42 protein-coding genes and 1 riboswitch (2 of these 43 running past the window's edge) are annotated in these 57,671 nt (G+C 72.5%); of the genes, 21 read left to right on the top strand and 21 right to left on the bottom strand.

The features are described from left to right. A protein-coding gene (locus tag OG985_RS39190) for a pectate lyase (RefSeq protein ID WP_371673128.1) crosses the window boundary here: on the top strand, positions 1–794 show its 3' portion. Its footprint begins 16 nt before the window's first position; only the last 794 of its 810 coding nucleotides appear in the window; its start codon lies off the left edge, out of view; it ends in the stop codon at positions 792–794. Between the two features lie 110 nt (positions 795–904). Here the strand turns inward: OG985_RS39190 and OG985_RS39185 are convergent, their stop codons facing one another. Then, on the bottom strand, positions 905–1,663 hold the full coding sequence (locus OG985_RS39185) for a PaaX family transcriptional regulator C-terminal domain-containing protein (RefSeq protein ID WP_371673127.1): 759 nt from the start codon (positions 1,661–1,663) through the stop codon (positions 905–907). A 73-nt stretch (positions 1,664–1,736) separates the two neighbouring features. On the opposite strand from OG985_RS39185, the gene OG985_RS39180 reads away from it, so the two are divergent. Continuing rightward, a complete protein-coding gene (locus tag OG985_RS39180; protein WP_371673126.1) occupies positions 1,737–3,434 on the top strand; it encodes a DNA alkylation response protein in 1,698 nt (565 codons plus the stop codon). Between the two features lie 85 nt (positions 3,435–3,519). Here OG985_RS39180 and OG985_RS39175 read toward each other — a convergent pair whose 3' ends face one another. Then, positions 3,520–4,101 (bottom strand): hypothetical protein, encoded by a 582-nt coding sequence (locus OG985_RS39175; RefSeq protein ID WP_371673125.1) that lies wholly within the window; start codon positions 4,099–4,101, stop codon positions 3,520–3,522. Between the two features lie 270 nt (positions 4,102–4,371). Between OG985_RS39175 and OG985_RS39170 the strand changes: the two genes are divergently transcribed. The 4 genes from OG985_RS39170 to OG985_RS39155 all read left to right on the top strand — a co-directional run bounded on the left by OG985_RS39170 (position 4,372) and on the right by OG985_RS39155 (position 8,316). Then, positions 4,372–5,454 carry a WD40/YVTN/BNR-like repeat-containing protein gene (locus OG985_RS39170; RefSeq protein WP_371673124.1) on the top strand — a complete coding sequence of 361 codons (1,083 nt, stop codon included), beginning with the start codon at positions 4,372–4,374 and terminating at the stop codon, positions 5,452–5,454. A 79-nt stretch (positions 5,455–5,533) separates the two neighbouring features. Further along, the gene (locus OG985_RS39165; protein ID WP_371673123.1) at positions 5,534–6,211 is read left to right on the top strand and encodes a uracil-DNA glycosylase; all 678 of its coding nucleotides are present in this window, start codon (positions 5,534–5,536) and stop codon (positions 6,209–6,211) included. Continuing rightward, positions 6,208–7,209 carry an N-acetylglucosamine kinase gene (locus tag OG985_RS39160; RefSeq protein WP_371673122.1) on the top strand — a complete coding sequence of 334 codons (1,002 nt, stop codon included), beginning with the start codon at positions 6,208–6,210 and terminating at the stop codon, positions 7,207–7,209. The genes OG985_RS39165 and OG985_RS39160 overlap by 4 nt, the downstream gene beginning before the upstream one ends. Before the next feature lie 183 nt (positions 7,210–7,392). Further along, positions 7,393–8,316: a sirohydrochlorin chelatase gene (locus OG985_RS39155; protein ID WP_371673121.1), complete on the top strand. Its 924-nt coding sequence runs from the start codon at positions 7,393–7,395 to the stop codon at positions 8,314–8,316. 229 nt (positions 8,317–8,545) lie between these two features. Here the strand turns inward: OG985_RS39155 and OG985_RS39150 are convergent, their stop codons facing one another. Both OG985_RS39150 and OG985_RS39145 read right to left on the bottom strand, forming a co-directional pair. Further along, complete coding sequence (locus OG985_RS39150; protein ID WP_371674617.1) at positions 8,546–9,580, bottom strand: lactonase family protein; 1,035 nt, start codon at positions 9,578–9,580, stop codon at positions 8,546–8,548. A gap of 314 nt (positions 9,581–9,894) precedes the next feature. Then, on the bottom strand, positions 9,895–11,373 hold the full coding sequence (locus OG985_RS39145) for an FUSC family protein (protein WP_371673120.1): 1,479 nt from the start codon (positions 11,371–11,373) through the stop codon (positions 9,895–9,897). A 339-nt stretch (positions 11,374–11,712) separates the two neighbouring features. Between OG985_RS39145 and OG985_RS39140 the strand changes: the two genes are divergently transcribed. Together OG985_RS39140 and OG985_RS39135 are read left to right on the top strand one after the other, a co-directional pair. Further along, positions 11,713–12,189: an Lrp/AsnC family transcriptional regulator gene (locus OG985_RS39140; RefSeq protein WP_371673119.1), complete on the top strand. Its 477-nt coding sequence runs from the start codon at positions 11,713–11,715 to the stop codon at positions 12,187–12,189. 19 nt (positions 12,190–12,208) lie between these two features. Further along, positions 12,209–12,913, top strand: coding sequence for an HAD family hydrolase (locus tag OG985_RS39135; protein ID WP_371673118.1), 705 nt, complete (start codon positions 12,209–12,211; stop codon positions 12,911–12,913). 365 nt (positions 12,914–13,278) lie between these two features. Here OG985_RS39135 and OG985_RS39130 read toward each other — a convergent pair whose 3' ends face one another. The 3 genes from OG985_RS39130 to OG985_RS39120 all read right to left on the bottom strand — a co-directional run bounded on the left by OG985_RS39130 (position 13,279) and on the right by OG985_RS39120 (position 18,422). Beyond that, positions 13,279–14,694: an FAD-binding oxidoreductase gene (locus OG985_RS39130; RefSeq protein ID WP_371673117.1), complete on the bottom strand. Its 1,416-nt coding sequence runs from the start codon at positions 14,692–14,694 to the stop codon at positions 13,279–13,281. 101 nt (positions 14,695–14,795) lie between these two features. Then, positions 14,796–17,405 (bottom strand): AAA family ATPase, encoded by a 2,610-nt coding sequence (locus OG985_RS39125; RefSeq protein ID WP_371673116.1) that lies wholly within the window; start codon positions 17,403–17,405, stop codon positions 14,796–14,798. 252 nt (positions 17,406–17,657) lie between these two features. Further along, positions 17,658–18,422, bottom strand: a complete 765-nt coding sequence (locus OG985_RS39120) for a LysR substrate-binding domain-containing protein (protein WP_371673115.1) — start codon at positions 18,420–18,422, stop codon at positions 17,658–17,660. 58 nt (positions 18,423–18,480) lie between these two features. Here OG985_RS39120 and OG985_RS39115 point away from each other — a divergent pair, with 58 nt between their 5' ends. The 6 genes from OG985_RS39115 (at position 18,481) to OG985_RS39090 (ending at position 27,701) form a co-directional block, all read left to right on the top strand. Then, on the top strand, positions 18,481–18,867 hold the full coding sequence (locus tag OG985_RS39115) for a DUF5997 family protein (RefSeq protein ID WP_371673114.1): 387 nt from the start codon (positions 18,481–18,483) through the stop codon (positions 18,865–18,867). 226 nt (positions 18,868–19,093) lie between these two features. Continuing rightward, on the top strand, positions 19,094–20,152 hold the full coding sequence (locus tag OG985_RS39110) for an NAD-dependent epimerase/dehydratase family protein (RefSeq protein ID WP_371673113.1): 1,059 nt from the start codon (positions 19,094–19,096) through the stop codon (positions 20,150–20,152). A 135-nt stretch (positions 20,153–20,287) separates the two neighbouring features. After that, a riboswitch (cyclic di-AMP (ydaO/yuaA leader) is annotated at positions 20,288–20,460 on the top strand. Positions 20,461–20,468: 8 nt separating this feature from the next. Next, positions 20,469–21,776: an NlpC/P60 family protein gene (locus OG985_RS39105; protein WP_371673112.1), complete on the top strand. Its 1,308-nt coding sequence runs from the start codon at positions 20,469–20,471 to the stop codon at positions 21,774–21,776. 517 nt (positions 21,777–22,293) lie between these two features. Further along, a complete protein-coding gene (locus OG985_RS39100) occupies positions 22,294–23,643 on the top strand; it encodes a cytochrome P450 (RefSeq protein ID WP_371673111.1) in 1,350 nt (449 codons plus the stop codon). Further along, the gene (locus OG985_RS39095) at positions 23,627–24,634 is read left to right on the top strand and encodes a (-)-alpha-amorphene synthase (protein WP_371673110.1); all 1,008 of its coding nucleotides are present in this window, start codon (positions 23,627–23,629) and stop codon (positions 24,632–24,634) included. The genes OG985_RS39100 and OG985_RS39095 overlap by 17 nt, the downstream gene beginning before the upstream one ends. A gap of 157 nt (positions 24,635–24,791) precedes the next feature. Further along, positions 24,792–27,701 (top strand): AAA family ATPase, encoded by a 2,910-nt coding sequence (locus OG985_RS39090; protein WP_371673109.1) that lies wholly within the window; start codon positions 24,792–24,794, stop codon positions 27,699–27,701. 33 nt (positions 27,702–27,734) lie between these two features. On the opposite strand, the gene OG985_RS39085 is transcribed toward OG985_RS39090, so the two are convergent. From OG985_RS39085 to OG985_RS39065, 5 genes are all read right to left on the bottom strand, one after another. Next, a complete protein-coding gene (locus tag OG985_RS39085) occupies positions 27,735–29,291 on the bottom strand; it encodes an MFS transporter (protein ID WP_371673108.1) in 1,557 nt (518 codons plus the stop codon). 126 nt (positions 29,292–29,417) lie between these two features. Then, a complete protein-coding gene (locus OG985_RS39080) occupies positions 29,418–30,560 on the bottom strand; it encodes an XdhC family protein (RefSeq protein WP_371673107.1) in 1,143 nt (380 codons plus the stop codon). Next, positions 30,553–32,682 (bottom strand): xanthine dehydrogenase family protein molybdopterin-binding subunit, encoded by a 2,130-nt coding sequence (locus tag OG985_RS39075; protein ID WP_371673106.1) that lies wholly within the window; start codon positions 32,680–32,682, stop codon positions 30,553–30,555. The genes OG985_RS39080 and OG985_RS39075 overlap by 8 nt, the downstream gene beginning before the upstream one ends. Continuing rightward, positions 32,679–33,671: a xanthine dehydrogenase family protein subunit M gene (locus OG985_RS39070; RefSeq protein ID WP_371673105.1), complete on the bottom strand. Its 993-nt coding sequence runs from the start codon at positions 33,669–33,671 to the stop codon at positions 32,679–32,681. Before OG985_RS39070 ends, OG985_RS39075 begins: the two co-directional genes overlap by 4 nt. After that, complete coding sequence (locus tag OG985_RS39065) at positions 33,668–34,237, bottom strand: (2Fe-2S)-binding protein (protein ID WP_371673104.1); 570 nt, start codon at positions 34,235–34,237, stop codon at positions 33,668–33,670. Before OG985_RS39065 ends, OG985_RS39070 begins: the two co-directional genes overlap by 4 nt. Before the next feature lie 207 nt (positions 34,238–34,444). Here OG985_RS39065 and OG985_RS39060 point away from each other — a divergent pair, with 207 nt between their 5' ends. Continuing rightward, positions 34,445–35,023, top strand: coding sequence for a TetR/AcrR family transcriptional regulator (locus OG985_RS39060; RefSeq protein ID WP_371673103.1), 579 nt, complete (start codon positions 34,445–34,447; stop codon positions 35,021–35,023). A 27-nt stretch (positions 35,024–35,050) separates the two neighbouring features. Here the strand turns inward: OG985_RS39060 and OG985_RS39055 are convergent, their stop codons facing one another. From OG985_RS39055 to OG985_RS39040, 4 genes are all read right to left on the bottom strand, one after another. Then, positions 35,051–36,520 carry an alpha-amylase gene (locus tag OG985_RS39055; protein WP_371673102.1) on the bottom strand — a complete coding sequence of 490 codons (1,470 nt, stop codon included), beginning with the start codon at positions 36,518–36,520 and terminating at the stop codon, positions 35,051–35,053. Next, positions 36,517–39,204 (bottom strand): glucosidase, encoded by a 2,688-nt coding sequence (locus OG985_RS39050; RefSeq protein WP_371673101.1) that lies wholly within the window; start codon positions 39,202–39,204, stop codon positions 36,517–36,519. The genes OG985_RS39055 and OG985_RS39050 overlap by 4 nt, the downstream gene beginning before the upstream one ends. 174 nt (positions 39,205–39,378) lie before the next feature. Continuing rightward, the gene (locus OG985_RS39045) at positions 39,379–42,753 is read right to left on the bottom strand and encodes a pyruvate carboxylase (protein WP_371673100.1); all 3,375 of its coding nucleotides are present in this window, start codon (positions 42,751–42,753) and stop codon (positions 39,379–39,381) included. A gap of 258 nt (positions 42,754–43,011) precedes the next feature. Continuing rightward, on the bottom strand, positions 43,012–43,434 hold the full coding sequence (locus OG985_RS39040) for a secondary thiamine-phosphate synthase enzyme YjbQ (RefSeq protein ID WP_371673099.1): 423 nt from the start codon (positions 43,432–43,434) through the stop codon (positions 43,012–43,014). 286 nt (positions 43,435–43,720) lie between these two features. Here OG985_RS39040 and OG985_RS39035 point away from each other — a divergent pair, with 286 nt between their 5' ends. Next, on the top strand, positions 43,721–44,803 hold the full coding sequence (locus OG985_RS39035) for an NAD(P)-binding domain-containing protein (RefSeq protein WP_371673098.1): 1,083 nt from the start codon (positions 43,721–43,723) through the stop codon (positions 44,801–44,803). A gap of 13 nt (positions 44,804–44,816) precedes the next feature. Here the strand turns inward: OG985_RS39035 and mltG are convergent, their stop codons facing one another. After that, the gene (mltG, locus tag OG985_RS39030) at positions 44,817–45,656 is read right to left on the bottom strand and encodes an endolytic transglycosylase MltG (RefSeq protein WP_371673097.1); all 840 of its coding nucleotides are present in this window, start codon (positions 45,654–45,656) and stop codon (positions 44,817–44,819) included. Positions 45,657–45,699: 43 nt separating this feature from the next. After that, positions 45,700–47,502, bottom strand: coding sequence for an ABC transporter ATP-binding protein (locus tag OG985_RS39025; protein ID WP_371673096.1), 1,803 nt, complete (start codon positions 47,500–47,502; stop codon positions 45,700–45,702). A 93-nt stretch (positions 47,503–47,595) separates the two neighbouring features. Between OG985_RS39025 and OG985_RS39020 the strand changes: the two genes are divergently transcribed. Then, positions 47,596–48,051, top strand: coding sequence for a MarR family winged helix-turn-helix transcriptional regulator (locus OG985_RS39020; protein ID WP_371673095.1), 456 nt, complete (start codon positions 47,596–47,598; stop codon positions 48,049–48,051). Positions 48,052–48,314: 263 nt separating this feature from the next. Here OG985_RS39020 and OG985_RS39015 read toward each other — a convergent pair whose 3' ends face one another. The 3 genes from OG985_RS39015 to OG985_RS39005 all read right to left on the bottom strand — a co-directional run bounded on the left by OG985_RS39015 (position 48,315) and on the right by OG985_RS39005 (position 52,558). Further along, positions 48,315–49,838, bottom strand: coding sequence for a cation:dicarboxylate symporter family transporter (locus tag OG985_RS39015; RefSeq protein WP_371673094.1), 1,524 nt, complete (start codon positions 49,836–49,838; stop codon positions 48,315–48,317). Between the two features lie 170 nt (positions 49,839–50,008). Next, on the bottom strand, positions 50,009–51,637 hold the full coding sequence (locus tag OG985_RS39010) for a peptide-N4-asparagine amidase (protein WP_371673093.1): 1,629 nt from the start codon (positions 51,635–51,637) through the stop codon (positions 50,009–50,011). 63 nt (positions 51,638–51,700) lie between these two features. Further along, on the bottom strand, positions 51,701–52,558 hold the full coding sequence (locus tag OG985_RS39005; RefSeq protein ID WP_371673092.1) for a hypothetical protein: 858 nt from the start codon (positions 52,556–52,558) through the stop codon (positions 51,701–51,703). 226 nt (positions 52,559–52,784) lie between these two features. Between OG985_RS39005 and OG985_RS39000 the strand changes: the two genes are divergently transcribed. From OG985_RS39000 to OG985_RS38985, 4 genes are all read left to right on the top strand, one after another. After that, entirely contained in the window at positions 52,785–54,653 is a 1,869-nt protein-coding gene (locus OG985_RS39000) for an ABC transporter ATP-binding protein (RefSeq protein ID WP_371673091.1), read from the top strand. Beyond that, on the top strand, positions 54,650–56,467 hold the full coding sequence (locus tag OG985_RS38995) for an ABC transporter ATP-binding protein (RefSeq protein WP_371673090.1): 1,818 nt from the start codon (positions 54,650–54,652) through the stop codon (positions 56,465–56,467). Before OG985_RS39000 ends, OG985_RS38995 begins: the two co-directional genes overlap by 4 nt. 518 nt (positions 56,468–56,985) lie before the next feature. Next, positions 56,986–57,456 carry a DUF5709 domain-containing protein gene (locus OG985_RS38990; protein WP_371673089.1) on the top strand — a complete coding sequence of 157 codons (471 nt, stop codon included), beginning with the start codon at positions 56,986–56,988 and terminating at the stop codon, positions 57,454–57,456. Between the two features lie 54 nt (positions 57,457–57,510). Then, positions 57,511–57,671 carry the 5' portion of a type B 50S ribosomal protein L31 gene (locus tag OG985_RS38985; protein ID WP_371673088.1) on the top strand. Its footprint extends 118 nt past the window's final position, so 161 of the gene's 279 nt are visible here — the first part of the coding sequence; the start codon lies at positions 57,511–57,513; its stop codon lies off the right edge, out of view.

The following is a 57,671-nucleotide window of genomic DNA, read 5'->3' as shown; positions in this document are numbered from 1 at the left end:
GTCCGCGCGCCCGCACGCGCGCACTGACCGGCGCGATGGCCGCACTCGGCCTTTCGGTTGCCATGATCATGACAGACGGGGCCCTGACTCCGGCGAGTGCCGCCACCTGGCCCACCGCGAACGGCAGCCAGGGCGTCTCCTCCACCATCTCCGTGTCCGGCACCAAGGACTACGCGATGAAGCGCCTCTACGGCACCGGAGACCTCGGCAGCGACAGCCAGGACGAGGACCAGGGGCCGATCCTGGAACTGGCCGCCGGCACGGTCCTCAAGAACGTCATCATCGGCGCCCCCGCCGCGGACGGCATCCACTGCCTGGGCAGCTGCACGCTGCAGAACGTGTGGTGGGAGGACGTCGGCGAGGACGCGGCGACGTTCCTGGGCTCCTCGTCGTCCAACGTCTACACCGTCTCCGGCGGTGGCGCGAAGGAAGCCAGCGACAAGGTGTTCCAGTTCAACGGCGCCGGCACGCTGAACGTCTCGAACTTCGCCGTGAAGAACTTCGGCACGTTCGTCCGGTCGTGCGGCAACTGCAAGAGCGCCCAGTACAAGCGGACGATCAACCTCAACACCATCGAGGCGACCTACAAGGGCAGCAAGCTCGTCGGCATCAACACCAACTACGGCGACAGCGCGACCCTGAAGGCCATCACGATCGTCGGGGACAGCAGCAAGAAGATCATTCCGTGCCAGAAGTACATCGGGAACAACACCGGCAAGGAACCGACCACCAACGGCACCAACGCCGACGGCACGTACTGCAAGTACGCGGCCTCGGACATCACCTACAAGTGAGTACTCGGGTGATCCCTCGCGAGCAGGGCGTCCGCGGACTCCTCTGATCGCGCGACGGTGCAGGCGGCCGTCCGCAGCGTCCCCGCACGGCGCCGCGGACGGCCGCGCACTCACGCCCGGGGACCGTGCTGCGGAACGGTGTCCGCCAGCTCCTCCTGGTAGCCCCGGTAGGCATCGCGCAGTTCCGCGCCCGGCCAGTCCCGCGGAAGGAGGTCGGAGGGCAGCACGGGATCGGCGAGCAGATGACGTACGACGGCGGCGAAGGTGGCGAGGCGGTCGGCGGGACGACGCGTCCGGCCGGCGCGGGAGAGCAGCGACCGGGCCGAGGCGGACCAGGTGTCCAGCGGCCACAGGGCGGCGGCGAGTTCGCCGGCGGGGCGGCCCGGACGTGCCGTGTAGTGCTGCGCCACCTCTTCGAGCCGCTCCGGCAGCGCGCGCCGCAGATTGGCGGGCCGCAACCAGACGCCCTCGCGCAGTTCGGCCAGCCGGGCGGCGGTCAACCGAGCCCGCAGTTCGGCGCGTTCGGCGGGACCGCGCCCGGTGGCCGTGATCACGACCATCTCCCAGTCGCCGTCCCACGCGCGCGTGTGCGGGTGAACGGCCTCGTCCTGGCGGAGCTGCCGGGCGAGCAGACGGTCGCTGAGACGGTAGCGGGTCTCCGTGCGCCGAAGATCACCGGCCGCCACCATCCGGCTGAGCGCGGCGCGCAGCGTGGACCCGCCGACGCCGAAGGGTTCCACGGCCCGGACGAGGTCCCTCGCCGAGAGCTCCGGCGGATGCGCGCCCAGCAACAGGCTCAGCACGACCGACCGCGCGGACAGCGGCCGCAGCTCGACCTCGACGGGCTGTACTGACACGTTCCTCCGCATGGTCACGTACTGTACGTATACCCATCGTGTTGCACTATTGCTACAACCGCAGCGTGAGTGCAACATGGGTCGTATGGTCTCGACACCCGCGCACGAACGGTCCACCACGCACGACGTCACGCACGACGTCACCAACCAGCCCCCTCCCCCGGCCCCGTACGACGCCTCCGCGGACACGGCCCTGCTCGAAGGGCTGCGGCGGGAGGGCGCCGGATGGGCCGAGGAGGACATCCGGCGGCTGGGCCTCACGGCCGGCAGCGCCGAGGCGCAGGAGTGGGGCGAGCAGGCCAACCGCCACGAGCCGGAGCTGCGCACGCACGACCGGTACGGCAACCGGATCGACGAGGTCGAGTTCCATCCGAGCTGGCACCACCTGATGCGGGTCGCGGTCGCCGAGGGACTGGCGGGCGCGCCCTGGGCCGACGACCGGCCCGGGGCCCATGTCGCCCGCACCGCCGGCGGACTGGTGTGGGGCCACACCGAGGCGGGACACGGCTGCCCGACGTCGATGACCTACGCGGCCGTACCCGCGCTGCGCAGGCAGCCGGAGCTGGCGAAGATCTACGAACCCCTGCTGACCGGCCGGGAGTACGAGCCCGGACTCCGGGTGCCGACCGAGAAGCGCGGCCTGCTGGCGGGCATGGGGATGACCGAGAAGCAGGGCGGCTCCGACGTCCGCACGAACACCACCGCGGCGACGCCCAGCGCCGAGCCCGGCGTCTACACCCTGCGCGGACACAAGTGGTTCACCTCGGCGCCGATGTGCGACGTGTTCCTCGTACTGGCCCAGGCCCCGGGCGGTCTGTCCTGCTTCCTGGTGCCACGCGTCCTGCCCGACGGCAGCCGCAACACCTTCCGCATCCAACGGCTGAAGGACAAGCTCGGCAACCGGTCGAACGCCTCCTCCGAGCCCGAGTTCGACGGGACGGTCGCCTGGCTCGTCGGCCCCGAGGGACAGGGCGTCAAGACGATCATCGAGATGGTCAACTGCACGCGTCTGGACTGCGTGATGATGTCCGCCACGCTGATGCGCAAGACGCTCGTCGAGGCGGGGCACCACGTGCGTCACCGCAGCGCGTTCGGCGCACGCCTGGTCGACCAGCCGCTGATGCGCAACGTGCTGGCCGACCTGGCACTGGAGTCCGAGGCCGCGACGGCGCTCACCCTGCGGCTGGCCGGCGCGGCCGACCGGGCGGTGCGCGGGGACGCAGGGGAGGCCGCGTTCCGCCGGATCGCCACCGCCGCCGGCAAGTACTGGGTCACCAAGCGGGGTCCGGCCTTCACGGCGGAGGCCCTCGAGTGCCTCGGTGGCAACGGCTACGTCGAGGAGTCGGGCATGCCCCGCCACTACCGCGAGGCCCCGCTGCTGTCGATCTGGGAAGGCTCGGGAAACGTCAACGCCCTCGACGTACTGCGGGCGTTGCGCCGCGCACCCGGCGCCGCGGACGCCCTGTTCGGCGAACTCGCCCTGGCGCGGGGGGCGGACGCCCGGCTCGACGGTGCCGTGACACGGCTGAGGACCCTGCTGTCCGAAGCGACCGAGACCGGCGCTCGCCGGCTCGTGGAACTGATGGCCCTCACCCTGCAGGCCTCGCTCCTGGTCCGACACGCCCCGGCAGCGGTGGCCGACGCGTTCTGCGCGAGCCGGCTCGGCGGCGACTGGGGGCACGCCTTCGGCACGCTGCCCGACGCCGCCGACCTGGACACGATCCTGGGGCGCGCGCTGCCCGACGGGGCACCGGTCCCGGCCGTCACCTCGTCGGCCGGGTAGCGCACCGCCACGGTATCCACGACCCGCCCGACCAGCCCGATCCGGGATCGGCACGCACGGCAGGGCGGAACCGCGGGACGGGTGGTCAGCCGGTCGTACGACCCCACAGCGGGCCGAAGCGGGACCACTCGGCGTCCCACTGGTCCATGCGCCGACGTTCCAAGCGGCCGCGCAGCACACGACCGCCGACGAAGGGCACGGCCGCGGCGCTCACCCCCACCAGGCCGCCGATCAACGCGGCCCGCAGCCGGGCCTGGGACACGGTGGCGGGCCGGGTCACCAGGCGGCCCTGCCGGTCCGTCCACACGGTGACCGGAGCGCCGGGGCCGCTGCCGGGCCGCACGCGGACCTGCCCCGTGTGCGAGGTGTTCGCCACCGTCCAGCTGACCTTGGCCCACACCCGGTCGCCGCTCGCCGAGCCCGAGCGCGCGGACGACGTTCCGGGGGCCTGCTCGGTGAGCCGGGCGACGATCGGACGCCATTCCACCCGTTCCCGGGCCAGGCCGTGTTCGACCGACCGGGTCGACGCCAGACCGGCCAGGACTCCGACGAGGAGGGTGAGCAGCCAGGCGCCGAGTACCACCCAGGCCTCGACCGCGTCCGCGCGGCGCTTGAGCGGATTGCGCCGCCAGCGCCACAGCCAGACCTTCGGACCACGGAACGCCATAGAAGGCATCCTCCTCATGAGCGCGCGAACCTGCCGGACCGCCTTCCCATACGGGAGACATCTCCGGGATGCTCACGGCGACTCCCGTGACTCCACCGTCCCACGAGTCCCCCGCTCCCGCACGCGCCCCCGCGAAGGGGCTCTCCACCACCGCGCGCCAGGCCGCCACCACCGCTCCGACCTGCGACTAAGCCATTTCCGGGAGTAATGTCAGTGGCGGGGTGCAGACTGGCCGGTGTCTCAGACGAAGACGTCGCGGAGGTGATCGGCATGACCGAGGTACTGCTGGCCGTGGGCACGCGCAAAGGTCTGTTCATCGGGCGCCGGCGCGGTGGCGCCTGGGCGTTCGACGAGAGCCCCTACTTCAACGCGCAGGCCGTGTACTCGGTCGCCATCGACACCCGCGGCGACAGCCCGCGGCTGCTGGCCGGAGGCGACAGCGCGCACTGGGGGCCCTCCGTGTTCCACTCCGACGACCTGGGGCTGACCTGGACCGAACCGGCCCGCCCCGCCGTCAGGTTCCCGCCGGACACCGAGGCTTCGCTGGAGCGGGTGTGGCAGTTGCACCCGGCGGCGGCCGAACCGGACGTGGTGTACGCGGGCACGGAACCGGCCGCGCTGTACCGCTCGGAGGACCGCGGGGAGAGCTTCGAGCTGGTCCGTCCGCTGTGGGAGCACCCCACGCGCTCGAAGTGGGTGCCGGGCGGCGGCGGCGAGGGTCTGCACACCGTACTCACCGACAAACGCGATCCGCGCGCGGTCACCGTGGCCGTCTCGACGGCGGGGGTGTTCCGTACGACGGACGGCGGGGAGAGCTGGACGCCGTCCAACTCCGGTGTCTCCGCGGTGTTCCTGCCGGACCCCAACCCGGAGTTCGGCCAGTGCGTGCACAAGATCGCCCAGGACGCGGCGACCCCGGACCGGCTCTACCTGCAGAACCACTGGGGCGTCTACCGCAGTGACGACGCCGGGGCGCACTGGACGGACATCGGCGAGGGCCTCCCGTCCACGTTCGGCTTCGCGGCGGCCGCCCACCCCCACCGCGGCGACACGGCATACGTGTTCCCGATCAACGCGGACGCGGACCGGGTGCCCGCCGACCGGCGATGTCGCGTCTTCCGCACGGCGGACGCCGGCAAGAGCTGGGAGCCCCTGACGGCCGGACTGCCGCCGGAGGACCACTACGGCACGGTGCTGCGGGACGCCCTGTGCACGGACGACGCCGACCCGGCGGGCGTGTACTTCGGCAACCGCAACGGCGAGGTGTACGCCTCGGCCGACGACGGCGACAGCTGGCAGCGGCTGGCCTCGCATCTGCCGGACGTGCTGTGCGTGCGGGCGTCGGTGGTCTGATGAGGCGGAGGGGGGCCTCGTCGGCCGGCCTTGGCCACCGGTTGATCTCCGCCGTGTGTACGGCAGTAGGGTGACGCCCGTGGCACCACGACCCCTACACGAAATCGTCGAACCGGGCTGGGCGAAGGCCCTCGAACCCGTCGCCGGACGGATCGCCGAGATGGGCGACTTCCTGCGCACGGAGATCGCCGAGGGACGCACGTACCTCCCGGCCGGACCGAACGTCCTGCGGGCCTTCCAGCAACCCTTCGACGACGTACGGGTCCTGATCGTCGGTCAGGACCCGTATCCGACGCCGGGGCACGCGGTGGGACTGTCGTTCTCGGTCGCTCCGGAGGTACGTCCGCTGCCCGGCAGCCTGATCAACATCTACCGCGAGCTCACCACCGACCTCGGCCTGCCCCAGCCGTCCGACGGGGACCTCACCCCATGGACCCGGCAGGGCGTGCTGTTGCTCAACAGGGCGCTCACCACCGCCCCGCGCAAGCCGGGCGCCCATCGCGGGAAGGGCTGGGAGGAGGTCACCGAGCAGGCGATCCGGGCCCTCGCGGAGCGCGGCAAGCCGCTGGTCTCCGTCCTGTGGGGGCGTGACGCCCGCAACCTCCGCCCGCTTCTCGGCAGCCTCCCGTCGGTGGAGTCCGCCCACCCCTCGCCGATGTCGGCCGACCGCGGTTTCTTCGGATCGCGTCCGTTCAGCAGGGCCAACGACCTGCTGGTGGGTCTGGGAGGGCAACCGGTGGACTGGCGCCTGCCGTGACCGGCTCCCGGGACTTGCCGGGGCCGGCCGGGGCCGGATTCCTCGCCGTCGACTCGGGAGGCTCCGGCCTGCGGGTCGTCGTCGGGACGGCGGAGGGTGGCGTGCAGGCCCGGCGGGAGACCCGGGAGCCGGTGCGTACCGGTGCCCGGGGCCTCGACGCCGGGCACCTGATGTCCCAACTGACGCCGCTGGTCCGCTCCCTGACCGCCGAGACCGGAATCGGGCGGCTGGACACGGCGGTCGTGGGAGCCGCAGGGATGGCTACCCTGGGCGACGCCCTGCGGGCCGAACTCCCGGCCGCCCTCGCGCGCGAGTTCGGCGTCCGGACGGTCGCCCTGGCCGCCGACGCCGTCACCGCCTACGCCGGCGCGCTCGGGGTCCGGCCCGGTGCCGTCGTCGCCGCCGGCACGGGGCTGATCGCGGTCGGTACGGACCTGGCCCGCTGGCGTCGCGCCGACGGCTGGGGGCATCTGCTGGGCGACTGCGGCGGCGGTGCCTGGATCGGGCGGGCCGGGCTGGAGGCGGCCCTGCGCGCCTGGGACGGGCGGGCGGGCGGTTCACAGCCATTGCTGGCGTCCGCCGTGGAAGCGTTCGGCCCGATGCCGGAGCTGCCCGGCAGGCTCTACCCGCGCCCGGACCGCCCCGTCGTACTGGCTTCCTTCGCGCCCCGGGTGGCCGACCGCGCCGCCGACGACCCCGTCGCGGCGGGCATTCTGCGCGGCGCGGCCCGGCACATGGCCGACGCGGCGGCCGCCGTCTGCCCGGCCGCGGGCGAGCCCCTGGTCGCTCTCACCGGTGGCCTGGCCAAGCTGGGCGACCCGCTCCTCCTGCCGCTGGCCGAGGAGCTGGCGAAACGGCTGCCGCATGCGCGGAGGGTGTCCGCCGAGGGTGATCCGCTGGACGGGGCGGTACGGATCGCGGGCGGGCTGGCGACCGGGGCGCTCACCCTGCCGGGTGACGAGAAGATGCTGCTCGTGGTGACGGCAAAGGGTGACTGATCCCGCGATACGGCGCCTGTCCGACAAGTCGGTGCACATGCACCGCCCGCCCGGGACCACGCAGGGGAAACGCGCTGATCACTCCTGATCCGACCGTAACTCATCAGACAAAACCGGACGGATACCGCTCACCTGCACCCTCCCCGAACAGGGGAACCCCGGAAACCAGTAACATGCGACGCCATGAGCTCCCCCACTGGGCCCGCGTCCGGCCTGCCAGTACGAATGCCGCGACCCCGCCAGCCCGGGCGGCACCGCCGACCTGAGCCTTTGGCGGCTCCCGAGGGCGCGCCCGCGCTCGTCCTCGCGGTGCCGGGTACGCCCGGCACCGCCACGCGCAGTCTCGCCGAGGAGGTCGTGAGCATCGCCCGCTCCGAGCTGCCCGGCCTCGACGCGCGGATCGGGTATCTCGACGGGGACGACTCCGAATTCCCCACGCTGCAGGCCGTACTTACGCACGCCGCCGAGGAGCGCACCGCCCGCTACGCGCAGGCCAAGGCCGCGGGCCTGGACGTCCGCGAGCCCGACGGCCCGGTCGCCGTCGTCGTACCGCTGCTCGCCGGTCCGGACGGAGCGCTGCTGCGCCGGATCCGCCAGGCGGTTATGGACAGCCGTATCGCGGCCGACCTCACCGACGTGCTGGGCCCCCACCCGCTGCTCGCCGAGGCGCTGCACGTGCGCCTGTCCGAGGCCGGGCTGGCCCGCGCCGACCGCGCCCGCCTGTTCACGGTGGCGACCGCGGCGGACGGCATCGTCCTGGCCTCCGTGGGCGGCGAGGAGGCCGTGCAGGCGGCCGGCATCACCGGCATGCTGCTCGCCGCGCGCCTGGCCGTACCGGTGATGGCGGCGGCTCTCGACCAGGAGGGCTCGATCGCCTCCGTCGCCGAGCAGCTGAGGTCCTCGGGTTCGCAGCAGCTGGCGCTCGCGCCGTACCTGATAGGGCCCGAGATCGACCCGGGTCTGATCGAGGAGGCGGCAAAGGAGGCAGGCTGCTCCGCGGCCGAGGCGCTGGGCCCGTACCCGGCCATCGGCAAGCTCGCGCTGGCCAAGTACACGACCGCGCTGGGCATCGCCCCGCAGCAGGCGCAGGGCACGCCGGTCCGCTGACGCCCACGGCACCCGTACACATCGAAGGGCCCGCTCCAGGCAGAGGAGCGGGCCCTTCGTCATGCGCCGGGGCGGGGCGGCGGGCGGGACGCGGTGGCCGCGGCGCGGGCGGCAGGCGGGGGCGCGGGGTAGGCGGGGGGGCCGGGCGCCGGCGCCGGCGCCGGGCGGAGGCGCGAGTACCGGGCCGGGGCGCGGACGCCCGGCCGAGGCGCCGGCCACAGCGGGGGTGTCAGCCGAACACCACGCACGACGCGGCCGGGACGTCGACCGATCCCTCGTAGCGCGGCAGCCCGGTGTCCCGGTCGACGGCGAACCAGGTGACGTTGCCGGAACGCTCGTTCGCGACGTAGAGGAACCCGTCCGACTCGGCGATCGCCCGTGGCCAGGTGCCGCCGCAGGGGACCGTGGCGACCAGCCTCAGGCCGTCCTCCTCGACCGCGAACGTGGACAGGACGTCCTCGCCGCGGGTCGCCGTCCACACGAAACGTCCGTCGGCCGAGGCGACGATGCCCGACGGGTACGCGTCACCGGCCGGAGCGCCGGACAGCACCGACAGCTCGGCCAGCGGCTTCACCACACCCTGGGAGGCGTCCCAGCGGCAGACGGTGACCGTCGGGGCGAGTTCGTTGAGTACGTAGGCGTACGAGCCGTCGGGGTGGAAGGCCAGGTGGCGCGGTCCGGAAGCGGGACGCAGCGCGGTCTCGTGGTGCAGTTCGAGGCGGCCGTCGGTGAGGGCGCACGCCCGCACCGAGTCCGTGCCGAGGTCCACGCTGACGACCCAGCGGCCGCTGGGGTCGGGCTGGACGTGGTGGGCGTGCGGGCCCTGTTGGCGGGGAGTGTGCGGGCCCGATCCGGTGTGCGTGAGTACGCCGGACGCGGTGGCCGCGAGCGTGCCGTCCGGCCGGAGGGGTACGGCGGTGACGCTGCCGGAGCCGTAGTTGGCGGTGAGGACGTGTCCGGCGAACAGACTGACGTGGGTGGGTCCGTTGCCGCCGACCGGGACCGGCGGGCCCGCCGGCTCGGGCGTGTCGCCGCCCACGTGGTACGCGGCCACCGCGCCCTCGTCCGTCTCACTGACCGCGTAGAGCGTGTCGCCGTCTGCCGACAGGGCCAGGTAGGAGGGGTCCGGAAGGCCTTTCATGCTGCTCAGCAGGGTGAGCCTGCCGGTGTCGTGGGCCACGGCCGCAGTCACGATGCCGGGGCCTCCGGCCGCCGTGAACGACCCGATGAAGGCACGCCGTCGCCGCCTGCCGCCGTCTGTCACCGTCATCCCCTCTCCGTCCAGTGCTGTTCGAGGCGACGGTAGCAGTCGATCATTCGCGGTCTAGACCATAGAGGGCGAAGTTCACCGGCCCGCAACGAGGACTGCACCGGGCGCACGGCCGCGGCAGGCCGAGGGCAGCTGCGGGCCGGTGGCAGCTGGTGGGCGCATCTTCCGCAGGCCTCCGCCGCGCCCACCGGTGTCGCACCGGGCCGTTCATGGCCGACCGGCTGCGGGCGACCGGCCCCGGAGTCGGCGCGGTACGGGCTCTGTCCGTGGGCGCGTCGCCCGTTCTCGCGTCGACGGCGAGAGGGCGGCTACGCGCCGGACGGGGTGCGCAGTGGGGTGGCCAGGTCCGCGAGGGCGCGTTCGAGGCCGTGCAGATGGGCCAGCGCGGGGTCTGTCGCGAGGGGCTGGGGTGCGGAGGCGGTGACGGTCGCGTGGCCGCCGGTGAGCGCCTCCACAGCCGCCTCCACCCGCCAGCACGCGGCGGCCAGGCGTGCGTCGTGCGAGGCCTCGGGGTCGGCGGCGACCGAGACCAGGCCGCGGATCTCGCGGGCGCAGTCGTCGAGCAGGACCAGGACCCGGCGGGCGCGCCGCTTGCGGCCGAGCACCGGGTTCAGCGGGTGCACCAGCGGTGCCACCGAGAGCCGCACGCGACCGAGCAGCTGCTCCAGTTCGGCAACGCGCCGCGCCGGGTCCGCGCTCTCGGAGCCGGCGAGACGCGCGGCGGCCTCGGCGGTGCACGCGTGGACGCAGCGCAGAGCCCGTTGGATCCAGGCGTCGGTGGTGGTGTGGGTCGTGACCGGCAGGACGAGGATCACCGCCAGCCCGGCGCCCAGCGCCCCGACGCCGGTCTCCGCCAGCCGCAGGGCGAGCAGTCCGGGGTTCAGGACGCCGAGCAGGCCGTAGAGGAGTTCGGCGAGGAGCGTCACGCTCAGCATCATCCAGGTGTACGACACGGCGGCCGTGTAGAAGATGCCGAAGACGCAGACGGCGAGGAGTACGGCGGTGGCCGGAGCGGCGCCGTGCAGCGGGACGGCGACGAGCAGCCCGAGGCCGATGCCGATCAGGGTGCCGAGGACCCGGCGGAAGCCGCGGACCAGCGTCTCGCCGCGCGAGGTGGTGTTGACGAAGATCCACCAGGTGGCGCCGACGGCCCAGTACCAGCGCTGTCCGGACACCAGTTGCCCCACGACGAGGGCGAAGCCCGCGCCGGCGGTCGCCTGGATCGCCTGGCGCGTCGTCACGCGCGCGAGGCCGGTGCCCACGGGAGGGGCGGGCACGGCGGCCGGGGGCAGGCGGCGCTCGTAGCACCACAGGCCGAACCGCACGGCGGCGGCCGTCAGCACGGACAGCGCGACGGCCGCGTAGAGCTCGGGCAGTTGCCCGGGAGTCGCGTGCAGGAACTGCGCCACGAAGAAGGTCATGAACGCGAACACGCCGAGGCTGTGCCCGCGGGGGCCCCAGCGTCGCGCGTACACGCCCGCGCCGACCACGGCGAGAAAGGTGAGGTCCCGCGCGAGGGCGTGGTCGTGCAGTCCGGCCGCGGCGGTGAGGACGGGCAGTCCGACGACGGGCAGCAGCGCGGTGGTGACCGCCTGTCCGCGCACCGTGGCGTCCGTGACGGTGAACAGGGCGAGCAGCGCGGCGAGCCCGCCGGTCACGGCCCCGACGAGGGAGTGTCCGGCGAGGCCGCAGGCGAGGACCGCCGCGCTGATGCCCAGGACGGCCCGCGCGGCGAAGCGCAGACGCGCCCGCCCGGGGTCCGGAGCCACGAACGCCCTCTTCAGCACTGCTTGCTCCCCCTTGGGACACTGATCCGGAACGTCCGGCCCGGCATGCCCGACGCGGACACCCGGCCCGGGACGGACGGCACGGATGGTCCGCACGCACACCGGCATGGAAAAGGCGCCGCGGAATCCGCAGCGCCATCGACAGCCCCATAAGAGCATCACTTCGGTCTCTGGCTCAACTGTCGCCGGAATCACTGGGCCATTGGCATGGCTGCGAGGCATCTGGCGCCATCGCCGTGGGGCCAACGGACCATGTCGGACGGCCCGCCGCCGAGGAACCTCGCTGGGCCATTGGTACAGTCGGCGGTGATCACCGACGTACGAGGAGGCCGTCGCGCCATGGCCGTGGACGAGCTCGACACCCGCATCCTGCGGCTGCTCCTGGAGCAGCCCCGCACGAGCGTGCGCGAGTACGCCCGCGTCCTGGGCGTCGCCCGCGGCACGCTGCAGGCCCGGCTCGACCGGCTGGAGCGGGACGGGGTGATCACCGGCACCGGGCCGTCCCTGTCCCCCGCCGCTCTCGGTCATCCGGTGCTCGCGTTCGTGCACATCGAGGTCACCCAGGGCCATCTCGACGACGTGGGCGACGAGCTGGCCGCCGTACCGGAGATCGTCGAGGCGTTCTCGATCACCGGTGGCGGGGATCTGCTGACACGGGTGGTGGCGCGGGACAACGCCCACCTCGAGGACGTGATCCAGAAGCTGATCAGCCTCCCCGGCGTCGTCCGCACCCGGACCGAGGTGGCGCTGCGCGAGCGCGTGCCGCACCGGCTGCTGCCACTGGTGGAGTCGATCGGGCGTGCCGCCCGGAAATGACCCTTGGCATCCTGAGGTCATGAGCACCCTGCGCGGCATCGCGGTCATCTTCGATCTCGACGGAACGCTCGTGGACAGCGAGCCGAACTACTACGAAGCGAGTCGGCAGACCCTCGCCGAGCACGGCGTTCCGGACTTCAGCTGGGCGGAGCACGAACGGTACGTCGGGATCAGCACCCTGGAGACGGTCGCCCTCCTCAAGGAGCGGTACGGTCTCGGGCCCTCCGTGGCGGAGCTGCTCGCCGCCGTCGACCGCCGCTATCTTCGGCTCGCACGGGTCGCCACGCACGCGTACCCCGAGATGCGCAGGTTCGTGGAGCTGCTGGCCGGCGAGGGCGTCCCGATGGCCGTGGCCTCGGGTTCGTCACCGGAGGCCATCGAAGCCATCCTCTCCGCGACGGGTCTGGGCGCGTTCGTGCCCACCGTCGTCTCGGCCGACGAGGTCGCGCGCGGCAAGCCGGCCCCCGACGTCTTCCTGGAGGCGGCCCGCCGACTCGGCGTGACTCCGGCCGAGTGCGTGGTCCTCGAGGACGCGGCTCCCGGCGCGACCGCCGCGCGTGCCGCCGGGATGCGGTGCATCGCGATCCCGTACGTCAGCGGGCAGGCGGACGCGGCCGGGTTCGCCGGGGCGGATCTGCTGGTGCGCGGGGGGCAGGCGGCGTTCACGGCGCGGGCCGCGTACGACTGGCTGGCGGGGCCGGCACCGGCGGCCGGGCCGCGCTGAGCGCTCGGCGGGCAGTCCGGTTCGCTGTCGGTCCGGTTCGCGGCCTTTCTGGTTCGTGCCCCGTCTCGTCGCGACCTGTGCGGTTCGCTGTCTGTCCGGTTCGGCGCCTGCGGGTGCGTTGTGGCTGGTCGCGCAGTTCCCCGCGCCCCTGTGGGGCGCTGTCGGACTGCACCGGGGTCAACCGACCCGGCGAGACACCGACCGCCCGACCCGGCGCAGGCGCCGGCCGGCACGGCCCGCCGGTGGAAGACACCCGACGGCCCCCGATCGGTACGGCACCGCCCGGCAGTGGGCGACAGCCCCGCCGGGCGGCCGTACGCACCGGCTGCCGATGCTCCACGGCGGCAGCCGATGCGGTGTGTCGTTCAGGGCCTGGTTTCGAAGTGGGGTTTCGGGGCGGGGCGGATGTTCTGGTTGAGGCGGAAGACGTTGTCCGGGTCGTGGTCGGCCTTGACGCGGGCCAGGCGGTCGTAGTTGTCGCGGTAGCTGGCCCGGACGCGTTCCTGCCCCTCGTCCATCATCATGTTCACGTAGGCGCCGCCCGCCGAGTGGGGGTGCAGGGCCTCGAAGTAGTCGACGGTCCACTGGGTGACGCGTTCCGCGCCCGCCGGGTCCGGGTCGACTCCGGCGTAGACGGAGGCCCAGCGCGCGTCCCGGTAGGCCCAGGGGGTCTCGTTCGGGCCGACGTCGTGGGCGGCGCCGTCGATCGGGTAGAGGTGCATCGTCGACTGCATGGTGGGCGTCTCCGCGCCGAACTTGGCGTGCAGTTCGACGGCGTCGTCGGAGATCTCGTTGACGAAGTCGGCACGCCAGTACCACTGGTGCCCGGGCGGATAGAGCCCGTCGAACATGCCCTGCATGTCCGGGTGCGGCATCGGCCCGGCCGCGTGCAGCATCGGCGTGGGCAGCGCGTCGAGCAGCGGAGCCATCTCCCGGGCGGCCGCCTCGGTGTCGTCGCCGGTGTAGCACCACACGACGCCGGCCGTCTTGCGCAGGTGCAGCTCCTCGGGGAACGGCGGGGCCGGCGGGACGGTGCCGTGCAGGAAGAAGGCGCTGAGTTCGCGGGGCGCGTTCGGGAGGAAGTCGCGGTAGGCGGTGAGGACGTCGGCGCTGACCTCGATGGGCCAGAAGGTCGGTCCGGCGACGACGGTGCTCACCTCGTGCAGCCGGAACAGGAACGACGTGATGACGCCGAAGTTGCCGCCGCCGCCCCGGATCGCCCAGAACAGGTCGGTGTTCTCGTCGGCGCTCGCCCGTACCTGCTGTCCGTCCGCCAGGACGAGGTCGGCCGCCAGCAGGTTGTCGATGGTCAGGCCGCACTTGCGGGTCAGGTGGCCGAGCCCGCCGCCGGTGGCGAGGCCGCCGACGCCGGTGGTGGAGATGATGCCGCTGGGGGTGGCGAGACCGTGCGCGTTGGTGGCGCGGTCGACCTCGCCCCAGACGCAGCCGCCGCCGACGCGTACGGTGCGGGCCTCAGGGTCGACGTGGATGTCCTTCAGCGGTGACAGGTCGACGACCACTCCCCCTTCGACGGTGCCGAGGCCGGCACCGTGGTGGCCGCCGCCACGGACCGCGAGCCGCAGCCCGTGCGTACGGGCGAAAGCGATCACGCGGGCGACCGCGTCCGCGTCGGCGCAGCGCGCGATGAGCGCCGGGTGCTTGTCGATCATGGCGTTGTAGACGGCACGGGCGTCCTCGTAGCCTGCGTCGTCGGGGCCGATCAGTTCCCCGGTGAAGCCGGTCAGTTCCTGGCGGGCCGCCTGAGCGGGTGTGTTGGACATGCGGTTTCCCCGTTTCGATTTCGGGTCGATTCGCACGTTCTAGCCCGATTCCGGGGGTACGGGCATCCGTGTCCGTCACCCAGCTCGGGCGACCGGCATACCTAGCTTTCGTGGCCGTCCAGCAGCCCGAGCTCGGCCGCGCGGACGGCGACATGGCGCCGGGTGGGCGCGTCCAGTTTCTCCAGCACGGCGCGTACGTGGTTGTCGACGGTGCGGACCGAGACGACGAGCCGGCCGGCGATCTCCGCGTTGGTCAGGCCGTCGGCGAGCAGCCGCACCACCTGGAGCTGGCGCTCGGTGAGGCCCGCGGGGTTGTCGCGGGTCGCCGCGAGGGGGCCGCGGGGGACGCGGCGCACGCCGAGGCGCCGCAGCTCGGCGCGGATCAGCCGGGCCTGCGGTTCGGCGCCCAGCGCGTCGAGTGCGGCGAGCGCGGTGAGCCGGTCGGCGGGGTCCGGGCTCTGCCCGAGCGCGACGGCGTGTTCGTAGGGACAGCCCGCCGCCTGCCAGAGCGCCGCGGCCCGCCGCCACTCCCCGCGCGCCTGCCAGGCGTACGGGTGGTCGGAGCCGTCCGTCTCGACCGGCTGCCCGGCCAGGGTGAGCCAGTAGCCGAGTTCGGCGCGGTACGGTGCGCCCGGCAGGTCGCGGGCCTCCGCGTGGACGGGTCCCGCGGCCGCGACGACACCGGCCGGGTCCCCCCGCAGCCAGGCCGCCTCGGCCCGCGCCGCCGCCACCGGCCCGGTGCGCTGGAGCTCACCGGTCCGTACGGCGATCTCCCACGCCTCGGCCAGCAACTCCTCGGCGTCCTGCGCTCCACCGCGGCGGATCCGGACCCGGGCGAGCACGGTCAGGGCGGGGCAGCGGGCGGGTACGAAGTCGTGCATCCCGAACTCGGCGTGTTTCTCCGCGTCGTCCCAGTCGGCGGCCGCGAACCGCCGCATGGCCAGCTCCACGTGCAGATAAGTGAGGAACCCGAGGTGTTCGGCGCGGTCGGCCAGGTCCATGGCCGGCGGCAGGAAGCGGTCGGCCTCGGCGTACTGGAGGTTGTCCAGCAGAGTCCAGATGAGGTTGGCGTAGGCGCGGCAGGCGTGTTCGACCTCGCCGGCGGAGAGCGCCACGTCGAGACTCTCCTCCAGCTGGTCGCGCCCGGCGGGGTCGCCGCCGCGCCAGCGGGCGGTGCCGACGTTGTTCAGGGCGTGCGAGAGGATCGCGGGATCGCCCGCCTTCTGGGCCAGGGCGATGGCGCGTTCGCCATGGACGACGGCCTCGGCGTAGCGGTCGGACAGCATCCGCAGCTGGGCGGTGTTGCTGACGGCGAGGGCCAGCAGCCGGTCGTCGCCCGCGTGTTCCAGGACCGTGACGGCTTCCCGGGCGGCCTCCTGGGCCGGGGCGGCGTCGCCGGCCCACCAGTGGATCCGGGACAGCCAGCGCAGATCGGCGCCGAGGGCGCGGATGTCGCCGAGCTCGCGGCGCAGGGCGACCGCGTCCTGCTGGGCGGCGACGGCCGCGGCGGAGTCCGCGATGGTGTAGCTCTCCACGGCATAGCGTTCGAGGAGGTCGGCGAGTTCGGCCGCCGTGTAGCGGTGTCGCGCGCGCAGGACGAGCCTCAGCTGGGCGGCGGCTTCGCGGTGGGCCCCGGCTCCCGCGGCATCCCGGGCGGCGTCGGGTCCGTAGCGGGCGATGGCGTCCTCGTCGCCGGCCTGTGCGGCGTGGTGGACGAGGCGGGCGGCGTCGGATCCGGGCCGGGCGACGAGGGCCGCGAGGACGCTGCGGTTGAGTTCGATACGGCGCGCGGCGGGCAGCGAGTCGGCGACGGCCCGGCGGATCAGATCGTGCCGGAAGGCCACCCGCTCCGGCGCCACGGCCAGCAGCCCGCGCTGCTCGGCCGCCGTCAGTCCGGCCACCCCGTCCGCGAGCAGCGCGTCGATGAGGGGCCGCTCGACGGCGGAGGGGACGACGGCCAGCTGCTCCAGGGCGGCCACGGTGGCGGCGTCCAGCCCGCGGAGTCTGGCGAGCACGGCGTCGACGACGGTCGGCGGCACGGCTCCGGTGCCGCCCGCGGCCACCACCTCGGCGACGAAGAAGGGGTTGCCCGACGTCACCTGGTACACCTTCGCCGGGTCGAGGTCGAGCCGGCCGGCCTCGCTCAGCGTGCGGACGGCGGCCAGGGAGAGGCGGGCCAGCGGAAGCCGGTGGACGCGCTGAGCCCGGGAGACCTGGCCGAGGAGGTGACGCAGGGGGTGTCCGCTGCTCACCTCGTCGTCCCGGTAGGTGAGGACCAGCAGGGCGGGCAGCCGCTCGATGCGCCGTACCAGGAAGCGCAGGGCGTCCAGTGACGCCTCGTCGGCCCAGTGGACGTCCTCGACGACGAGTACCGCCGGATGGGGTGTCCGGGCCAGTTCGTCGAGCAGGGCCTCGTAGACGCGGTTCCGGTCGCCGCCTTCCATGACGGCGCGCGCCAGTTCACTGCCGACGCTGCCCACGAGGTCGCGGAACGGTCCCAGCGGCCGTCGGGTGGCGAGGTCGTCGCACTCTCCGACAAGTACCCGGGTCTCTGCGGGAAGCCGTTCGGGCATGGCTTTCACCAGGCTCGACTTGCCGATCCCCGCCTCCCCGAAGACGAGCACGACCGACCCGGCCCCGTCCGCTGCTCCTTGTGCGGCGGCGGCCAGTCGCACCAGCTCGAACTCGCGCTCGAGGATGCACAGGTCCACGGGGAGATTGTGCCACTGCCCGGCCCGACTCCAGGGGTCGAACGGTCGTCGGCGGGCTTCGTCTTCCGCTCACCAGCGGCCGGAACCGACTGCTCCGGCCCCGCTGACGCGCACGCGCCCCTTCCTTGTCGTCCGGCCGACCCTCCGCACGCCATTCGACATCACGAACGTGATCGGCTCGCCGAAAGCGAGTGAACGAACGGAGGGCGCCCGAGGCAGCGACCCCCCTCCCGGCGTACTCGGCCGTCGGCGCTACGAGCGGCGGCGGGGCTTTCCGCGCTGGGCGCCCCTGGATCCCTTGGCGCCGCCGGATCCACCGCCGCGGGAGCCCTTGCCCGGGGCCGGCTTGCGGCCGCCGGTCTTCTCCGTACGCTTGCGCGCCGGCTGCGCCTGGTCCTCGGGCCGGGCGCGTCCCCGGGTGCTGTTGACCGTCCGGCCCCGGACGATCCCGATGAAGTCGTCGACGAGGTCGGTCGTCGCGTCCTCCGGCCAGGACAGGGCCACGCCGGACTCCGGAGCGTCCACCAGCGGGCGGTAGGTGAGGTCCTTGCGGTGATGCAGCCGGGCCAGCGACTGGGGGACGGCGAGGAGGCCGATGCCCGCCGCGACCAACTCGACCGCGTCCTCGGTCGTGGCGGGGCGCTCGAGGGCGGCCAGGCCGGGCGGCCGTTCCCAGTCGAGGACGTCGTCGAGGGGGTGCAGCAGGATCTCGTCGGCGAGATCCGCGGCGGACACCTCGTCGGCGGCCGTGACGACGTGGTCCGTCGGGACCACGACCACTGTCGTCTCGGTGTAGAGGGGGATCGCGCTGAGGACCGTGCGGTCCACCGGCAGCCGTACGAGCGCCGCGTCCGCGTCGCCGCCGCGCAGCACCTCGGACGCCTCCGCGGCCGGCACCTGCACCAGCGTCAGCGGGACGTCGGGCCGACGCTCGTTCCAGATCCGCACCCACTTGCCGGGGGTCACGCCGGGGACGTACGCGAGCCGGAACGAGGGAGGTGCTTCCGAGCCTGTCACCAGGCCAGGCTACCGGGCGTGGTCGGACGTCCCGTCCGCGGTCGATAGTCTGGACACCATGAAGTCGCACCAGAGCGCCCAGACGATGAAGCCCGCCACCGCGGCGAAGAAGCTGGGTGTGTACCTCCCGGCCACCCCCGCGGATTTCCAGTCGGGCGTCGTCTCACGCACCGAACTCGGCGAGCTGCAGGCCAACCCGCCGGAGTGGCTCCAGGAACTGCGGCGCACCGGACCGCACCCCCGCCCGGTGGTCGCGGCGAAGCTCGGCGTCTCCATCGCGGGCCTCGCCCGCGGCGGCGTCACCGAGGCGCTCACCACCGAGCAGATCGAGGCGCTGAAGCAGGACCGGCCCGAGTGGCTGGAGAAGGAGCGCGCCACCCAGGCGGAGGTGCGCAAGGAAGCGGCGCGCATCAAGCAGAAGAACGACGAGCAGGACGCTTCCTGACCGTCCGGTTCCCGGACTGACCGGGGCGCGTCCGGAGCCGTGGGAGTCCCAGGGCGTGCGAGGTGACACCCCGCTCCCGCCAACTCTCCCGGCGCGAGGCACGGCACGGCCGTGAGCGTGCCTGCCCCCAGCTGTTCCCTTTCCGCCCGGACATGCCCGACGCTTCCCTCAGGACGCGGATCGCCGGGAGCCCGGCGGCCCTTGACCGGACCCGGGGAGTGACAGCGTGGGCGTGGACGGCGAGAAGACCGTGGTGGTGACCGGTGGCAGCGGTTTCGTCGGCAGTCATCTGGTACGGCGGCTGCTGGAGCGGGGCTACCGGGTCCGCACCACCGTGCGCGGCGGCGCCGACTCGGCGAAGGTGCGGCCACTGCGGGCCATGCGCGAGGCGTTCCCCGGCCGGCTCGAGCTGTTCGAGGCGGACCTGCTGCGGGAGGGTTCCTTCGACGAGGCGGTGCGCGGCAGCCGGGTGGTGTTCCACGTGGCGTCGCCGTTCCTCATGCCGGAGAAGATCAAGGACGGCCGCAGGGACATGGTGGACCCGGCGCTGCTGGGCACGCGCAACGTGCTGGCGAGCGTGGAGCGGGCGCCGACGGTCGAACGGCTGGTCCTCACCTCCACCGTCGGCGCGATCTTCGGTGACTACGCCGACGTCATGGACATGGACGACCAGCTGCTGACGGAGCGTTACTTCAACACCACCAGCACGGTGGAGAACAACCCTTACCACTACGCGAAGACGCTCGCGGAGCGCGCGGCGTGGGACGCGGAGGCGGCCCAGGACCGCTGGCGCATGGTCTCCGTCAACCCCGGTCTGATCCTGGGTCCTTCCCTGACCCCCGCCTCGGAGTCCGGCAGCCTGTTCCTGCTGGACGAGCTGTTCAAGGGTTACTTCTTCTACGGAGCACCGGACTTCAGCTTCACGACGGCGGACGTGCGCGAGGTGGCCGAGGCGCACATCGCGGCGGCGGAGCGGCCGGACGCGAAGGGCCGCTACATCGTCGCCGCGGAAACCATGACGTCCTTTCACGAGATGTCCCGCATCATCCGGGCCCGCCACCCCCGCGACCTCCGCCTGCCGCGCACCGCGCTCCCCCACTGGCCGGTGCGCGTGCTCGGCCCGGCGTTCGGGCTGAGCCAGGACTACATCCGCAAGCACCTCGGCATCCGGTTCCGGGTGGACAACAGCAGGAGCGTGCACGAACTGGGTGTTTCCTACCGCCCGATCGAGCAGACCGTGCTGGACCACTACGCGGCATGGCGAGGCCGACGGGACGCGAACTGAGCGTCGGCGACCCGGTTACGACGAAGGTCACAATTACGTATCGGACATACCGCACTTCAACCTTCACACAAGGCTCACATGTTGGTTAAGTTGACGTCAGACCGTTCGACTCGCTCCGGCGGACCCCGCCGGGTCGTACGGCCTCCGCCGAGTTCGGTGCGCCGCACGGCAGCCGGAGCCGGGGACCCAACCGAAGACTTGGGGTGAATCGGCCAGACGCCTCACGGGGCAACGGCCGTAGGGCACACCTTCCGGAACTGCCGCCCGAACCCGTCAGCTAACCCGGTAGGCGGAGTACGGAAGGAGTACGTCTCTCATGGCGCCGGAACGAACATCGCGCCCCAGAGGTCTCAGCCTCCCCGGCCCGCGCGGCTCCGCCCTCGCGACAGCCGCGCTCACCTCAGTGGCCCTGTTCACCCAGACCGCCGACGCCGTACCCCTCTCGGGGGAGGACACACCGAGCCGCGACGAGGTCCAGCAGCGGGTCAACACGCTCTACGACCAGGCGGAAACCTCCACCGGCAACTACAACGCGACCCGCGCCATGACGACGGGGACCCGCCGCCGCGCCGAGCCCAGGCGCACGGACGCCTCCGCCGACAACGTCACCAGGCAGTGGTTCGACGCGGCCCGCACCCGAGTGGGCCCGACCGTCCCCGCGGTGCTGCCGCGCGACAGGACACCCGAGGCCGCGCCCACGGCCCGCCCGGCCGAACGGCGCTCCGCCGCACCGGAGCTCACCGCCGGGCCGCCTCCCGCAGCCGTGCCCGAGCTGCCCGCCGGGCCGGCCGCACGGCCCGTACTGGAGCTGACCGCGGGACCCGCTCCCGCCGCCCTGCCCGAGTTGACCGCCGGACCGACGCCCGCGCTGCCGGCCCTGCCGGGGCCCCGGCAGGAGGCCGTCCCGGCGCAGCCCGCGCCGACCGCCGAGGCCCAGCGGTCCTCCCTGCGGTCCTCCAAGGAGCAGAACCGGCGCAAGCTCGCCGCGGCCCGCGAGCTGATGGCCCGGTACACCGTCCAGCAGCGCACACCCGTCGCGGCGATCGAGGCTCCGCCGGTCCAGGAATCCTGGCTCACCTTCCCCGACCTGCCCGCCGTCCCCGCTGTCGCGATCACGGAACCGACTCGCCCTACGGTCGAAGAGGTGGCGTGGCAGCAGCAGCCGGTGCCCGGCCCGGACGTGATCGCGAGCACCCCTTCGGTCCTCGACACGGGCCTTCCGGCGGCAGCCGTCGCCCCGGTCGTCCTTCAGGACCAGGGGAACGGCGGAAAGGCCGTGCGGGCAATGGAGTTCGCCCGCGCCCAGATCGGCAGGCCGTGCGTGTGGGGGGCGACCGGGCCGGAGTCGTACGACTGCGGCAGCCTGACCCAGGCCGCCTGGCGGGCGGCCGGCGTCGCCCTCCCCCGCAACGCACCCGATCAGGCGAGCGCCGGCACGGTGATACCCCTCGGCGACGTCCGGCCCGGAGACCTGATCTTCTTCCACGACGACCTGAGCCACCTCGGCCTCTACACCGGCAACGGCATGATGATCCACGCGCCGGGACCTGGCACGTACATCCGCGAGGAGTCGGTCTACTTCGCCGGGGAGTCGGCGATCCGCGGAGCCGTGCGGCTCGCCTGAGACCCTGAGCGCAGGGCCGCCCGCGGACCCGTGGCCGCACGGCCGCATGCGCGGACGCGTCCCCGTGCCCGTGCCCGTGAGAGGTACACGGGACGACGGAGGCCGTCGGCTCGGCATTTCCCGACGCCCTCTTCGGCGCGACAAGAACCGTTCTCTCCGGAATTCGCTTTTCCGTGAATCCCCCGGCGAGCACCGCCCCAGTCGGTTCCGCACGCATCGAAGGGGGCTCTCGGAATGCTTCCCCGTGCTCCCGTGCGCCCCGGCGTACCGATGAATCGGAGAGCCGACCGCGGTTGCACTGGGCAGGAGATGACACAAAAGCGGGTCGGTGGGCCAGCCACCGATTTCGTGTGTCGATTGAGGCAGGTGGTATTCGATGAACGGTACCGCGCCTGAAATAGAGCACGCCTGGACGGTGGGTACTGCACCGGGCATATTCCCTTTCGCCGGTCACGCTATCGCTTTGTTCCGCCGACCGCTGGATTTTCTGAATTCCTTGCCGTCGCACGGGGATCTGGTGGAGATACGCCTCGGGCCCCTGCGTGCCTGGATGGCCTGTCATCCCGAGCTGGCCCACCAGGTCCTGATGGACACGCGCACCTTCGACAAGGGGGGCCCGCTGTACGACCGGCTGCGGCCGCTCATGGGCGACGGCCTGGTCACCTGCCGCCATGACACCTACCGACGGCAACGCAGGCTGCTGCAACCCGACTTCCGTCCCTCCAGGGTCACCGGCCACACGGAACCGATGAGCCGGGAGGCCGAGTCGGTGTGCGGCGGATGGCCGACGGAAGGGCGGATCGACGTCAGCGCGGAGATGCTGGCCCTGACCACCCGGGTGATCAGCCGTGTCCTCTTCTCCGACTCGCTCGGCAGCGCGGCGGCCGCGGAGGTGCGCGACAGCCTCGCCGTCATCGTCCGCGGACTGTTCGTCCGTACGGCCGTGCCGGTCGACGCCCTCTTCCGCGTTCCCGCACCTGCGAACCGGCGCTACCGCCGCGCCGTCGAGCGCGTCCACGCGATCGTCGACGCGGTCGTCGAGGAACGGCGGCGCGACGCGCGACGCGCGGATCCGCACGGCGGGGGCGACCTGCTGGACACGCTGCTGGCCGCCGCCCGCGGTGACGGCGGAGCCGCCGCGATCAGCGAACAGGAGGTGCACGACCATCTCGTCACGCTCCTGCTCACCGGCGCCGAGAGCACCGCTCTGTGCCTGGCCTCGGCGTTCGACCTGCTGGCGCGGAACCCGGAGGCGGAGCGCCGGCTGCACGCCGAGGTCGACACCGTGCTCGCCGGACGGCGGCGCCCCGGCCCCGGGGACCTGCCGAACCTCACCTACACCCGGTGCGTCGTCAGTGAGACGCTGCGCCACCGCCCGCCCGGGTGGCTCTTCATGCGCGTGACGACCAGGGAAACCGTTCTCGCCGGGCGTCGGCTCCCGCCGGGTACCACCGTCCTGTACAGCCCCTATCTGCTCCAGCACGACCCGGCCTCGTTCGCCGCCCCCGACCGGTTCCGGCCCGAGCGCTGGCTGCCGCAGGCCGCCGCGGTCCCGCCGGGCGCGATGCTCCCGTTCGCCACGGGCGGGCGCAAGTGCATCGGCGACCGGTTCGCCGTCGCGGAGGCCACGGTGACCGTCGCGGCCGTCGCCGCGCGCTGGCGGCTGCGCCATGTTCCCGGGCACACCGAACGGACGCGCCCCGGGGCCACGTTGGGGCCGCGCTCGCTCGTGATGACCTGCGAGCCGCGGTCACGCGGCCCGGCGGGGCCGGTGCCTCGTGACCGTTCCCTCGCCACCCGGACAGGTACGGCCATTTCCTCGCAGGACTCCCGAACGGCGGGTGACAACGGTGTCGACGACGCATGAGGACACCGCGGTCGAACCGCGGCACGCACCTGCGGCCGACAGCCTCAGGGATCTGATCGACGCCAACCTCCACATGCCGTTCCCCTTCGCGTGCAATCGGCACGTGTCCGAGGCGACGGCCGGCGTCGGGTCGTGGCTGAACAGGTGGGGACTGACCGACGAGCCGGAGACGGCGGCGATGATCGCCCGCACCCGTCCCGCCGAACTCGCGGCCTTCAACAGCCCCACCATGGATGCCGACATCCTCCAGATCGTGGCCAACCAGATCGCCTACCAGTTCGTCTTCGACGACCGTGCCGAGGAGGTCGGACAACAGGGGCCGGGCCAACTGCTGCCCATGCTCTCCGAGAGCGTCGCGATCCTGCGGGACGGCCGGCCCCCGTCCACCTGCCTCGGCGCCGCCCTGGCCGACCTCCACCGACAGGTGCAGGAGCGGTGCACGCCCGCGCAGGCGGCCCGCTGGGCATGGCACAGCCGTGAGTACGTGCACGGCCTGCTCTACGAGGCGGTGGCCCAGACACAGTCCGTGCCCGTTCGGACCGGACTGTGCAACTCGATACGCTCACTGATCGCGGGTGTCGAACCCTTCTATCCGCTGTGCGAGGCCGCGCAGGCCAGCGAGCTGGACGCCGACGAGCTCCACCATCCCGTCGTACGACGCCTGGCGCGCCTGTCGGCCGACGCGGCGGTCTGGATCCCCGACCTCTTCTCCGCCGTGAAGGAACAGCGGGCAGGGGGGATGATCAATCTGGCCCTCGCCTACCAACGGGCGCACGGGTGCTCGCTACCGAGGGCCGTCATGCTGGCGATCCGGCTGATCAACGACACCATCAGGGAGTTCGAGGACCTCCACGAGGCGGTGCGGCCCGAGTTGAGTCCCGCCGGCCTCGGTTACGTCGACGGCATGATCGGCTGGATCCGCGGATGCTACTACTGGTCCCGCACCGTTCCACGGTATGCGGACACCGCCGCGGCACCCGCCCTGCAGTGAGAGAAACCGGTGCATTCTATCCGCAGGACAGACGCGTGAGCGGCTCCTGCGGATAATTCACCCTTCCCTGTCGTCCTCATGTCTTACTTACGGCCATCGGGCGCCGGCAGGCCATACGCTCGGCGCCCGCCCCCAACGACAGGAAGCGGTAGCGCACATGGCACCTGGGCTGCGGCAACCGAACACCCGGCACCGTCCGTTGCTCGAACGCCAGAAGGAACTGCGCGCCCTCGAATCCGCCGTGGCGGATCTCCGCGGCGCCGACGAGGGCGGGCCACGGCTGTCCTGCGGCGGTCTCCTCGCCTTCGCCGGTCCGGCCGGGCTCGGGAAGACCACCCTCGTCACCGTCGCGCGCGCCCGCGCCTCCGCGCACGGATTCACGGTGCTCTCGGGCAAGGGCGGCGAGAAGGAACAGGGGATGGCGTTCCACGTGGTCCGCCAACTGCTGCAGCCCGCGCTGGCCGCGATGGACGAGAGGGAGCGCCGCGACTTCCTGGGAAGCTGGTACGGCATCGTCGCCGCCGCGCTCGGCCTGGAGGCGACGGACACGGCCCATGTGCCCGACCCGGCCGGGGTCCGTGACGGCCTGGACTGGGTCATGACGCGCCTGACGATGATGAAGGCTCCCGTCGTACTGCTCCTGGACGACCTGCACTGGGCCGACGCGGAATCCCTGGGCTGGCTCTCCGCGTTCACCTCGCGCACCGCCGACCTTCCGCTGCTGATCATCGCCGCCTACCGGCCCGACGAGCTGCCCCGGGAACCGACCACCTTCCGCACGCTGGTCGAACGCCACGGAAACCGCCCCCACATGCTGGAGCGGCTCAGCTCCGAGGGCGTGGCGAGGATCATCCGGGAGGAGATCGGCGACGGGGCCGAGGACGTCTTCTGCGAGGAGTGCTGGACGGTCACCGGCGGCAGCCCGTTCGAGGCCGTCGAACTGGCCCTCAGGCTCGGCGAACGAGGAGTGACAGGCGCGCGGCGCGAGTTGCCGGTGATGCGGGACCTCGCCGCGGCGGTCAAGGGCCCGGGACTGATCGAGCGTCTCAAGCGGCTCGGTACGACCACGGTGCGCTTCGCGTGGGCCGCCTCGGTGCTGGGCGGTTCCATCTCGCAGGAGATCGCCGCGAACCTCGCGGTGATCGGCAGCCAGGAGGCCGCCGAGGCGACGGAGCGGCTGCGCGCCGCCCGCATCCTGACCGACAGCCACGGGCCCGGGGACGACCTCGAGTTCGTCCACCCCCTGATCGCCACGACGATCTACCGGGACATTCCCCCGAGTCTGCGGGTGGGCCTGCACAACGCGGCCGCCGAGGCCGTTCGCGCCGCGGGGTTCGGCCCCACCGCCGCCGCCCGGCACCTGCTGGAGGTTCCCTGCGACGACAGGCCCGAGGCCGTCGAATGTCTGCGGGCGGCCGGCCGCGAGTACCTGCGCGCCGGGGCCCCGGAGGCCGCCCGCCGCGTCCTGACCCGAGCGCTGCGGGAGCCGCCCCTCCCGGAGGACCGCGCGGCCATCCTCCACGAACTCGCGTGCTCGACCTTTCTGATCGAGCCCACGGCCACGGTCAGCCATCTCCGGGAGGCGCTGGCCGAGCCCGGCGTCGACCCCGACCTGCGCGCCTCCATCGTCTACCGGCTCGCCCAGGCGCTGGCCCACACCGACCGGCTGGCCGAGGCGGCGACCGTGGCCGCCGACGAGGCACGGCAGGCCGCCAGTCCGCGCATCCGGCTGCGCATGCAGGCCGACCACTTCGTGTGGAGCGCGTTCCGCACCGACGAGCCGGACTCCGCCGCACGCTCCCGGAAGCTGGCGAGACTGGCCACCAAGCTGACCGGCCGTGGCCTGGAGGAGCGGTACATCCTGGGCCTGCGGGCCTGGGACGCTCTCGTACGTGGCGAGCCACGGCAGACCGTCCTCGCCTGCGCGGAGGAGGCGCTGTGCGGCGGAATGAGCTGGACCACCGAGAACCGGGGCTTCGAGGTGCCCGTCTCCGTCGCCCTGACGTTCATGTACTGCGACCAGCCGCGGCGGGCCGAAGAGCTGTTCACCAAGGGCATGGCCGAGTGCGAGCACAAAGGGTGGCGTGGCTCCCACCTGGCGCTGAGCCACACCCTCCTCGGCTACATCCGCTACCGCCGCGGCTGCCTCACCGAGGCGGAGGAACTCGTGCGGGAGGGGCTGCGCATCGCCGACCGGATGGAAGGGGCGGTACCCGCTCAGTGGTTCGCCATCGGCATCCTCGTCCAGATTCTGCTGGCCCGCGGGCGGACCGGTGACGCACGCCGGCTCGCCGACCGCTACCACTACGGCGAAGTGGTCCCGAACGCCGTGATCTACCCGGATCCCCGTACGGTGTACGCCGAACTGCTGCTGGCGGAGGGCCGTCGCCCCGAGGCGGAGGCACTGTTGACCGCGGTGGGGGACCGGCTGGAGGCGCGGGCCTGGCGGAACCCCGCGTGGTGTCCCTGGCAGCTGGACCTGGCGCCCGCTCTCGCCGCCACCGCGCCGGAGCGTGCGGTGCGTCTCGCGCGGGACGCCGTGAAGCGGGCGCGCGACTTCGGGGCGGCCTCCGTGATCGGTCAGGCGCTGCACGTCGAGGCCGAGGTGACCGGCGGGCCCGCGGCGCTCGATCTCCACGCGGAGGCCGTGGAGCAGCTGGAACGGTCCCCCGCCTCGTACGAGCTGGCCCGGGCGCTGGTCGGTCACGGTGCCGCGCTGTCGCGCGGCGGCAGGCTCCATGAGGCGGCGGACCGGCTGTACCAGGGGCTGGAGACCGCTGTGCACTGCGGTGCCGAGGCGGTGGCCGGCCGGGCGCGGGACGAACTCTCCGCCGCCGGGATGCGGCCGCTGCCGCTGCGCTACGCGCAGGCCGACACACTCACCGCGCACGAGCGCCGGGCCGCCGAGATGACGGCTCGGGGGCAGACGCCGGCGGTGGTCGCCAAGGAACTGCGGCTCACCGAGCAGGGGGTGCGGCAGTTGCTCTCCGCCGTCTACCGCAAGATCGGCACCGACGCCGTCGGCCTCGCCGAAGCCCTGAAGACCTTTCCCCGTCCGCTGCCGTGACCCGCGCCTCGTAGGCCCCTGACCTCCGGACGTTCAGAGGGGGCCGGGCTGTCCCGCACCACCCTTGAGGCGTTCCAGGTCGGAGGGGCGGACCTGGATCACCACGATGGCGATCAGCGCGGCGACCACGGTGAAGATCGCCGCTGTGACGAAGGCGGCCGAGACCCCCGAGGTGAGCACCTCGTCGGACCAGGGTCGCGGGAGCTGCCCGGTGCGCTGGAAGCGCAGCCGTTCGACCGGGGTCGCCTGCGCCAGGAAGTTCGGGATCTGCTTGTCCGCCTCGTTGGTGCTGGCCGTGCCGAACATCGTGACCAGGATGGACAGGCCGAGCGAGCCGCCCACCTGCTGGGTGGCGTTGAGGAGTCCGGAGGCGGCGCCGGTCTCCCGGCTGGAGACGTTGGAGAGCGCCATCAGGGTGAGCGAGACGAACTCCATGCCCATGCCCAGGCTGAAGACGAGCATCGGGCCGAGCACACTGCCCGCGTAGGTGGAGTTCACGTCGGTCAGGGTCAGCCAGGCCAGGCCCGCCGCCGCGAGGATCGCGCCCCCCACCATGAACGGTTTGGGTCCGTAGACGGGCAGGAACCGTGAGGCCAGTCCGGCGCCGACGGCGATGACCGCGCTGACCGGGAGGAAGGCGAAGCCCGCCTGCAACGGGCTGAAGTCCAGCACGTTCTGCACGAACAGCGTGAGGAAGAAGAACATGCCGAAGATCGCCGCGGCCAGGCACAGCATGATGCCGTAGGTGCCCGCGCGGTTGCGGTCGGCGAACATGTGCAGCGGGGTGATCGGCTGCCTGGAGCGCCGCTCGACCAGGACGAACAGCGCGAGCACGACGACGGCTCCGGCGAACGAGGCCAGAGTGAGCGGGTCCCGCCAGCCTTCCTGGGCGGCTCTGATGAAGCCGTAGACCAGCAGCACCATGCCCACGGTGGAGGTGAGCGCGCCGGTGATGTCGAAGTGGCCCGGGTGGCGTTCGGACTCCTTGATCCAGCGGGGCGTGGCGACGGCGATGAGCAGCCCGATCGGGACGTTGACGAAGAGCACCCATCGCCAGTTCAGCCACTCGACGAGGATCCCGCCCATGAGCAGCCCGATCGCGCCGCCGCCCGCCGAGACCGCCGCGAAGACCCCGAAGGCCCGGTTGCGCTCCGGGCCTTCGCGGAAGGTCGTACTCACCAGAGAGAGCGCCGTCGGGGAGGCGATGGCTCCGCCGACGCCCTGGAGGGCGCGGGCGGCGAGGAGTTGGGCCTCGTTCTGGGCGAGCCCGCCGAGCAGCGAGGCGAGCACGAAGAGCAGGACACCGAAGACGAAGACGCGTCGTCTGCCGAGGATGTCGCCGACCCTGCCGCCGAGCAGCAGCAGGCCGCCGAAGGTGAGGGTGTAGGCGTTGACCACCCAGGCCAGGCTGGTGGTGGAGAAGCCCAGCGAGCGCTGGATGTCCGGCAGCGCGATGTTCACGATGGTGATGTCCAGGACCACCATCAACTGGCAGGACGCGATGACGAGCAGCGCCATCGCGTTGCCGCCACCGCCGGTTTCGCCGGCGGTGGCCTGTGCTGCGGAGGTGGGACGGGGGCTGCTGCTCATGGCATCTCGCACTCTCGGGGGTCGGGCCCTCGCGAGGGGTCGGTGGACGGTCCCGTCCACCGCTGTGTCCACCGTTCGACGGTACGCCGGGGTGCTGCCCCTCACCACTTGGGCGCCCGTGCCCCGTCAGGCCGCCACAGCGGACTCCTGTTGGCCCCGGTCGCGGTGGATCGGCGCGGGCGAGCCGGTCAGCGGGGCGCCGGTACCGCCCCGGCGGAGCGCGACGATCTCCGCGGCGATGGACAGGGCGGTCTCCTCGGGCGTACGGGCGCCGAGGTCCAGGCCGATCGGTGACCTCAGCCGGGCCAGCTCCCGTTCGCTCAGCCCGGCCTCCCGCAGCCGTCGGTCGCGGTCGGCGTGGGTGCGGCGCGAGCCCATCGCGCCGACGAACGCGGCCGGCATCCGCAGGGCCGCCGTCAGCAGCGGGACGTCGAACTTGGCGTCGTGGGTGAGAACGCACAGGACGGTGCGCCCGTCGGTCGCGGTGCGCCGCAGATAGCGGTGCGGCCAGTCGATCACGATGTCGTCGGCGTCAGGGAAGCGGGCCCGGGTGGCGAAGACGGCGCGGGCGTCGCAGACGGTCACGTGGTAGCCGAGGAACTTGCCGGCACGGACGAGCGCCGCGGCAAAGTCGATCGCACCGAAGACGATCATGCGGGGCGGTGGCACGCTCGACTCGACGAGCAGGGTGAGGCCGCCGGGGCAGTGCGATCCATCCTCGGAGAGCTCGACCGTGCCGGTGCGGCCGGCCTCCAGCGCGGCCCGGGCCTCGGCCGCCGCGGTCCGGTCCAGCTCCGCGACGCCGCCGAGGTCACCTTCGTACGAGCCGTCGGGACGCACGAGCAGGGTCCGCCCGAGGAGGTCGGCCGGGCCCCGGACGACCCGGGCGACGGCCGAGGGCTCACCTCGGACGGCGGCCGACAGCGCGGAGCGGATCACCGTCCCGGAGGGCGCTTTCGCGGTGACCGGCGTGACCAGGATGTCGATGATCCCGCCGCAGGTCAGCCCGACCGCGAAGGCGTCCTCGTCGCTGTAGCCGAAGCGCTCCAGGACGGTCTCGCCGTCCTGGAGCGCCCGTACGCACAGCTCGTACACGGCTCCTTCCACGCAGCCGCCGGAGACCGAGCCGACGACCGTGCCCTCGCTGTCGACGGCGAGGGCGGCGCCGGGGCCGCGCGGGGCGCTGCCGCCGACGGCCACGACGGTGGCGACGGCGAAGTCCCGGCCCTCCTCGGCCCAGACGGTCAACTCGTCGGCGATGTCAAGCATCTCGGCCCGCCGTCAGGACGCGGTCGGGCCGGATGGGCAGGTTCCGGTGGCGTACGCCGGTCGCGTGCCAGACGGCGTTGGCGATCGCCGCCGCGGCGCCCACGATGCCGACCTCGCCGATTCCCTTGATGCCGACCGGGTCGTCCGGGTCCGGGTCGTCCACCCAGTCGGCCTCGATGAGGGGGACGTCGGCGTGCGTGGCGACGTGGTAGCCGGCGAGGTCGGCGCCGTAGAGGCCGCCGGAGGCCCGGTCGCGGACCGCCTCCTCGTGCAGGGCCATGGAGATGCCCCAGGTCATGCCGCCGACGAACTGGTTGCGGGCGGTGAGCGGGTTGACGATCCGGCCCGCCGCGAACATGCCGAGCATGCGGCGCACCCGCACCTCGCCGGTCGTGGGGTCCACGGCGACCTCGGCGAACTGCGCGCCGAAGGAGTGCCGTTCCCGCTGGGCGAGGGCACCGATCGCCTCGGTGGTGTCGGAGCGGACCGTGACGCCCTCGGGCGGGACGGCGGCGCCGGGAGTGAGCCGCTCGCGCAGTTCGCGCGCCGCCGCCGTGACCGCCCAGCCCCAGGAGCGGGTGCCCATCGAGCCGCCGGCGATCATCGCCGGGCCGAAGTCGCTGTCCCCGATGCGTACCCGGACGCGGTCCGGTGCCGTCTCCAGTTCGTCGGCGGCGATCAGGGTGAGCGCGGTGCGTGCCCCGGTCCCGATGTCCGCCGCGGCGATCCGCACGGTGTAGGTACCGTCCGCCTCCGCCGTCACGGCCGCCGTGGACGGTGCCGCTCCGGCGGGGAAGGAGGCCGCCGCCGTGCCGGTGCCGAGCAGCCAGGCGCCTTCGCGGCGCACGCCCGGACGCGGGTCCCGGTCCGCCCAGCCGAACCTGCGGGCGCCCTCCTGGAAGCAGGCGAGGAGGCTGCGGCCGCTGTACGGCAGTCCGGAGATCGGGCCCCGCTCGGGCTCGTTGCGGGCGCGCAGCTCGATCGGGTCGATGCCGCACTTCTCGGCGAGTTCGTCGAGCGCGGACTCCAGGGCGAAGGATCCCGGCGCCTCACCCGGCGCACGCATCCATGTCGGTGACGGTACGTCGAGCCGCACGACCCGGTTGGCGGTGTGGTGGGCGTCGGCGTCGTACATCGTCCGGGCCACTCCGGCGCCCGGCTCGACGAACTCGTAGACGGTCGAGGTGAGGCTCAGGCAGTCGTGCTCCAGTGCGCGCAGCCGCCCGTCGGCGTCGGCGCCGAGCCTGACCCGCTGCGCGGTGGGGCTGCGGTAGCCGGCCAGGGAGAACATCTGGCGGCGGGTCAGCACGACCCGCACCGGGCGCTGGAGGACGGTCGCGGCCATGACGGCGGCCACCTGGTGGGCGCGGACGCCCTTGCTGCCGAAGCCGCCGCCGACGTGTTCGGACCGCACCCGCACCGAGGCCGGGTCGAGCGAGAACAGCTTCACCAGTTCGTCCGAGACCCATCCGCTGCCCTGGTTGGAGTCGACGAGTTCGAGCCGGCCGTCCTCCCAGCGGGCCGTCGCCGCGTGCGGCTCCATCGGGCTGTGGTGCTCCTCCGGAGTGGTGTACTCGGCGTCCACGACGACGGCGGAGTCGCCGAGCGCGGACTGGAGGTCGCCCTTCGCCGCCACCGCCGGCATGTGACCGTCCAGCGTGTACGCGCCCGGGCTCGCGGCGGACAGGACGACGTCGTGCGGTTCCTGGTCGTAGTGCACCACCAGCGCCTCGGCCGCCTCCCTGGCCTGCTCGGACGTCTCGGCGACGACCAGGGCCACCGGCCAGCCGAGGTGCGGGACGCGGTCGTGCTGGAAGACGGCGCAGGTCGGGTCCGGCCGGGTGCCCAGCAGGCCGACGTAGTCGGTGTCGAGGCGCGGGGCGTTGCGGTGGTGCAGCACGGTGACCACGCCCGGCATGCCGAGGACCGGGGCGTCCTCCACGGAGCGGATGCGGCCGCGCGCGACGGTCGACAACACGAGCCAGCCGTGGGCGAGTTCGGCGAAGGGGATCTCGCCGGCGTAGCGGGCCGCTCCGGTGACCTTGTCGCGTCCCTCCACGCGGGTGTGCGCGGTGCCGACGGCGCCCCGCACCCTCTGGTTCCGGGTGGTGGCGGTGGTCATCGGGTCTCCTCCTTGGCGAGTTCGGTCAGCACGGCCACCACGAGGTTGCGCGTCAGCGGCACCTTGTACCCGTTGCGGGGCAGTGGATCTGCGGCCGCCAGTTCGGCGTCCGCGGCGGCGGCGAAGGTCTCGGTGTCCGCCGGCGCCCCGGTCAGCAGACGTTCGGCCGTCCGGGCCCGCCACGGCCGGGAGGCGACCGCTCCGAAGGCCAGCCGCACGTCCTGTACGACGCCGTCCCGGACGTCGAGCGCGGCGGCGACCGAGCCGATGGCGAAGGCGTACGAGGCGCGTTCGCGCACCTTCCGGTAGCGGGAGCGGGCGGCGACCGCGGCGGGCGGCAGCGTGAGGCCGGTGATCAGGGCGCCCGGCGGAAGGGCGGTCTCCAGGTGCGGAGTGTCACCCACGGGCAGGTAGAACTCGGCGAGCGACAGCTCCCCGGGACCGTCGGCCGTCTCGTAGGAGACGACGGCGTCGAAGGCTGTCAGGGCGACGCCCATGTCCGACGGGTGGACGGCCACGCAGTGGTCGGAGGCCCCCAGGATCGCGTGGTTGTGGTGTTCGCCCTCGACGGCGGGACAACCGCTGCCGGGGACACGCTTGTTGCACGGTTTGCTGACGTCGGCGAAGTAGCCGCAGCGGGTGCGCTGGAGCAGGTTCCCGCCGACCGTGGCCATGTTGCGCAGCTGTCCGGAGGCGCCGGCCAGCACGGCCTGCGACAACGCCGGGTAGCGGCGGCGGACGTCGGGGTGGGCGGCGAGCGCGCTGTTGCTGACGGTGGCGCCGATGCGCAGACCGCCGTCCTCGGTCGACTCGATCCGGTCCAGGGGCAGTTCGCGTACGTCGACGAGCCGGGAGGGACGTTCGACGCCGGTCTTCATCAGGTCGACGAGACTGGTGCCGCCGCCGAGGAAGCGGGCGTCCGGATCGGCGTCGAGCAGCGCGAGGGCGCCGGGGACGTCGAGCGCGCGCCGGTATCCGAACTCCTTCATGCCGCCGCCTCCGTGGTCTGCTCTTCGGCCCGTGTTCCGGCGGCCCGGGCGATCGCCTCGACGATCGACACGTAGGCGCCGCAGCGGCACAGGTTTCCGCTCATCCGTTCCCGGATCTCCTCGGCGGTCAGGGGTGGTGGCCCTGCCTCGGGACGGATGTCGTCGGTGACGGCGCTCGGCCAGCCCGCCGCGTGCTCCTCGATCACCGCGACGGCCGAACAGATCTGGCCGGGCGTGCAGTAGCCGCACTGGTAGCCGTCGAGGTCGAGAAACGCCTGCTGCACGGGGTGCAGCCGCTCGCCCTCGGCCATGCCTTCGATGGTGGTGATCTCGCGTCCTTCGGCCGCCACCGCGAGCTGCAGGCAGGACACGGCCCGGCGGTCGTCGAGCAGGACGGTGCAGGCACCGCACTGGCCCTGGTCGCAGCCTTTCTTGGTGCCGGTCAGGTCCAGGCGCTCGCGCAGGGCGTCCAGCAGGGTGGTGCGGTGGTCGACGGTCAGCGCGTGCTTCTCGCCGTTGATGTTCAGGGTGATGGCGCTGTACGTCGATGGGTGGGCTGTGGTCATGATCAGCCTTCTTTCGCGTATCGCGGGTCCGGGGCAGGCCGGGGCACGGTCCGGCGGAGGCACGAACCAGGGGTGGGGATGGCTCCGCGCGTGGCCTCGGCGCTAGAGTGGACTCAACCGGACAGTTGTCCGTTACCGGTGAAACGTAGTGGACAGTTGTCCGGTTAGCAAGAACGGGTTTCGGCCGCGAGCCCGCGAGGAGGACGAGTGCAGCAGAAGAAGGACGCACCCCTGCGCTCGGACGCGCAGCGCAACCGCGAGCGGATTCTGGAAGTCGCCCTGGACGAACTGACGCGCTGCGCGGACGCTCCCCTCAGTGTCATCGCCAAGAAGGCGGGCGTGGGTCAGGCGACGTTCTACCGCAACTTCCCCAGTCGCGAGTCGCTCGTCCTGGAGATCTACCGCCACGAGATGCAGCAGGTCGCCGACGCCGCGCCCCAACTGCTCGAGACACGGGAACCGGACCTGGCCCTGCGCGCCTGGATGGACCGCCTCGCCCGGTTCGCCATGGCCAAGGCCGGGCTGTCCGACGCGATCCGCCAGGCCACCAGCGCACCGGGGACGCCGGAGAAGCCCGGCCCCGCCCCGGTCACCGCGGCGGCCGAGCTCCTCCTGCGCGCCGGTGAGAGGGCGGGCACCATCCGCCCGGGAGTGAGCGGGGAGGACTTCTTCCTCGCCATCGGCGGCCTCTGGCAGATCGACCCCCGCAGCGACTGGCAACCGCGGGCCGAACGGCTGCTGGACCTGATCATGGACGGCCTGCGCGCGGGAGCGGCCGGGCGGTGAGCACCACCGCTCCGGCACCCTCCCTCGTCACTCCGCCTGCCCGCCCGTGACCGTCACGGCGAAGACCTGCCCCTCCCAGGCGTCCAGGGCCACGAACAGGCCCGGGTCGGTCAGCTCGTCGCCCTGACGGTCGTACGTCCGGGCCGTGAGCAGGTCGGTCAGGCGGTACTCGTGGCCGCGCAGGCCGTCCCACGCCAGGGGCAGACGTGCCTGGGCCGGGCGGTCGGCGTAGTTGACGACGACCAGGTGGCGGGCGTCCGCGTGGGTCCAGGTCCAGGCCAGCACGCCGCGGTGGCTGTCGTTGTCCGGCCAGCCGCTCGGGATCAGCGGCCGCCATTCGCCCTGGCGGGCGGTGGCCGCGGCCGGGAGCAGGCGGCCGTAGAACGCGCGCAGCGGCTCGTCGACCGGTTCGCGCGGCCCACGGGAGAGGAACACCGGTAGCCGCACCCGGCGGCCCTCGAACTGGCCCTCGTGCCAGAGCGTCGCCCCGGGCAGGGTCGCGACGGCCACGGCGGCCGCACGGTTTCGGCCACCGGGCAGGACGGCGGCGGCCCGCGGCTCGTCGTGGTTCTCGACGAAGCGCAGGAGGCCTCGCTGAAAGGCGGGGCCGGCCCGCAGGTGGGCGCGGACGGAGTCGGCGTCCTCGTGCAGCAGGCGGTCGTACAGCCGCTTGTCGTAGCAGTGGTCGAAGCCCTGCTGCCGGAGCGCACCTTCGAGGTCCCAGTACGCCTCCGCGACGAGAAGGAGGCCGGGGTGGCGCTCGCGCACCCGCGGGAGGACGTACGGCCAGAAGTCCTCGCCGGGCAGCCTGCCCGGCCGGTCCCCCCACGTCTTCGCGAAGACGTCGTTCATCATCAGCATCGCCATGTCGCAGCGCACGCCGTCCGCCTGTTCGCCGATGGCCACCAGCGTCTCCACCGCCGCCGCGCGCAGGCCGTCGCTGTACGCGTTCAGCTGGACCACGTCCGGCCAGGGCGGGAAGTAGGGGTCACGGCCCCGGGCGTAGACGTGACCGCCGGCCTCGATGAATGCCTCCGGCGCGCGGGCCAGGTCGTCGGCGCTGCCCTGGATCAGCCGGTCGGGGTGCTCGGTGAGCCAGGGATGGTCGGGGGCCACATGGTTGGGGACGTAGTCGAGGATCAACCGCAGCCCGCGCGCCGCGAGTTCGGCGCGCGCCGCGGCCAGCCCGTCCGGCCCGCCGAGCCCCTCGTCGACGACGTGGCCGCGCACGCAGTACGGGGAGCCGGCGATGTCCGCCTCGGTGACGTCGGGCAGGGCCTCGCGGAACGCCGACAGCAGGCTCTCCTCGCGCAGCGCGATCCGCAGCCCGGCCGGGCTGCGCTGCCAGACGCCCATCAGCCAGACGGTGTCGACGCCCGGCCGTGCGACCTCGTCCCAGACCTCACCGGGCACCTCCCCGAGCGTGATCCGTCGCCCGTACCGGAGGCTCAGTTCACCCAGCCAGACAAGCGTGTTGATCTCGTGGACGACCGTCATGAGAGGGGCTCCTCCCGCAGCGCGCCCCAGTCCCCCGAGTCGACCAGGTGGAACAGGGTCGCGGTGACGGCGGCCAGGCCGGTCCAGCCGGTCTGGTGGGAGGCGCCGAGGCCGGAGCCGTCGTCGCCGTGGAAGTACTCGTAGAAGAGGATCAGGTCCTTCCAGTGCGGGTCCTTGGCGAACTTGGCCCGGGCGCCGTGCACCGGCCGGTGGCCTTCCCGGTCGCGTAGGAAGGTCGAGGTGAGCCGGCCGGAGATCTCGCGGGCGACCTCGTAGAGGGTGAGCAGGCGGCCGGAGCCCGTCGGGCACTCCACGGTGAAGTCGTCGCCGTGGTAGGCGTGCAGGTTCAGCAGGGCGCGGATCAGCAGGATGTTGACGGGAAACCAGACCGGGCCGCGCCAGTTGGAGTTGCCGCCGAACAGGCCCGAGTCGGACTCGGCGGGCAGATAGCCGACGCCGTACTCCTCGCCGTGCACCTGGAAGGTGTACGGGTGGGCGGCGTGGTGGCGGGAGAGCGAACGGATGCCGTGCGGGCCGAGGAACTCGTCCTCGTCGAGCATGCGAGCCAGGATGCGCCGGAGCCGGTCCTCACCGAACAGGGCGAACAGGTGCTGTCCGCGTACGCCGGGCCCCAGGGTGTGCTGAGAGGACACGATGGCCTGCACCGCCGGATGACGCTCGACGAACTCCCGTGCCCCCGCGATCAGTTCGGGGAAGCGGCGGTCCGCCCAGCCGCCGACCACGCTGGTGGCGGCGAGCGGGACGAGCCCGACCAGGGAGCGCACCTTCAGCCGGGTCGCGCCACCGTCGGGCAGTCGCAGGACGTCGTAGAAGAAGCCGTCCTCCTCGTCCCAGAGGCTCTCGTTGTCCCTGCCGATGCGGTTGGTGGCGACGGCGATCCACGCGAAGTGCTCGAACAGCGTCCTGGCCTGCTCGACGTACACCGGGTTGTCGGCGGCGAGTTCGATGGCGATCTCCAGGAGGTTCTGGCAGTACAGCGCCATCCAGGCGGTGCCGTCCGCCTGGTCGAGCCGGCCGCCGGTGGGCAGGGGCGCGCTGCGGTCGAACACCCCGATGTTGTCGAGGCCGAGGAACCCGCCCTGGAAGACGTTGTTGCCGTCGACGTCCTTGCGGTTGAGCCACCAGGTGAAGTTCTTCATCAGCTTCTGGAAGGCGTTCTCCAGGAAGGCGCGGTCACCGCGCCCGGTGCGGTGCTTCTCGAGTTCGTAGACGAACAGGGTCGCCCAGGCGTGCACGGGCGGGTTGACATCCCCGAAGTTCCATTCGTACGCCGGGATCTGGCCGTTGGGATGCAGGTAGAGGCGGTGCAGCAGCAGGTCGAGCTGGCCCTTGGCGAAACCGATGTCGACCATGGCGAGGGCGATGGCGTGGAAGGCGAGGTCCCAGGCGGCGAACCACGGGTACTCCCAGGTGTCCGGCATCGACATGACCTGGTCGTTGACCATGTGGTACCAGGCGCTGTTGCGCGTGTGGGGGTCGGCGCCCAGCGGATCGACGCCGTGTTCGGTGAGCCAGCGCTCGACGTCCAGGTAGTAGTACTGCTTGCTCCACAACATCCCGGCAAGCGCCTGCCGCACCAGCCGTCGTTCGTCCTCGCTCGTGCCGGGGGGTGTGACGCCGTCGTAGAAGGTGTCGGCCTCGCTCCGCCGCAAGTCCATGACGGCACCGAACTCCCGCCAGGGATCGATGAGTTCGGTGTCGCTCAGGCGGAGCCGAAGGGTCGCGCTCGCGCCGCCGGCGATGGTCAGCACGTGGTGGACGGCGGCCTTGGTCCCGGTGCGCTCCGGGTCGACGGCTCCGGCCTCGCCGTGGACGACGTGGCGGCCGATGCCGTCCTTGACGTACGGGGTGTCGTTGAAGCTGCCGAAGATCCGCTCGTTGTCGGTCTCGTTGCCGGTGAACAGGACCTCCGACGCTCGCTCGTGGTGGAGCCACCGCGGGCCGAGTTCCTCGTGGTCGGCCCGGACGGCGCCGTCCGTCGCCCGCAGACCCGGCACCGCCGAACCGCCCGCCCAGGACCAGGTGTGCCGGAACCACAGCGTCGGCAGCAGGTGGAGCTCCGCCTCGTCGGGACCGCGGTTGTGGGCGGTGATCTGGACCAGGAGGTCCTCCGGTCCCGCCTTCGCGTACTCGACGAACACGTCGAAGTACCGGTCCTCGTCGAAGACGCCGGTGTCGAGCAGCTCGTACTCGGCGTCACCGCGGCCGCGGGCCCGGTTGGTGTCGACCAGGTCGCCGTAGGGGAACTCCTGCTGCGGGTACTTGTAGAGGTACTTCATGTACGAGTGGGTGGGCGTGTTGTCGAGGTGGAAGTAGTACTCCTTGACGTCCTCGCCGTGATTGCCCTCGGCGTTCGTCAGCCCGAACATCCGCTCCTTGAGGATCGGATCGCGGCCGTTCCACAGGGCCAGGGCGAAACACAGCCGCTGCCTGTCGTCGCTGACGCCCGCGATGCCGTCCTCGCCCCACCGGTAGGCGCGGGAGCGGGCCTGGTCGTGGGTGAAGTACGACCAGGCGTCGCCGTCGGCGCTGTAGTCCTCGCGGACCGTCCCCCACTGCCGTTCGCTCAGGTACGGGCCCCAGCGACGCCAGGGCACCGTCCCTTCGTCGGCTTCCGCCAGCCGCCGCCGCTCCGCGTCCGGCACCCCACCGTCACTCGTCATCGCCCGTCCTCCCAGCAGCCCGGCCCGTGCGTCCAGACTCGGACGCCGCGGACCGGGCCGCAATGGCAGGCTCCGGTAGGGAACCGGGCGATTGCGCGGAACCCGGCGGTCCCGTACGGCGGAGGTGCCGGCGCGGAACCCGGCGGTCCCGTACGGCGGGGCCGGGTGCGGGGCTCAGCCGATCTCGACGAGCAGGTCGCCGCCCTCCACCTGCTGGATCCGGGTGATGGCCAGCCTGGACACCCGACCGGCCTTCGGGGCGGTGATCGTCGCTTCCATCTTCATCGCCTCGATGGTGGCCACCATGGCACCGGCCGCCACCTCGTCGCCCTCGGCGACCGCCAGCGTCACGACTCCGGCGAAGGGCGCGGCGACGTGGCCGGCGTTGGAGCGGTCGGCCTTCTCCGTCGCCGGTACGTCGGAGGACGCCGTGGTGTCGCGGACCTGGATCGGCCGCAGCTGGCCGTTCAGGGTGGACATCACGGTGCGCATGCCGCGTTCGTCGGCCTCGCCGACGGCTTCCAGCGCGATGAGCAGCCGCACGCCGGGCTCGAGGTCGACGGTGTACTCGTTGCCGGGCCGCAGACCGTAGAAGAAGTCCTTGCTGTCCAGCACACTGGTGTCGCCGTAGGTCTGCCGGTGGGTCTCGAAGTCCCGCGTCGGTCCGGGGAACAGCAGCCGGTTGAGCGTGGCGCGCCGCTCCTTCTCCAGTCCCGTACGATCCTCCTCGGTCAGCTCCGGCACCGGCTTGGCCTCGGCGCGGCCCTCCAGCGCCCTGCTGCGGAACGGCTCCGGCCAGCCGCCGGGCGGGGTTCCGAGCTCACCGCGCAGGAAGCCGATCACGGAGTCGGGGATGTCGAACCTGTCCGGCGCCGCCTCGAACTCCTCGGGCGTCGCCCCGGAGCCGACCAGGTGCAGGGCGAGGTCGCCGACCACCTTGGACGAGGGGGTGACCTTCACCAGGTGGCCCAGGATGCCGTCGGCGGCCGCGTACATCGCCTCGATGTCCTCGAAGCGGTCGCCGAGACCGAGCGCCACCGCCTGGGTGCGCAGGTTGGAGAGCTGGCCGCCGGGGATCTCGTGGTCGTACACGCGTCCCGTCGGCGAGGCGAGGCCCGCCTCGAAGGGCGCGTAGATCTTGCGGACGCTCTCCCAGTACGGCTCCAGGTCGCCGACCGCCCTGAGGTCGAGGCCGGTGGGCCGCTCGGTGTGGTCGGTCGCGGCCACGATCGCCGACAGGGACGGCTGCGAGGTGGTGCCGGCCATGGACGCCACCGCTCCGTCCACGGCGTTCGCGCCGGCCTGGATCGCGGCCAGGTAGGTGGCGAGCTGACCGCCCGTCGTGTCGTGGGTGTGGATGTGCACCGGCAGGTCGAACTCGCGGCGCAGGGCCGACACCAGCGTCGCCGCGGCCGGAGCGCGGAGCAGTCCCGCCATGTCCTTGACGGCCAGGACGTGCGCGCCGGCGGCCACGATCTGTTCGGCCAGGCGGAGGTAGTAGTCGAGGGTGTACAGCCGCTCGGACGGGTCGGACAGGTCCGAGGTGTAGCACAGGGCGACCTCGGCGACGGCCGTCCCGGTCTCCCGCACCGCATCGATGGCGGGCCGCATCTGCCCGACGTCGTTCAGCGCGTCGAAGATCCGGAAGATGTCGATGCCGGTGTTCGCGGCCTCCTGCACGAAGGCGTCGGTGACCTCCGTCGGGTACGGCGTGTAGCCCACGGTGTTGCGGCCGCGCAGCAGCATCTGCAGGCAGATGTTCGGTACGGCGGCGCGGAGCGCGGCCAGGCGCTCCCAGGGGTCCTCGGCGAGGAAGCGCAGCGCCACGTCGTAGGTGGCACCGCCCCAGCACTCCAGGGACAGCAGCTCGGGCAGCGTCCGTGCCACCAGGGGAGCGACGGCGAGCATGTCCTTGGTACGCACCCGGGTGGCGAGCAGTGACTGGTGGGCGTCGCGGAACGTGGTGTCGGTGACGCCGACGGCCGGCGACTCGCGCAGCCAGCGGGCGAACCCCTCCGGGCCGAGTTCGACGAGCTTCTGCTTCGAGCCCGCGGGCGGTTCGGCGGCGGGCAGCGGCTTCAGCTTCGTGACGGGGTGGATCAGGTCGGGCCGCTCACCGTGCGGCTTGTTGACCGTGACATCGGCCAGATAGGTGAGCAGCTTGGTGCCGCGGTCCGCGGAGTGACGTGCGGTCAGCAGGTGCGGGCGCTGCTCGATGAACGACGTCGTGACCCGGCCGGCCTGGAAGTCGGGATCGTCGAGGACGGCCTGCAGGAACGGGATGTTGGTGGCCACACCGCGGATGCGGAACTCGGCCACGGCACGCCGGGCGCGGTTGACCGCGGTCGTGAAGTCCCGGCCCCGACAGCTCAGCTTGACCAGCATCGAGTCGAAGTGGGCGCTGATCTCCGTACCGGCGTGGGTGGTACCGCCGTCGAGCCGGATGCCCGAGCCGCCGGGCGAACGGTAGGCGCTGATCCGGCCGGTGTCGGGGCGGAAGCCGTTGGCCGGGTCCTCGGTGGTGATCCGGCACTGCAGCGCGGCACCGTGCAGGGTGACGGTGTCCTGCGAGAGACCGAGGTCGGCGAGTGTCTCGCCGGCCGCGATGCGCAGCTGTGCCTGCACGAGGTCGACGTCGGTGACCTCCTCGGTCACCGTGTGCTCGACCTGGATGCGCGGGTTCATCTCGATGAAGACGTGGTTTCCGTCGCGGTCGAGCAGGAACTCCACGGTGCCCGCGTTGCGGTAGCCGATCTCCTGGGCGAACCGTACGGCGTCGGCGCACATCCGCTCGCGCAGGGCCGGGTCGAGGTTGGGCGCGGGCGCCAGCTCGATGACCTTCTGGTGGCGTCGCTGCACGGAACAGTCGCGCTCGAACAGGTGAATGACGTTGCCGTCCCCGTCGGCGAGGATCTGCACCTCGATGTGCCGGGGCTCGACGACGGCCTTCTCCAGGAAGACCGTGGCGTCCCCGAACGCCGACGCCGCCTCGCGCGCGGCCGCCTCGATCGACTCGCGGAGTGTCGCGGGGTCCTGCACGCGGCGCATGCCGCGGCCTCCGCCGCCGGCGACCGCCTTCACGAACAGGGGGAAGCCGACGTCCTCGGCGGCCCGCACCAGCTCGTCCACATCGCTGGAGGGCGCGGAGGAGCCCAGCACCGGCACCCCGGCGGCGCGGGCCGCGGCCACCGCGCGCGCCTTGTTGCCCGTCAGCTCGAGGATGTGCGCGCTCGGCCCGACGAAGGTGATGCCCGCCTCCTCGCACGCGCGCGCGAGCTCGGGGTTCTCGGACAGGAAGCCGTATCCGGGGTAGACGGCGTCGGCGCCGGCCTGCCGGGCCGCGCGCATGATCTCCTCGACGGAGAGGTACGCCCGTACGGGGTGCCCCGGCTCACCGATCTGGTAGGCCTCGTCCGCCTTCAGTCGGTGCAGCGAGTTGCGGTCCTCGTGCGGGAAGACGGCGACGGTCCTCGCACCGAGCTCGTATCCGGCGCGGAACGCGCGAATCGCGATCTCGCCACGGTTGGCGACCAGTACCTTGCGGAGCATTCCCGATCCCTTCGGCCTGCCGGTGAAGAACACCATGGTCTCGGCAATGCCGGTGCCGTGCCATGAGAGCCGGATCACTTGCCGTGCGAATCCGGCGATTCCAGCGATTCCAGCTCGGGCTGGACGTGGTGGCCGGTGAGTACGGCCGTGACCATCCCGGTGCGGGACCGCGGCCCGGTGCGTGCGGGCGGCCGGGACGGGCTCGGTCGGCGACCGCGTCGCGAGTGACCGAAAGGCCCCCGCCCGCCCGCGCGGGCGTCACCCGAGGAAGCTCAGCCGGACCTGCCGGTTCGGATTGTCCTTGTTGGTGTCCACCAGACACACCGACTGCCAGGTCCCCAGCTCCAGCCGGCCGCCCAGCACCGGAAGGGTCGCGTGGGGCGGGACGATCGCCGGGAGGACGTGATCGCGGCCGTGACCGGGGCTGCCGTGCCGGTGCTGCCAGCGGTCGTCGGCGGGCAGCAGGGTGTGCAGGGTGGCGAGGAGGTCCTCGTCGCTGCCCGCGCCGGTCTCGAGGATCGCGATGCCGGCGGTCGCGTGGGGGACGAAGACGTTCAGAAGACCGTCGCGGCCGCCGGCCGCCGCCTGGAGGAACTCCGCGCAGTCTCGGGTGAGGTCGACGATCCGCTCCGCGGAACCCGTCGCCACGTTCAGGACTCGGGTGGTGAAGGCATCTGACATGACCCCATCCTGACCCATACGCCGGATTCCACACCGCCCGGCGAGCACTTCGCGCTGTCCGGGTGGCCGCACCTGAAGGAGCCCAACCGGTGGTTCGCGGCGGGTGCGATTCGCGGGCCGACCGCTCGTGGGCTGGTCGACGGCTCGTCGATGCCTGGAGGACGGGCCGCCGATTCTCAGGGCGGTCGGGCGATCGGGCGCCGGCTCCGGGCAGGCGCCGGCTCCGGGCAGGCGCCGGCTCCGGGCGGGCGGGAAGATCCGCGCCGGCCGGGCGGTTGGTAGAAACGTGAACAACGTCCACGAGGTCGAGGTAGTCGTCATCGGCGCCGGCCAGGCCGGGCTGGCCGCCGCCCACCACCTGCGGCGCACCGGGTTCAAGCCGGACCGCGACTTCGTGGTGCTCGACCACTCCCCCGGTCCGGGCGGCGCCTGGCAGTTCCGGTGGCCTTCGCTGACGTACGGCAGGGTGCACGGGATGCATGCCCTGCCCGGCATGGAACTCACCGGCGCCGATCCCGCGCGGCCGTCCGCCGAGGTCGTCACGGAGTACTTCGACACGTACGAGCGCACCTTCGACCTACGCGTGCGGCGGCCGGTCGACGTGCGGGCGGTGCGTGAGGGAGCCGACCGGCGACTGCTCGTCGAGAGCTCCGCCGGGACCTGGTCGACGCGGGCCCTGATCAACGCGACCGGCACCTGGGACCGGCCGTTCTGGCCGCGCTACCCCGGCCAGGAGACCTTCCGCGGACGGCAGTTGCACACCGCCCGGTATCCGGGACCCGAGGAGTTCGCCGGTCAGCGGGTGGTCGTGGTGGGCGGTGGCGCTTCCGGCACGCAGCACCTGCTGGAGATCGCCCCGTACGCGGCCGCCACCACCTGGGTCACCCGGCGACCGCCCGTCTTCCGCGAAGGCCCCTTCGACGAGGAGGTGGGCCGGGCCGCGGTCGCCCTCGTCGAGGAGCGGGTGCGCCAGGGGCTGCCGCCCAAGAGCGTGGTCTCGGTCACCGGGCTGCCCCTCAACGACGCCGTACGGAAGGGGCTGGAGGACGGAGTCCTGGACGGGTTGCCGATGTTCGACCGCATCACGCCCGACGGGGTGGAGTGGAAGGACGGCCGGCACGTGGACGCCGACGTCATTCTGTGGGCGACCGGATTCCGCGCCGCCATCGACCATCTGGCGCCGCTGCGGCTGCGCGAGCCGGGCGGCGGCATCCGCGTCGAGGGGACACGCGCGGTCGCCGACCCGCGGATCCATCTGGTCGGCTACGGGCCCTCGGCCAGCACCATCGGCGCCAACCGCGCCGGCCGCGCCGCCGTGCGGGACATCAGGCGGCTGCTGGGTTCCGCCGAGGAGCCGGTCGCCGCGTGATGTCCCCGGCGGTTCACTTCGTCGGATGCGGACTCTTCTGGTGGGCGTTGAACTCGGCGACGTTGCGCCGGTGCTCCTCGAAGTTCGCCGTGAAGCGGGTGTCGCCCGGCTTGACCGTGACGAAGTACAGCCAGTCGCCCGGGGCCGGATCGATCGTGGCACGCATCGCCTCCTCGCCCGGGCTGTCGATCGGCGTGGGCGGCAACCCCATGCGCTGGTAGGAGTTGTAGGGGCTCTCGATCTTGGTGTCGTTCGCCGTCGTCTTCAGCGTGGCCCGGCTCAGCGCATAGTTGACGGTGGAGTCCATCTGCAACGGCATGCCATGTTCCAGCCGGTTGAAGATGACCCGGGCCACCTTGCCCATGTCGGCCTTGGTGGCGGCCTCGGCCTGCACGATGCTCGCGATGGTGACCGCCTGGTAGACGTTCATCGCGTTGCGCTGCGCGCCGGCGGCGACCGGAGCGCCGTTGAACTTCTTGTTGGCGGTGTCGACCATGTACGACAGCAGGGACTCGGGAGTCGCCTTGTCGGCAAGGGGATACGTCGCCGGGAAGAGGTAGCCCTCCGGGTTGCCCTCGGCGTCGTTCGGCAGCTTCAGGGCGGCTCTGGGGAGCGACTTCTCGGTGGTGCCGGCGGGCAGCGCGAGAGCCTTGTCCACGGCCTCGTACACCTGACCCGCGCGCCAGCCCTCCGGGATCACCAGCGACGCCGGCCTGGCGTCCGTGCCGCTCTCCAGGCTCAGCAGCGGCACCGCCACGGCGGTGCCGGCCACGACGGCACCGGTCGCGATGAGAGCGAGCCGGCCCCGCCGTGTCAGTCGGGACGTCTTCGGTGGCGGAATGTTGATCTGCATGCGGGCACGGTAACCCGCAAATGGCCGCAAACCCGGCATATCGTCAGCTTGTCGGCTCCAGCCGGGCGTCCCTGCGGACCAGCGCCGCGTACCGCCCGTCCCGGTCCAGCAGCTCCTGGTGCGTGCCCCGTTCGGCCACCTGTCCGGAATCCAGGACCACGATCTGATCCGCGTTGCGGATGGTGGACAGGCGGTGCGCGATGGTGAGCGTGGTCCGGTTGGCGGACAGCGCGTCGATGGCCTCCTGGACGGCGACTTCGGTGCGGGTGTCCAGGGCGCTGGTCGCCTCGTCCAGGATCAGGACCGGCGGGTCGCGCAGGATCGTGCGGGCGATGGCCAGGCGCTGCTTCTCACCGCCGGAGAACCGGTGGCCGCGCTCGCCGACGACCGTGTCGTAGCCGTCCGGCAGGGAGTCGATGTGGTCGTGGATCTGGGCCGCCTTCGCCGCCGCCCGCAGCTCCTCGTCGGTGGCGTCCGGCTTGGCGAAGCGCAGGTTCTCGGCGATGGAGGCGTGGAAGAGGTACGTCTCCTGGGAGACGACGCCGACCGCGCGGGCGAGCGTGTCGAAGTCGAGGTCGCGCACGTCGACCCCGTCGAGGGTGACGCGGCCCCCCGTCACGTCGTACAGCCGTGGCACCAGATAGCCGAGCGTCGACTTGCCGGCGCCGGTCGGGCCGACGACCGCGAGGCTGGAGCCCGCGGACACGCTGATGTCGACGCCGTCGAGGATCGGGCCGCTCCTGTCGTCGTAGCGGAACTCGACGTGCTCGAAGCGGACCTCGCCCTTGACCTGGTCGAGGTGGACGGGCCGGTCCCGCTCGGTGATGTCGATGGGCAGGTCCAGGTACTCGAAGATGCGCTGGAAGAGCGCGAGCGAGGTCTGGATCTGGACGCCGGTCGACAGCAGACTCACGGCCGGACGGAACAGCCCCTGCTGGAGCGAGACGAAGGCGACGATGGTGCCGATCGAGACGTCCGGGCCGCCCGCCTGGAGTGCCAGGCCCGCGGTCCAGTAGATGACAGCCGGCATCGCGGCCATCACGATGGTGATCACGGCCATGCGCCAGCGGCCGGCCATGTTCGCCCGCACCTCGAGGTCGACCAGCCCCTCCGACTCCTCAGAGAAGGACTGCGTGAGCGAGTCGGAGCGGCCCATCGTGCGGCCGAGCAGGATGCCGCTGACGGAGAGCGACTCGGTGACCGTCGCCGCCATCGCCGCCATCTGCTTCTGGCGTTGGGTGGTGATCTTCTTGCGCTCGTTGCCGACCCGGCGGCTGATCCACACGAAGGCCGGCAGCAGGAGCAGCGAGACGACGGTCAGACGCCAGTCCAGGGCGATCATCGCGATGATCGTGGCCACGACGCTGGTGAGGTTGGAGACCAGGGAGGTGGCGGTCGAGGTGACGGTGGCCTGCATGCCGCCGATGTCGTTGGCGATGCGGGACTGGACCTCGCCCGTGCGGGTGCGGGTGAAGAAGGCGAGTGACATGCGCTGCAGGCGCCCGTAGACGGCGGTGCGCAGGTCGTGCATGACGCGCTGGCCGACCGTCGTGGAGATGAGGGTCTGCAGGACGCCGAAGATGCTGGTGAGGACGGCGCTGACGATCATGCCGAGGGCGAGCAGGCTGAGCAGACCGGTGCGGCCCTGCGGGATGGCGACGTCCAGCGTCTCCTTCAGGAGGAACGGGGTCGCCACGGTGACCAGGGACGATGCGCCGACCAGCAGGCCGACGACGGTGAGCCGGGCGCGGTAGGGTTTGAAGAGCTTCAGGATGCGGCGCACCTGCCGAGGCTGATCGGTCGAGGTGCCGGGAGACGGGGTCCAGTTGATGTCGTCGCGGGGCATGGCTCCTACGGGTGGTGAGAGGGTGAGGATTGACGGAGCATAGCTCATTGTTACCTATACTCACAATGAGCCTGGTCCTGATATTGTTCCCGTATGACCTCCCCCGATTCCGACGGCCTGCTCGCCGAGCAACTGCTGCGGCTCACCCGTCGGGTGCACCGCATCCAGAAACACCATCTGGAGCAGCGCGGACTGGGCGTCACACCGGCCCAGGCCCGGTTGCTGCGCACCCTGGCGCACTGCGACGCGCCGCCCCGGATGGCCGACCTCGCCGAGCGCCTGGAAGTGGTGCCGCGGGCAGTGACGACACTCGTCGACGGGCTGGAGGCGAGCGGCAAGGCGCGCCGGGTCCCCGATCCGACCAACCGCCGGGTGATCCGCATCGAGCTCACCGACGACGGACACAAGGCCCTGCTGGAGCTGCGCGGCGCACGCCGGGCCGCCGCGGAGGAGATCCTCGCGCCCTTGACGGACGAACAGCGTGACGTACTGGGCGGCCTGCTGGACACACTGGTGGACGGGGCGCCCGAACGGGGGCGGCGGTGCTGAGCGGCCGGAGCGCGCGGCCGTGAGCGGATCCGGGGCGCGCGGCCGTGAGCGGATCCAGGCGCGCGGCCACCAGCGGATCCAGGCGCGCGGCCGCGAGTGTGCGCGCCCGCGAGTGGATCCAGGGTGCGCGCACGCGCGGGTGGGCGGATGCGGGCGAACTCGGGTCGCCAGGACCCGAAGGCGTATGGGCGCGTGCCGCGGCCGCCGCTCCGTGGGGGGTGGAGCGGCGGCCGCGACGCGAGCCAGCACTGACTGACTGACTGTCAACCGGCCTCGGGAGCCGGCTCCTTGGTCAACCGGGCGGTGACAGCGGGGAGTTCCCCGGCGTCGGGGGCCGGCTCGACGGACTGCGGCACCGCCGGCCCCGGCCCAACCGACTGAGGTGCCACCGGCTGTGACACCAGCGGCTGAGGCGCGACCGGCTGTGACACCAGCGCGTGAGGCGCGACCGGCCCCGGCTTCGCCGTCTCCGGCTCCTCGCCTTCCGGCGCCGGAACGATCTCGCCGTCCAGCACCCTCTTCGCCCGCTCCACGTCCAGCGCGCCCTCCCAGCGGGAGACGGCGAAGACCGCGACGCAGTTGCCGAGCAGGTTGGTGACGACGCGCATCGAGTCCATTATGCGGTCTACGCCGAGCAGCAGGGCGACGGCACCGGCGGGAATGGCCCCGAGCGAGGAGGCGGTCGCGGACAGGGCGAGGAAGGCGGAGCCGGGGATGCCCGCCATGCCCTTGCTGGTCAGCATGAGCACGAGGACCACGGTGATCTGCTGGCCCACGCCGAGGTCCACACCCACGGCCTGGGCGATGAACAGCGTGCCGATGGACAGGTAGAGCGAGGCGCCGTCGAGGTTGAAGGAGTACCCCGTGGGCAGCACCAGGCCCACGGCGTCGTCGCGGGCGCCGGCCCGGCGCAGCTTCTGCATCACACGCGGCATGACGGACTCGGTGGACGCGGTGCCGAGCGCGAGGAGCATCTCCTCACGGATGTAGCGCAGGAACTTCCAGAGGCTGAGCCCGGTGACCATCCTGAGCGCGACGGACAGCAGCACGACGAAGAGCGCCGCGGCCACGTAGCACAGGATGATCAGCTTGGCGTAGGTCTTCATCACGCCGAGCCCGTACTGGCCGACCAGGACCGCCATCGCGCCGAACACGGCCAGCGGGGCCAGCCGCATGACGAAGCCGACGACGGCGAAGATGATCTCCTGTGCCTGCTCGACGGCGGGCAGGACCTTGGGCACCTTGGTGTGTCCGAGGTGCAGCAGCGCGGCGCCCACCAGACAGGCCAGGATCAGCACCTGGAGCAGCGCGTTCTCGGCGAAGGCGCCGATGAAACTGGTGGGCAGCGCGTTCACGACGAACTCGGTGGTCGAGGGCAGCGAGCCGCCGCCCGTTTTCGCGTCGACCGCCGAGGTGTCGAGCGTGGACGGGTCGACGTGCATCCCGGAGCCGGGCTGGACGACGTTGGCGGCGACCAGACCGATGACCAGGGCGGCCGTGGAGGCCACCTCGAACCAGATCAGGGCCTTGAGCCCGATCCTGCCGAACGCCTTCAGGTCACCGGCCTTGGCGATGCCGACGACGACCACGCAGAACACGAGCGGGGAGATGACCGTCTTGATGAGCCGGGTGAAACCGTCGCCGAGCGGCTGCAGATCGGTGGCCACGCCGGGCCACAGCTTTCCGACGACGATTCCGAGCACGAGCGCGCAGGCGACCTGCGCGAAGAGTGAGGTACGCAGTATGCGTGCGACGCGTCGCGGCAGGGACGGGACGGACGGCGGCACGGGCACTCCTTGTGGGGGGACGGTACACGCGGAAGCCCGAGCCGGACTTCTGCGATACGGAAAGCGGTTTCCGTGCCGTCTATCGTGAAGGCGCCGTTGATCACGCACGAAACCCTCGCGTTGCGACCGTGTAAATCACGCCGTGAGTGACGCGTCGCACACAACTCGCCTCAGCAGCCGCCGCGATCCTCGGTGAGCACTCCCTGAACGGTCGTCAGGAACCGGTCGTAGCAGCCCCTTGTGCCGTACGACCGATACCGCTCACTCGTCGTGCCTACCGCGTGACGCTGGTCGCGCGGCACGTTGACGGTGAACGTGGCGTCGCCGTCGTAGGTGTCGTCGAACCGCGACCAGGCGGTGCGCCGACTGCCACGCGCCTCGGTGACGGCGGCACGGTCGCCGAGGGTCAGTACCGTGCGCAGCCGGTCGTCCGTACCGATCGTGGTCGTGCCGTCCATGGTGTACGTCCGGTGCGTGCGGGTCGTGCGGGCCGGTCCGCGCCCGTCGACGCGCACCCACTCGTCGTCCGTCCAGGCGGCGTTCAGGCTGTCGGTGTTCTCGCCGTCGGTCCAGCGGTGCACGGACGTGTTGGTGAGCGTACGCCCGACGGTGGTCGCGACCCGGCCGTGCGAGGTGTCGACGTATCCGCCGATGGTGAACCGGTGGCCGCCCTCGGTGTCCACGCGCTGCTGCGGACCCGGTGTGTACACCGAGGAGTTGGTGAGTCCGCCGACCTGGTGCGAGGTGAGGCCGCCGGTGACGTGGGCGCGCTTCGCGTCCTGCCAGACGAGCACGTTCACGGGGGTGCTCCAGCCGCTCTGCCCCTCGGGAACGCCGACGACGGAGACGTCCACGCTGTGCGGACGGCCGTCGTTGAGGATTCCGGCGAAGGGCGTCAGGTCGTATGCGATCGGCTTGACGTCGAACGCGCGCGGGCCCGGGACGACGTACCAGAGGAACGGGTTGGACCAGCCGCCGGTCCACACCGTCGGGAACGGCGCGGCAATACCGGCGAGTTGTCCGTCGACCTTGATCTGCACCTCGCGGTAGGGGCCGCCGTCGGCCTGGCAGGAGTACGGGGCGGAGTCCGGCACCGCCAGGTACCAGTACTCCTCGCAGCCGCCGCCCGAACCGGTGGCGTACACCTCGGCGACGATGCGCTCGCTGTTGCGCGGGGTGGTGAGGGTCGTGCCGCCGGCCCCGTCCGTGAGCGTGAGGACGCGGTCAGGGGTCCGCGCCGCGGCGGGCCGGCCCGCGTAGAACGTCAGCGTGACCCTGACGTCGATGACGCCCGTGTACGTGTCGTCGACCACGTTCCCGATCAGCATCTCCACGTCCTGGCCGCTGCGGAACGTGTCGCTGTAGCGGGTGACGTCCTTCTCGACGGACCACTCGATGCCGTCGGGCGAGGGCTCCGGCGTCGAGGTACGGAAGACCTCGACCCCGCCGACGTGCACATAGCCCAGCCGGTCGAACTGACGCCCCTTGACCTTGCCGTCCAGTCGCAGCACGACCTTGCTCCAGCGGTCACCGCAACCCTCGGGCGGTGCGTATGTCCCCCGGTACGGGGTGAAGTCCCGGAACTGTGCCTCGGCGAGGGTGACGCGGCAGGACCTGCCGGCCGGCTCGGTGACCGGGGGCGCGGCGGTGATCGGGTCGTGCCAGTCGGACCCGAACTCGGCGGGGACTTCCGGGGACGGGGCGGCGCTTTCGGCGGCCCGCGCCGGAACCGTCCCGAGCAGGGTGCTCGCCAGGAGGGTCGCTCCGGCGAGCATGGACATGATGATCCGTCTAGTCATGGCTGGTGTTCTACGGGGAGACTGCCGCCGCCCGCAATGCGGCCCCTTCCCCGGAGGCCCACCTCAACGCCCGTGCCGGCCCTGGACTTCGAGGCCGACCCGGTCCCCCATCACCACCACGGGGTGATGGTCCGGATCGAGCGTACGCAGCAGGAACTCCATCGCGGTTTCGGACAAACTGACGCATGCCGACGTACCGCTGCCGTGGTCCATGTGCAGCCAGATCCCGCCACCCCTGGCCCGGCCCTCAGGGCGCGTCGGGTCGTTCGGCGGGGTGCCCTTGACACGGTTGTAGTCGATGGCGATCACGTAGTCGAAGTCGTGCCAGTGCGACCTGGCCCAGAAGCGCGGAGCGGCGAGGGCCGCGGACCGCGTGTACGGGAGCCTGGACCCGGGGTTCGCGAGGACGCCGCCCGCGTCGCTGAGGGTGAACACGCCGACGGGACTGCGCCCGTCGCCCTCGTGGTGGTCGGTGGTCCAGCCCTTCTTCCCGTTGTGCGCGGCCCAACCGCGCGTGCGGTACCAGCCGGAGCCGCGCTTCGTGTACAGCACGACCGTGGCGTTCGCGGAGTCGGCGCCCTCGCCGTAGACCGCCACGACCTGACGGGACTCGGCGGGGATCCGCCGTCGCAACCCGTCCCCGACGCCGGGGATCCGCCGTGCCGGTTCGTTCCCGACGCCAGGGCTCCGCCGCCGCGGTTCGTCCCCCGCGCCGGGGGCCCGGGTCGCGTCGGTTCCGGCCGCGCGGGTGGGAGCCGACCTGCCCGCGGCTCCAGCGCCCCGGCCTCCCTCGTGCCCCGCGCCGCCGCACGCGGACACGAGCGTCAGGGCCGCGAGGGCCGCGAGGACGGCGAGGGCCGTCGGACGGGAGCCGCGAGCCGCGCGCGCGACCGGCGTGCGCCCTACGTCATCACTGTGCATGACGGAATGGTCGCACCGCGTCACATCCGGTCGGACCGGGTTCCGGACATCCGACCCGGGCGGGGTGGCCGCGGCTCGGCTTCCGGCGGGCTTCCCGGGGGCTTCCGATTGTGTGCCGTGCCGCGAAAAACCGTTTGCCTTCGACCACGCCGCGACGCGAACCTGTCACGGTTTGTTGCCGCGCTCCGCGCTTCCCCTCCCCCCTGACACGAGCCACTGGGACGTCATGCAGATCCAAGACCTTCCGTATCCCGACCCGGGTGTGCCCGACGCACGCTCGGGCGCCCGATTCCTGTGGTGGCTCGGCCGCAATCAGCTGGGCGGACAACTCCAGTCGCTGGCCTGGGGGCTGCTGCACTTCGGGTCCGTCTCCGCGCTGCCGTTCTGCGTCGGTCTCGCCATCCAGGCCGTCATCGACCACTCGGGGCCGCGGCTCGCCGTCGCGGGCGCCGCGCTGGCGGTGTGCTGCGCCGGCAACGCGATCGGCGACACGTTCCTGCACCGCGCCGCGGTCACCAACTGGATCACGGCGGCCGCCCGGGTACAGCAACTGCTGGCCCGCAAGGCGTCGCAGCTGGGCTCGGCACTGACCCGGCGGGTCGCGGCCGGCGAGGTCGTCGCCGTCTCCACGGGAGACGTCGAGAAGATCGGCTGGTTCGTCGAGGCCGTCTCCCGGTTCACCGCGGCGGCGGTGACCATCGTGCTGGTCTGCGTGGCCCTGGTCGTCTACCAGCCGGCCCTCGGCGTGGTCGTCGCCGTGGGCCTGCCCGTCCTCGCGCTCGCCGTACTCCCGCTGTTGCCCCGCGCGACCCGACGGGCCGACCTCCAGCGGGAGAAGGCGGGCCGCGCCACCGAACTGGCCTCGGACACCGTCGCCGGCCTGCGCGTCCTGCGCGGCATAGGCGGTGAGGAACTCTTCCTCGACCGCTACCGCCGTGCCTCGCAGGAGGTCCGCCACGCCGCCGTGCGCAGCGCCCGCATGTGGTCCCTGATCTCCGCGATCCAGGTGCTGCTGCCGGGCCTGCTGCTGATCACGGTCGTCTGGTACGGCGTCCACCTGGCCCGCCAGGGCCGCATCAGCGTCGGTGAACTGGTCACCGTCTACAGCTCGGTCATGGTCCTCACCTACCCGCTGCGCCATTTCGAGGAGATCGCGATGGCCTACTCCTTCTCGCGCCCCTCGGCCAGGCGGGCCGCGGGCGTGCTGTCACTGGAGCGGGTCACCGACACCGAGGGGTCGCGCACGGCCGACGTGCTCTCCGGGGACCTGTACGACCCGGCCACCGGTCTGCTGGCACCCGCCGGCCGGTTCACCGCCGTGGTCTGCGGCGATCCCGACGCGGCCGGCCGGCTGGCGGAGCGGCTCGGCGGGCACCCCTCCGAGCGGGGCACGCCGGTGCTGCTGGGCGGCGTCCCGCTGGACGAGCTGCCGCTCGACTCCGCGCGTGCGGCCGTTCTCGTCCAGGACAAGGACCCGGTGCTACTGTCCGGCTCGCTGCGGGAGCTGCTCGACGTGCCCGCTTCGGGTGATGTCGAGGCCCGGTCGGCACTGGCCGCCGCGCAGTGCGGGGACGTCCTGGCGGCGCTCGTCCAGGGCTCGCTCGAAGCCGAGGACCCGATGGACGCCCTGATCACCGAACGCGGCCGGTCCCTGTCCGGCGGCCAGCGCCAGCGGCTCGCCCTGGCCCGCTCGCTGCTCACCGACCCGGAGGTCCTCGTCCTGGACGAGCCGACCTCGGCCGTCGACTCGCACACGGAGGCACGGATCGCCGAGGGGCTGCGGGAACTGCGGGCGGGACGCACGACCGTCGTCTTCACCTCTTCGCCGCTCCTTCTGGACCGCGCCGACCGGGTCGTCCTCGTCCACGAGGGCGCGGTCACGGCGATCGGCGTGCACCGCGAACTGGTGCGCGAGGAGCCGCGGTACCGGGCGGTGGTGACGCGAGAGACCGACGAAGAGGCTGCCCCGGCAGGCACCGACGCACCCCCGCACGGCGATCTCGACGGCGACAGCCTGGACGGGCTCGGCGCACTCGGCCGGCTTGGCGAACTCGACGAACTCGGCGAACTGAAAGAGATCGAGGAAACAGCATGATCGGCGTGGCGCCACCGGCGTACGACCCGGCGGCACCGACGACGGCGAACACCCTGCCCGTCGGAGCCTCCTCGACCGTACGCGCCTACGTGGCCGAACTTTTCACGCGGCACCGCCGCGCCTTCCTCCTCCTGATCACCGTCAACACGGTCTCCGTGGTCGCCTCCATGGCGGGCCCGTACCTGCTGGGTGGACTCGTGGAACGGGTGTCGGACGGGGCGCGGGAGCTCCATCTCGGGCTCACCGTCGCCCTGTTCGTGCTCGCCCTCGCGGTCCAGGCCGTGTTCGTGCGGGAGGTGCGGCTGCGCGGAGCGACACTCGGCGAACGGATGCTCGCCGACCTGCGCGAGGACTTCCTCGTACGGTCGGTCGGGCTCCCGCCGGGTGTCCTGGAACGCGCCGGGACGGGCGACCTCCTGTCCCGGATCACGACGGACATCGACCGGCTCGGCAACGCCATGCGCGAGGCCGTGCCCCAGCTCGCGATCGGCGTGGTGTGGGTGGCCCTGCTGCTGGGCGGCCTGGTCATCACGGCACCGCCGCTGGCCGGGGCGGTGCTGCTGGCCGTACCCCTGCTGGTGGTCGGCTGCCGCTGGTACTTCCGGCGGGCGCCGTCCGCCTACCGGTCCGAGGCCGCCGGGTACGCCGCCGTCGCCGCCGCGCTCGCCGAGACCGTGGACGCCGGGCGCACCGTCGAGGCCCACCGGCTCGGCGACCGGCGCATCGCCCTGTCGGACCAGCGGGTCGAGGAGTGGACGGCCTGGGAGCGCTACACGCTGTGGCTGCGCTCGGTGCTGTTCCCGGTCATCAACGTCACCCATGTCACGGTCCTCGGCTCGGTCCTCATGGTCGGCGGGGTCTTCGTCCTGCACGGCTGGCTCGGGGTCGGGCAGTTGACCACGGGAGCGCTCATCGCGCAGATGTTGGTCGACCCCGTCGGCCTGATCCTGCGCTGGTACGACGAACTCCAGGTGGCGCAGGTGTCGCTGGCCCGGCTGGTCGGCGTCCGGGACATCGAGCCGGACGCCGGCGAGGACACCCTGGCCCCCGACGGGCGGGACGTGCACGCGGACCGGGTGCACTTCGGTTACCGCGAGGGTGTCGACGTGCTGCGCCAGGTGTCCCTCGAGGTCGCGCCCGGCACCCGGCTGGCCCTGGTCGGCCCGTCGGGCGCCGGCAAGTCCACGCTCGGCAGGCTGCTCGCCGGTATCTACGCGCCCCGGGACGGCCGGATCACGCTGGGCGGTGCCGAACTGTCCAGGATGCCCGCCGAACGGGTCCGCGAGCACGTTGCCCTCGTCAACCAGGAGCACCACGTCTTCGTCGGCTCCCTGCGCGACAACCTCCTGCTCGCGCTCCCCCACTCCCGGCTGCCCTCGAACGGGGAGGCTCCCACCGGCGCGATCGACGCCGAGCTGTGGGCGGCCCTCGGCGCGGTGGACGCGGACGGGTGGGCGCGCGCCCTCGACGAGGGGCTGGACACCGAGGTCGGCTCGGGCGGACTGGTGCTCACCCCGGCCCAGGCCCAGCAGGTCGCGCTGGCCCGGCTGGTCCTGGCCGACCCGCACACCCTGGTCCTGGACGAGGCGACCTCCCTGCTCGACCCGCGGGCGGCCCGCCACCTGGAGCGGTCCCTGGCCCGAGTCCTCGACGGCCGCACCGTGGTCGCCATCGCCCACCGGCTGCACACGGCCCACGACGCGGACGTCATCGCCGTCGTCGAGGAAGGCCGGATCAGCGAACTGGGCAGCCACGACGAACTGGTCACCGCGGACGGCGCGTACGCGGCGCTCTGGCGGTCTTGGCACGGCTGACCACGTCACCGGCGCCGTGCGGGGGCGGGGAGGCCGGGCGAGCCGCGGGGCCGGGCCGTGTGTGAAGCCTCGGAACCCTGCGTTGCGCGGGTCGCGCCGTCGCGGCGCGGTGGGGCAGAGCAGGGCGGCCCCGCACGGGCCGGTACCGGCCGGCACTGGCCGGCACTGGCCGGCACTGGCCGGCACTGGCCGGCACTGGCCGGGGAGTGTGGATCCCCGGTGCCCGCGTCCCCACCGCCGGTGCGCGAGAGCCCTGCGGGAGCGCAGAAGCGGGGCCCCGCCCCGGACCTGCGCCGTTGCGCCCGTTGTCGGGCGAGGACGGGGACGCCCGGCCCCCGGCCCGGCTCCGTGCCGTTGCGCTGTGGCAACGTGGGGTGGAAGGCTGGACAACGGCACCTGCTCGGGGAGCGCCCGCGAACCATCCGGTCCGCCGACGTGTGCGGCGAGTGCCCCGACGGCCTGCGGTCCACCGCCGACCGTGAGGCGAACGGGCCCGTCCCCACCACCTGGAGGTACCCGTGAACAGCGCCGACGGATGGGGAGACGACGTCTACCAGCCCGACGGATCCGAGGTCCAGGACGACGCGGGACTGCTCGACGCGGAGGACACCCTCGACAACGACGGTGTCGACGATCCCCTCGACCGCGGCTGGTCCCCTCCGGAAAGACCATGGGCGGTCGAGCGCACCGACGTGACGGCCGCTGAGCGCCTGCACGGCGAGACGCTCGACCAGCGACTCGCCGAGGAACTGCCGGATCCCGTCGGATACGAAAGCGACGGGATCGGTGACTCGGACGGCACCGACGGGGAACTCCTCGACAACGAGGTCGGTGCGCTGCGCTCCGGCCGACTCGTGGCACCGGACGAAGGGGCCCACGAGGACGAGGAGAGCGCTTTGATCGCGACCGACGTGGGCATCGACGGTGCGGCCGCGTCGGCCGAGGAGGCCGCGATGCACATCGTGGACGAGGACACCCTCTCCGGCTGACCACGTCGCCCCCTCGGAGCCGCTCGCATTACCGACGCCGGACAAGGAGCACCCATGCAGCAGGACAAGCACCCCGACTACCATCCGGTCGTCTTCCGCGACCGTGCCGCCGGTTACGCCTTCCTCACCCGGTCCACCGCGACCAGCGACCGGACCATCGAATGGGACGACGGGGAGACGTACCCGGTCGTGGACGTGGAGATCTCCTCGGAGAG

Origin of the sequence: Streptomyces sp. NBC_00289 (assembly GCF_041435115.1) — a bacterium.
Classification (GTDB): domain Bacteria; phylum Actinomycetota; class Actinomycetes; order Streptomycetales; family Streptomycetaceae; genus Streptomyces.
The sequence above is the reverse complement of the archived record's forward strand: the minus strand, read 5'-3'. Positions and strand labels throughout refer to the sequence as shown.

What these genes read in the sequence shown, in the direction of transcription:
- OG985_RS39170 (WP_371673124.1), top strand. Translation starts at nt 4,372, where the DNA reads ATGACCGAGGTACTGCTGGCCGTGGGCACGCGCAAAGGTCTGTTCATC.
- OG985_RS39080 (WP_371673107.1), bottom strand. Translation starts at nt 30,560, where the DNA reads ATGCTTGACATCGCCGACGAGTTGACCGTCTGGGCCGAGGAGGGCCGG.
- OG985_RS39065 (WP_371673104.1), bottom strand. Translation starts at nt 34,237, where the DNA reads ATGACCACAGCCCACCCATCGACGTACAGCGCCATCACCCTGAACATC.
- OG985_RS39090 (WP_371673109.1), top strand. Translation starts at nt 24,792, where the DNA reads ATGGCACCTGGGCTGCGGCAACCGAACACCCGGCACCGTCCGTTGCTC.
- OG985_RS39135 (WP_371673118.1), top strand. Translation starts at nt 12,209, where the DNA reads ATGAGCACCCTGCGCGGCATCGCGGTCATCTTCGATCTCGACGGAACG.
- OG985_RS39010 (WP_371673093.1), bottom strand. Translation starts at nt 51,637, where the DNA reads ATGACTAGACGGATCATCATGTCCATGCTCGCCGGAGCGACCCTCCTG.
- OG985_RS39000 (WP_371673091.1), top strand. Translation starts at nt 52,785, where the DNA reads ATGCAGATCCAAGACCTTCCGTATCCCGACCCGGGTGTGCCCGACGCA.
- OG985_RS39040 (WP_371673099.1), bottom strand. Translation starts at nt 43,434, where the DNA reads ATGTCAGATGCCTTCACCACCCGAGTCCTGAACGTGGCGACGGGTTCC.
- OG985_RS39185 (WP_371673127.1), bottom strand. Translation starts at nt 1,663, where the DNA reads ATGCGGAGGAACGTGTCAGTACAGCCCGTCGAGGTCGAGCTGCGGCCG.
- OG985_RS39075 (WP_371673106.1), bottom strand. Translation starts at nt 32,682, where the DNA reads ATGACCACCGCCACCACCCGGAACCAGAGGGTGCGGGGCGCCGTCGGC.
- OG985_RS39025 (WP_371673096.1), bottom strand. Translation starts at nt 47,502, where the DNA reads ATGCCCCGCGACGACATCAACTGGACCCCGTCTCCCGGCACCTCGACC.
- OG985_RS39045 (WP_371673100.1), bottom strand. Translation starts at nt 42,753, where the DNA reads ATGCTCCGCAAGGTACTGGTCGCCAACCGTGGCGAGATCGCGATTCGC.
- OG985_RS38995 (WP_371673090.1), top strand. Translation starts at nt 54,650, where the DNA reads ATGATCGGCGTGGCGCCACCGGCGTACGACCCGGCGGCACCGACGACG.
- OG985_RS39085 (WP_371673108.1), bottom strand. Translation starts at nt 29,291, where the DNA reads ATGAGCAGCAGCCCCCGTCCCACCTCCGCAGCACAGGCCACCGCCGGC.
- OG985_RS39175 (WP_371673125.1), bottom strand. Translation starts at nt 4,101, where the DNA reads ATGGCGTTCCGTGGTCCGAAGGTCTGGCTGTGGCGCTGGCGGCGCAAT.
- OG985_RS39105 (WP_371673112.1), top strand. Translation starts at nt 20,469, where the DNA reads ATGGCGCCGGAACGAACATCGCGCCCCAGAGGTCTCAGCCTCCCCGGC.
- OG985_RS39055 (WP_371673102.1), bottom strand. Translation starts at nt 36,520, where the DNA reads ATGACGGTCGTCCACGAGATCAACACGCTTGTCTGGCTGGGTGAACTG.
- OG985_RS39140 (WP_371673119.1), top strand. Translation starts at nt 11,713, where the DNA reads ATGGCCGTGGACGAGCTCGACACCCGCATCCTGCGGCTGCTCCTGGAG.
- OG985_RS39180 (WP_371673126.1), top strand. Translation starts at nt 1,737, where the DNA reads ATGGTCTCGACACCCGCGCACGAACGGTCCACCACGCACGACGTCACG.
- OG985_RS39115 (WP_371673114.1), top strand. Translation starts at nt 18,481, where the DNA reads ATGAAGTCGCACCAGAGCGCCCAGACGATGAAGCCCGCCACCGCGGCG.
- mltG (WP_371673097.1), bottom strand. Translation starts at nt 45,656, where the DNA reads ATGCAGATCAACATTCCGCCACCGAAGACGTCCCGACTGACACGGCGG.
- OG985_RS39130 (WP_371673117.1), bottom strand. Translation starts at nt 14,694, where the DNA reads ATGTCCAACACACCCGCTCAGGCGGCCCGCCAGGAACTGACCGGCTTC.
- OG985_RS39050 (WP_371673101.1), bottom strand. Translation starts at nt 39,204, where the DNA reads ATGACGAGTGACGGTGGGGTGCCGGACGCGGAGCGGCGGCGGCTGGCG.
- OG985_RS39070 (WP_371673105.1), bottom strand. Translation starts at nt 33,671, where the DNA reads ATGAAGGAGTTCGGATACCGGCGCGCGCTCGACGTCCCCGGCGCCCTC.
- OG985_RS39020 (WP_371673095.1), top strand. Translation starts at nt 47,596, where the DNA reads ATGACCTCCCCCGATTCCGACGGCCTGCTCGCCGAGCAACTGCTGCGG.
- OG985_RS39155 (WP_371673121.1), top strand. Translation starts at nt 7,393, where the DNA reads ATGAGCTCCCCCACTGGGCCCGCGTCCGGCCTGCCAGTACGAATGCCG.
- OG985_RS39005 (WP_371673092.1), bottom strand. Translation starts at nt 52,558, where the DNA reads ATGCACAGTGATGACGTAGGGCGCACGCCGGTCGCGCGCGCGGCTCGC.